At 49.5% G+C, this 57671-nt stretch carries 34 protein-coding genes (1 of these 34 running past the window's edge); 23 read left to right on the top strand and 11 right to left on the bottom strand.

The features are described from left to right. A protein-coding gene (locus tag WKT05_RS03570; RefSeq protein WP_340412938.1) for an NUDIX hydrolase crosses the window boundary here: on the top strand, positions 1-46 show its final stretch. It extends 449 nt beyond the left edge of the window; the window shows 46 of its 495 coding nt (coding positions 450-495); its start codon lies beyond the left edge, outside the window; it ends in the stop codon at positions 44-46. Between the two features lie 12 nt (positions 47-58). On the opposite strand, the gene WKT05_RS03565 is transcribed toward WKT05_RS03570, so the two are convergent. Further along, positions 59-634 carry a helix-turn-helix domain-containing protein gene (locus WKT05_RS03565; RefSeq protein ID WP_340412937.1) on the bottom strand — a complete coding sequence of 192 codons (576 nt, stop codon included), beginning with the start codon at positions 632-634 and terminating at the stop codon, positions 59-61. A 145-nt stretch (positions 635-779) separates the two neighbouring features. On the opposite strand from WKT05_RS03565, the gene guaA reads away from it, so the two are divergent. Together guaA and WKT05_RS03555 are read left to right on the top strand one after the other, a co-directional pair. After that, the gene (guaA, locus tag WKT05_RS03560) at positions 780-2312 is read left to right on the top strand and encodes a glutamine-hydrolyzing GMP synthase (RefSeq protein WP_340412936.1); all 1533 of its coding nucleotides are present in this window, start codon (positions 780-782) and stop codon (positions 2310-2312) included. Between the two features lie 519 nt (positions 2313-2831). Then, entirely contained in the window at positions 2832-3683 is an 852-nt protein-coding gene (locus WKT05_RS03555; RefSeq protein ID WP_340412935.1) for a MerR family transcriptional regulator, read from the top strand. Between the two features lie 515 nt (positions 3684-4198). Here WKT05_RS03555 and trhA read toward each other — a convergent pair. Together trhA and WKT05_RS03545 are read right to left on the bottom strand one after the other, a co-directional pair. Next, positions 4199-4849: a PAQR family membrane homeostasis protein TrhA gene (gene trhA, locus WKT05_RS03550; protein ID WP_340412934.1), complete on the bottom strand. Its 651-nt coding sequence runs from the start codon at positions 4847-4849 to the stop codon at positions 4199-4201. Between the two features lie 210 nt (positions 4850-5059). Beyond that, a complete protein-coding gene (locus tag WKT05_RS03545; protein ID WP_340412947.1) occupies positions 5060-5647 on the bottom strand; it encodes an LrgB family protein in 588 nt (195 codons plus the stop codon). Between WKT05_RS03545 and WKT05_RS03540 the strand changes: the two genes are divergently transcribed. Beyond that, positions 5628-5867: a hypothetical protein gene (locus WKT05_RS03540; RefSeq protein WP_340412933.1), complete on the top strand. Its 240-nt coding sequence runs from the start codon at positions 5628-5630 to the stop codon at positions 5865-5867. The two genes, WKT05_RS03545 and WKT05_RS03540, sit on opposite strands and share 20 nt — an antisense overlap. Before the next feature lie 367 nt (positions 5868-6234). On the opposite strand, the gene WKT05_RS03535 is transcribed toward WKT05_RS03540, so the two are convergent. Both WKT05_RS03535 and WKT05_RS03530 read right to left on the bottom strand, forming a co-directional pair. Then, positions 6235-7005, bottom strand: coding sequence for a hypothetical protein (locus WKT05_RS03535; protein WP_340412932.1), 771 nt, complete (start codon positions 7003-7005; stop codon positions 6235-6237). After that, complete coding sequence (locus WKT05_RS03530) at positions 7002-7487, bottom strand: NAD(P)H-dependent oxidoreductase (RefSeq protein ID WP_340412931.1); 486 nt, start codon at positions 7485-7487, stop codon at positions 7002-7004. Before WKT05_RS03530 ends, WKT05_RS03535 begins: the two co-directional genes overlap by 4 nt. 217 nt (positions 7488-7704) lie before the next feature. On the opposite strand from WKT05_RS03530, the gene WKT05_RS03525 reads away from it, so the two are divergent. From WKT05_RS03525 to WKT05_RS03515, 3 genes are read left to right on the top strand one after another with little or no spacing between them, the layout of a single operon-like run. Next, positions 7705-8505: a MerR family transcriptional regulator gene (locus WKT05_RS03525; RefSeq protein WP_340412930.1), complete on the top strand. Its 801-nt coding sequence runs from the start codon at positions 7705-7707 to the stop codon at positions 8503-8505. Further along, complete coding sequence (locus WKT05_RS03520) at positions 8502-9317, top strand: ABC transporter ATP-binding protein (RefSeq protein WP_340412929.1); 816 nt, start codon at positions 8502-8504, stop codon at positions 9315-9317. The genes WKT05_RS03525 and WKT05_RS03520 overlap by 4 nt, the downstream gene beginning before the upstream one ends. Then, positions 9314-10030, top strand: coding sequence for an ABC transporter permease (locus tag WKT05_RS03515; RefSeq protein WP_340412928.1), 717 nt, complete (start codon positions 9314-9316; stop codon positions 10028-10030). Before WKT05_RS03520 ends, WKT05_RS03515 begins: the two co-directional genes overlap by 4 nt. A 91-nt stretch (positions 10031-10121) precedes the next feature. On the opposite strand, the gene WKT05_RS03510 is transcribed toward WKT05_RS03515, so the two are convergent. Together WKT05_RS03510 and WKT05_RS03505 are read right to left on the bottom strand one after the other, a co-directional pair. Continuing rightward, the gene (locus WKT05_RS03510) at positions 10122-10823 is read right to left on the bottom strand and encodes an LrgB family protein (RefSeq protein ID WP_340412927.1); all 702 of its coding nucleotides are present in this window, start codon (positions 10821-10823) and stop codon (positions 10122-10124) included. Beyond that, on the bottom strand, positions 10816-11187 hold the full coding sequence (locus tag WKT05_RS03505; RefSeq protein ID WP_215506614.1) for a CidA/LrgA family protein: 372 nt from the start codon (positions 11185-11187) through the stop codon (positions 10816-10818). Before WKT05_RS03505 ends, WKT05_RS03510 begins: the two co-directional genes overlap by 8 nt. A 405-nt stretch (positions 11188-11592) precedes the next feature. On the opposite strand from WKT05_RS03505, the gene WKT05_RS03500 reads away from it, so the two are divergent. The 4 genes from WKT05_RS03500 (at position 11593) to WKT05_RS03485 (ending at position 15129) form a co-directional block, all read left to right on the top strand. Further along, positions 11593-12612: an MFS transporter gene (locus WKT05_RS03500; protein ID WP_340412926.1), complete on the top strand. Its 1020-nt coding sequence runs from the start codon at positions 11593-11595 to the stop codon at positions 12610-12612. Beyond that, entirely contained in the window at positions 12579-12866 is a 288-nt protein-coding gene (locus WKT05_RS03495; protein ID WP_340412925.1) for an MFS transporter, read from the top strand. Before WKT05_RS03500 ends, WKT05_RS03495 begins: the two co-directional genes overlap by 34 nt. An 11-nt stretch (positions 12867-12877) precedes the next feature. After that, positions 12878-14038 carry an ArgE/DapE family deacylase gene (locus tag WKT05_RS03490; protein ID WP_340412924.1) on the top strand — a complete coding sequence of 387 codons (1161 nt, stop codon included), beginning with the start codon at positions 12878-12880 and terminating at the stop codon, positions 14036-14038. Positions 14039-14181: 143 nt separating this feature from the next. After that, positions 14182-15129, top strand: a complete 948-nt coding sequence (locus WKT05_RS03485; protein ID WP_340412923.1) for a putative ABC transporter permease — start codon at positions 14182-14184, stop codon at positions 15127-15129. A 53-nt stretch (positions 15130-15182) separates the two neighbouring features. On the opposite strand, the gene WKT05_RS03480 is transcribed toward WKT05_RS03485, so the two are convergent. Beyond that, entirely contained in the window at positions 15183-15695 is a 513-nt protein-coding gene (locus WKT05_RS03480) for a macro domain-containing protein (protein ID WP_340412922.1), read from the bottom strand. 99 nt (positions 15696-15794) lie between these two features. After that, positions 15795-17642: an LTA synthase family protein gene (locus WKT05_RS03475; protein WP_340412921.1), complete on the bottom strand. Its 1848-nt coding sequence runs from the start codon at positions 17640-17642 to the stop codon at positions 15795-15797. Positions 17643-18016: 374 nt separating this feature from the next. On the opposite strand from WKT05_RS03475, the gene WKT05_RS03470 reads away from it, so the two are divergent. The 6 genes from WKT05_RS03470 (at position 18017) to WKT05_RS03445 (ending at position 35764) form a co-directional block, all read left to right on the top strand. Beyond that, complete coding sequence (locus WKT05_RS03470) at positions 18017-25183, top strand: InlB B-repeat-containing protein (protein ID WP_340412920.1); 7167 nt, start codon at positions 18017-18019, stop codon at positions 25181-25183. A gap of 12 nt (positions 25184-25195) precedes the next feature. Next, complete coding sequence (locus WKT05_RS03465) at positions 25196-30808, top strand: S-layer homology domain-containing protein (RefSeq protein WP_340412919.1); 5613 nt, start codon at positions 25196-25198, stop codon at positions 30806-30808. Between the two features lie 111 nt (positions 30809-30919). After that, the gene (locus WKT05_RS03460; protein ID WP_340412918.1) at positions 30920-31501 is read left to right on the top strand and encodes a GNAT family N-acetyltransferase; all 582 of its coding nucleotides are present in this window, start codon (positions 30920-30922) and stop codon (positions 31499-31501) included. Then, positions 31491-32477, top strand: coding sequence for a DnaD domain-containing protein (locus tag WKT05_RS03455; RefSeq protein WP_340412917.1), 987 nt, complete (start codon positions 31491-31493; stop codon positions 32475-32477). The genes WKT05_RS03460 and WKT05_RS03455 overlap by 11 nt, the downstream gene beginning before the upstream one ends. Further along, the gene (locus tag WKT05_RS03450; protein ID WP_340412916.1) at positions 32478-33455 is read left to right on the top strand and encodes an ATP-binding protein; all 978 of its coding nucleotides are present in this window, start codon (positions 32478-32480) and stop codon (positions 33453-33455) included. A 1118-nt stretch (positions 33456-34573) separates the two neighbouring features. Next, positions 34574-35764 (top strand): pyridoxal phosphate-dependent aminotransferase, encoded by a 1191-nt coding sequence (locus WKT05_RS03445; protein WP_340412915.1) that lies wholly within the window; start codon positions 34574-34576, stop codon positions 35762-35764. 680 nt (positions 35765-36444) lie between these two features. On the opposite strand, the gene WKT05_RS03440 is transcribed toward WKT05_RS03445, so the two are convergent. After that, complete coding sequence (locus WKT05_RS03440; protein ID WP_340412914.1) at positions 36445-38241, bottom strand: oleate hydratase; 1797 nt, start codon at positions 38239-38241, stop codon at positions 36445-36447. A gap of 173 nt (positions 38242-38414) precedes the next feature. Continuing rightward, positions 38415-38987, bottom strand: coding sequence for a TetR-like C-terminal domain-containing protein (locus tag WKT05_RS03435; RefSeq protein WP_340412913.1), 573 nt, complete (start codon positions 38985-38987; stop codon positions 38415-38417). A 294-nt stretch (positions 38988-39281) separates the two neighbouring features. On the opposite strand from WKT05_RS03435, the gene WKT05_RS03430 reads away from it, so the two are divergent. The 6 genes from WKT05_RS03430 (at position 39282) to WKT05_RS03405 (ending at position 57649) form a co-directional block, all read left to right on the top strand. Continuing rightward, positions 39282-51593, top strand: coding sequence for a SpaA isopeptide-forming pilin-related protein (locus WKT05_RS03430; RefSeq protein ID WP_340412912.1), 12312 nt, complete (start codon positions 39282-39284; stop codon positions 51591-51593). Positions 51594-51750: 157 nt separating this feature from the next. Next, positions 51751-53565: a SpaH/EbpB family LPXTG-anchored major pilin gene (locus WKT05_RS03425; protein ID WP_340412911.1), complete on the top strand. Its 1815-nt coding sequence runs from the start codon at positions 51751-51753 to the stop codon at positions 53563-53565. A gap of 15 nt (positions 53566-53580) precedes the next feature. Continuing rightward, positions 53581-54927 (top strand): MSCRAMM family protein, encoded by a 1347-nt coding sequence (locus WKT05_RS03420; RefSeq protein WP_340412909.1) that lies wholly within the window; start codon positions 53581-53583, stop codon positions 54925-54927. 101 nt (positions 54928-55028) lie between these two features. Further along, positions 55029-55931: a class C sortase gene (locus WKT05_RS03415; RefSeq protein WP_340412908.1), complete on the top strand. Its 903-nt coding sequence runs from the start codon at positions 55029-55031 to the stop codon at positions 55929-55931. Continuing rightward, on the top strand, positions 55915-56805 hold the full coding sequence (locus tag WKT05_RS03410) for a class C sortase (RefSeq protein ID WP_340412907.1): 891 nt from the start codon (positions 55915-55917) through the stop codon (positions 56803-56805). The genes WKT05_RS03415 and WKT05_RS03410 overlap by 17 nt, the downstream gene beginning before the upstream one ends. After that, positions 56795-57649 (top strand): class C sortase, encoded by an 855-nt coding sequence (locus WKT05_RS03405; protein ID WP_340412906.1) that lies wholly within the window; start codon positions 56795-56797, stop codon positions 57647-57649. Before WKT05_RS03410 ends, WKT05_RS03405 begins: the two co-directional genes overlap by 11 nt. The last annotated feature ends 22 nt before the right edge of the window (positions 57650-57671 follow it).

Genomic DNA, 57671 nt, shown 5'->3' with positions numbered 1-57671 from the left:
GACCAAACTGTCCTACTACCGAGAATTCTTCGAAAAATGGAAATAAAAAACAGGGATCTCAAGACCCCTGTTTTTTCAAATTCGAAGGCGGTAAAAACACCCACATAGACAGACACGGCTCCCGGTGCTCATTAAAAAGCGCATACCGGGCACTGCGGTCGAAGGCAATGCTGTCTCCCGCCTCGATGGGATAGAGCACATCGTCCACCATCACCGTGAGGCGGCCCGCCGTAATAAAGCCGAACGCCTCCCCCTCATCGTCGGTGGTAGGAAGCACATCCTTCCTGTCCGTGGTTTCAAAGCGCATCTCCACCACCTCGTAGTGGCGCCGGCCCTCAGGCGACAAAAGGCGCACCCTGCGGTCCGCGGCACCGTCCTCCAACATCATGTGGTCGCCGCTGTGAATAATCGTGGGCTTCTTCTTCGAAGGCACATCCTCGAAAAATTCCCCCATGGTCGTATGTAAAGCATCCACAATGCGCAACATGGCATTCACCGAAGGCGAAACCAAATCCCGCTCGATTTGACTGATCAGCCCCGTGGACAAATTGGCCGCCTCCGCCAAATCCTTAATACTCATGCCCAAAGCCTTGCGCATGGTTCGAATTTTTTGTCCTGAAAACTTTCCGGACATACAACACCCCCTGCATTTAATGTAAAAATATATACTGAACATAGTATACCATACATTCTTCGAAAAATTGAAAAAACAATGCGGCTGCGCGGGAAAAAGACCGGCGCCGAATATGCTATAATAAAAGCCGAAAAGGAGGTTTTCCATGGAAAGAGAAAAAATACTGGTCATCGACTTCGGTGGTCAATACAATCAACTGATTACACGGCGCGTGCGGGAAAAAAACGTCTACGCCGAAGTCGTGCCCTACAAAAAAGCCCTGGAGGCCATTAAAAAAGAAAAGCCCATCGGCCTCATCTTCACAGGCGGGCCCAACAGCGTTTACGACGACAAAAGCCCCGACATCGATCCCGAAATACTGAACATGGGCCTGCCCATCTTAGGCATCTGCTACGGTATGCAACTCATCGCCAAAAACATGGGCGGCACCGTCACCAAATCCGACAAGCGAGAATTCGGCAAGACCAAAACCATGGTCGATCCCGCCTCGAAACTCTTCGACGGCCTGGATGTGGAACAAAGCACCTGGATGAGCCATATCGACTACGTCAAAGAACTCCCCGAAGGCTTCCGCACCGTGGCAAGCACCGACAGCTGCCCCGTGGCCGCCATGGAAAACAAAGAGAAAAACATCTACGCCATTCAATTCCACGGCGAAGTCAATCACACAGAACACGGTCACGAAATCATCGACAACTTCCTGAAAAAAGTATGTCACGCCAAAGGAGACTGGAACATGGACGACTTCGCAATCGAAGCCAAGCGCGCCATCCAAGAAAAAGTCGGCGACAAAAAAGTCCTCCTCGCCCTCTCAGGCGGCGTTGATTCCTCCGTGTGCGCCAAACTCCTCGTCGATGCCATCGGCGAAAACCTCATCTGCATCTTCGTCGACCACGGCCTCATGCGCAAAAACGAAGGCGACGAAGTGGAAGAAGCCTTTAAAGACACCGGCATGCACTTCATTCGCGTCGATGCCAAAGACCGCTTCTTAAAGCGCCTAAAAGGCGTCACCGACCCCGAACAAAAACGAAAAATCATCGGCGAAGAATTCATCCGCGTCTTCGAAGACGAAGGCAGAAAAATCGGCGCCGTCGACTTCTTGGCCCAAGGCACCATCTACCCCGACATCATCGAAAGCGGGGCGGGAGACGCCGCCGTCATCAAAAGCCACCACAACGTCGGCGGTCTGCCCGCCGTCGTCGACTTCAAAGACCTTATCGAGCCCTTAAGAGACCTCTTTAAAGACGAAGTCAGAAAACTGGGCGAAGCCATCGGCCTCGACTCCAAACTCGTCTGGCGCCAACCCTTCCCCGGACCCGGCCTCGCCATCCGCGTCATGGGCGAAATCACCGAAGAAAAACTCGACATCTTACGGGATGCCGACTACATCTTCCGCGACGAAATCGCCAAAGCCGGCATGGACCACGACATCAACCAATACTTCGCCGTCCTTACCAACAACAGGAGCGTCGGCGTCATGGGCGATTTCAGAACCTACGACTACACCCTGGCCCTGCGCGCCGTCACCACCACCGACTTCATGACCGCCGATTGGGCCCGCATCCCCTACGACGTGCTGGACAAAGTCAGCGTGAGGATTGTGAACGAAGTAGAGCACATTAACCGAATTGTGTATGATATCACGTCGAAACCCCCGGCTACGATTGAATGGGAGTAAATTTTTGGTGAAAATGGCGAACTAGGCTCGTTTCGGCAAGTACCTCATTGCGGCGTACTTGTTGTACGCCTCACTCGGTACTTCCTGTACGTCGCCTATTTCATCCATTTTTCCTCAAAAATTATTGTTTTGTCGGGGAGCGGGAACAATTTCAGGTAAAACAGAAAAAACGATAAGATATAAAGAGAGTAAAAAATGGCTATTGGTACTCAAATGATACCGGAAGCCAAAAAGAATAAACTAATAATTGTTTCAAGTGGCTTGCATTTGGACAAAAATCAGACCGTAGTGAGTAGCTACGGTCTTTTTGTGTAGATACATTTTACACAATGTAGCAAACAAATAAATCATGGTCAATAACATGCCGGTTTGAATAAGACTGAAAAGAAAATAAGCACTTCGTAAAAATGGTGAGGCGCTATTTTGGTTTATAGGGAAGTATGAATTTTATATAATGCACAAGGCTTGACCTGACCGTTGGGGACGGTGTTATCCTTTAATAAAAGGAGGTAGCTAACCATGTTAAGAAGTGAAATTCAAAAAGAAACGGGATTAACAAGGAAGGCAATAGAATATTATGAGGATAAAGGACTTATCCATCCTCAGAAATCTGAGAATGGTTATAGAAACTATAGTACTAAGGATTTGGAAATTCTGAAAAAGGTATCTATATTTAGAAAATTGGGAATGAGCATCTCAGATATTAGTCAGTGCATATCGTCAGGCGGTGACACTCTGTCTTCTGTTTTAAGGAAAAAGCAACATCAATTGGACCTTGACGAAAAAAAGAAATTAATACTGGAAATGATTGTTAAAAGCGAAAACAATGAACTAATCAATGAGAAAGTTTCACTACTTGAGGTGGAAGAAACTATCTATGAAAAACTGGAAATTGCTTTTCCGGGATATTTTGGACAAATGGTATTTGCTGCCTATCAACCATTTTTGAATGAACCGTTAGAAAATGATGGTAAGGATTCCTTTTACAAATATATAGATTATCTTGATAGGCTTCCTTCGTTTGAATTAACCGAAAAAGAGAAAAAATATATTGAGAAGATTAGCTCACCCTTTGATATGAAAACATTAAAGGATGTAAATCAAGCTAAACTCGATGCTGTTGAGAATCCGGAAAAGTGGATGAAAGATAATGAGGATGTTATTTCTCAATATGAAAGCTATAAAAATAGTGAAGGGTATCAAAATAGCATGATGAAACAGATCCAGGATAAGCTTAAAAACTTTATGAAAGAAAATCAGTATTATGAAATAGCAATTCCACTTATTAGAAAATTTAGCAAGAGCTATGATGAGTACTATAAGAAGTTATTAAAGGCAAATGAAGAGTATCTAAATAATATAAATCAATAATCATAGGTAAGCACTTACTTGTAATTGGTAGGTGCTTTTTCTATGCCCAAATGGAAAAAGTTTAAGGGTAAGAGAAATAATTTAATTGTATCAAAGACGGTTGTAATCTAGACATAGATTGAGGCTTTGGGACAGGGACGGTACTAAAAATTTGAAAATGTCCTATAATTAGGTGGATTTAGAGGTATTAGAAAAAATAGAATCTTGTATTTTGAACTATTTGGCATATGTAGTAAATTTGAAAAACAAGAATGGGAGTAAGGGATAAACCAAAGGATAGGCCCGGGCCTATCCTTTTCTAATGCGTATCTGTAGTAAATCGCCCTATTTTAAACTGCGTATTTGCAATTTCAGTCCGATAGCTTTCAAAAAAAGCGACGGTGGGCAGTGTAGGACAGTCCGTTCGACGGGATGACGACAGGAATTCTGTTTAAATAGAGAAAAAGCAGATAAAAGCAAACAATCGAATTAGCACGACGCTAACTCGATTGTTTTCTTCCTTCTCTTTTCTTGCATCATCCTAAAAATTTATAATTCCCGTAAAACATGACGAAGGCTGCCACAAGGATAAAAATGTGCCAGATCGCATGGTTATAGGGAATCTTCTTGATCGAATAAAAAACAGCGCCCAAGGTATAGAACAGGCCGCCGAGAACCAAAAACAGAATGTAGCTCAGGCCGATGGCCTTATAGATCTGATAGATGAGGAGAAGGGAAATCCACCCCATGGCCATGTAGATCGCCATGGAAGCCTTGCCTATTTTGTCTTCTTTGGCTGTGGCAAAGGCGATGATGTTCATCGCGATGCCGATAAGTGCCAGAATCCAGATGAGAACGAAGATAACGATAGCAAATGTGGACCTGAGCCCGATTAGGATAATCGGCGTGTAGGAGCCGGCGATGGTCAGGTAGATGACCCCGTGATCGATGGCCCGAAAGATGGTCCGCGCCATGGGCCGGGTCATGGCGTGATAAAGGCTTGAGGATAAAAACATGACGGCGATGGCGATAAAATAAACGAGCCACGCCAAAAATCCAATCACGTCTTTGCCTCTGTACGCTTCGACGATGACCGGTAGAAAGAAAATCAGGCTTAGGAGAAAGCCGATAATGTGGGTGGCGATATTTAAAGCCTCTTCAGACTTGCTGTATTTAATGATTCTCATGGTTCACCTCCCACAATTTTTAACACGCCTTAATGGATCGATCAAAATGATGATGCCTCCATTATATCCTTCATGGCGCCGTGCGTACAACACACCGGTAAAAAACAAGCCAAAAACAAAAGGATCCCCGAAGGCGGGAGAAAAATCCGTGCTTCGGGGGTCCTTTTATGTGCGTACTCGATTCAAGATATAGGGGGCGCTTTATTCTTTTTACAGGCCCAAGAGGCGAATCAACAGGGGCATGACCATGGAGGCGATAATGGCGTGCAGGCCGATGGTTAAACCGCTCATGGCGCCTTCCACTTCGCCCAGGGTAATGGCGTAGCTGGTGCCCACGGCGTGGGCGGCGGTGCCGATGCCTAAGCCTTTGGAGACGGGGCTTTTAATGCGCGCAAGCTTGATGCAGTAGGGCGCGATGACGGCGCCGACAATGCCTGTTAGGATGACAAACATAACGGTAATGGAGACGATCCAGCCCATTTTGCCGGAAATTTCCATGGCGATGGCGGTGGTGACGGATTTCGGAATCGACGCCATGAGTACCTCTTGGGGCACGGCCAGCACATTGCCTAAAAACACCACAAAAAGCACCACAAAGACGCAGCCCGCGGTTACCGACACGAGGACGGGCACCAGGTATTTAATCAGGGTGTCTTTTTGTTTGTAAAGGCTCACGCCGATGACGATGGTTTCCACCGGCGAAATCACCATTTGAATCATGGAGCCGCCGGCCTGGTAATTTTTCAGGGGAATGTCGAAGACGGTAAGCACGAGAATAATGGCGATAATGGAAAACATCAAGGGGCTTGGCACAATTATCCTAGTTTATAATGGCGAAGGGGGAAATTCATCTTACAGCTTTAGGGCTGACGCAAATAAATTTATTTCCATTGAAGATCCCTACGATGTCTACAAACTTCTTAAAAAAGTATCTCTCGATGTTGCAACAGACCAAGCCTATCCTAACGCCTATAGACCAAAAGAAAATGAAGGCTACAACACAAAATATAAAAGATAACTTAAAAGGCAACAAAAAGGTCACTGAGAAAATTTTCATGTCAGAATTTTTATCGGTGACTTTTGATTAATGAGGGAAATTTCTGTAATATTTTATTTTAATAGAGCCTTCTTTGTGTTATTTTTTAATAAATAAGAATAAATAATAAGTTATGAGAAAGAGTTGACAGGTGATGCGTATACTATGTTACCTTCTAAATATTCTTTTACTATTTTTAGTTTGAATTATAAATTGTATTTTGACATTAAAAAACTGACCTCTTTAAGTTGGTTTTTAAGTCCAACTTTTGGGGGTCAGTGCACAGGGCCTATCCTTTTTAAATGCGTATTTGTGTTAATCGCCGATTTTAAATTTCATCGTTGCCATGTCAGTCTATCCTCCTTCTTAAAAAGGCGTCGGTGGGCTTTTTCTTTGCGAGCCAGCCGCGAAATAACCCGCCTTGAAGAAGGGAGACGATAAAGAAGAACACATCGGCGACGACGATAAAGACGAAGGCGGGCAGGAGGATGCGGGTGTATTTTTTGCCGAAATCTTCTTGCCTACGGATGTGCCGGGCCAGGGAGATGATGTAGTAGAACGTGGCGGAGGCTAGGGCGCCGTTGATTAGAAGGTTTAAAAGAAAGTTTTCCACGGGTTCTCGGATGATCCATTGTCCTTCGCCGACGTAGGTCAAAAAAATGGTCAAAAGCATCATCAGAAATTGCAGAGGCAGGAGGATGCGAATCACATTGAGCATGACGCCGCCGCCGATGCCGAGTCCGCCCATAAAGGAAAAGCTCGAGGCCGCGGAGAAGTTTTCCATGATGGTCATGAAGGGCGCGTTTTGTCGCCCTTCGATAAAGCCGTTGTTGGCGATGACATAGACGCGGGGGCGGAAGTTTTCTTCTTTTGCGAACGTCTCTAGGGCCTGCATGAAGGACAGGACGTGGCCGGGCACGGCGTCCACATACAAAGGCATGGCGAAGAGTAGATTGTCTGCGTCTTTCATTTCATCTAAAATCGGGCCGTAGCGGGAAGGGGCCGTGGGAATAGTCACAAATAGCTTTTCGCCGCCGAAAAATAGCGCCGCCGCCTTTAAAAGAAAGCCCGAGACGCTCAGCCGCTTCTTCGGGCTGCCAGAGAGTAACACCGTCTTCATTTTAGTGCCGCCTTTAGCGCGTCGAGGGAGGGAAAAAAGTCTACCCGGTGGCGAGTAAAGCCTTCGTTGATGCCGTTGTTTTCCACGAGGGCTTCCCAAGTTTGTCTTTCTCGTTCGGTGAGCGGGCCGTAGACGTAGACGAAGAAGGCATCCTTTTTTCCGTAGCGCAAGGTGTGGTGCATTTTTCCGCCCCGAAAACATGAAAGGGGCGTGGAGGTGCCGATGGCCCGGTCTAAAAGGATCTTCACTTGGGGGCTATATGAGCCGTAGCAATTTCTCGTAACGATTATCAGCGTGTCCGCCTCGCCGAGCACTCGAGCAATTTCCTCGAGGGAATCCTTATAGTCGCAGCGGGCCGGGTGCTTCGTCCAGCAGTGAAAACAGCCCTTGCACGGCGCATACTTCCCGTCGGCCGGGATCACTTTATCGGCGTCGAAGGACGTGGGGCACGGGCCGACAAAGTCGTGAATCAAAAGTTTCATGGATCATCTCCTGCCTTCATTTACGATGAATAACTTACACTTAGTATACCTGTTCCCCGAAAGAGGATTCGTAAATTTTGCGTAAAGGGCGGAGCAGTGAAGGGGCGTGAGGGTATTTCATAGAAAGGAGTACACGAAAATCACTAGTGGAAAATGTTTAAGCCATTGCTTGTGACCTTACGTCACGAGGCATAATAGAGTAGGGAGGTCGATTTATGTGGAAAAACATCGAGCCATACCGTCAGACTATATGACGGTAGGACAGGTCGCTAAGAAAATGGGCGTGACTGTCCGTACCTTACAGTACTACGACAAGGAGGGGCTGTTATCGCCATCGGCGGAAAGTGAGGGCGGACGACGTCTTTATACGGATAAGGACCTGGTTCTACTCCATCAAATCAAGGCGTTAAAATCCTTAGGTTTTTCGTTAGATGCCATCAAGCATCGTTTAATCTCCTTGGAGACACCGGCGGATGTGGCGGCGGCACTTTGTGAACAGGCAGATAGCCTTAGGGAGAAAATTGAGTTGCTAAAGGCTTCTCTGACATCAATCGAGCAGTTGCGGGAAGAAGTATTGCAAATGCAGACGGTCAATTTTAAAAAGTATGCAGACATTATTGTGAATTTGCAAATGAAAAACGACTCATACTCCCTTATCAAACGCTTCGATGATGAGACCCTCGATAAGATTCGCAATCGCTTTAACAAAGAAAGCGGATTAAAGTTTATGGATCGCTTGAATCGCTTAAGCGATGAGATCCTCGCCCTCCAAGAGGCGCAGGTGCCGCCGGAAAGCGAGCGGTGTCAAGAGGTTGTGGAAGCGTATTGGGAATTGATCATGGAATTTACGAATGGCGATATGACGATGCTCCCGAAACTCATGGAGATCGGCACCATCGACACGGCGACCAATGCCTGGGAAGAAAGGCAAAAAAAGATAAACGACTACCTGGAGCCGGCTCTGAAAATTTATTTTTCGACGCCGGGGAAAGATCCGTTGCATGGGGTGAAAGAATGAATCGTGCGATCGACGTTCGTGGATTAAAGAAAAGTTACGAAAAGAACCAAGTGCTCAACGGGTTAAGTTTTTATATCGAAGAGGGCGAAACCTTCGCCCTCCTCGGCGTAAACGGCGCGGGAAAGACCACGGCCTTGGAGTGCATCGAGGGCTTGAGAAGCTACGACGGCGGATCCATCGACGTGAAGGGCAAAATGGGCATACAATTGCAGTCTTCATCTCTGCCCTCCCATATAAAACCCATGGAGGCCGTCGGATTGTTCTCAACATGGAGCCGATCGAAACTGGATCCGGCCACCCTCGATGCGTTGGGCATACAGAATATGGAGAAAAAACAATACGGCCAATTGTCCACGGGACAAAAAAGGCGCTTGCACCTGGCTCTGGCTCTGATTGGCAATCCGGACATTCTCTTTCTCGACGAGCCTACGGCGGGGCTTGACGTGGAAGGCAGAGTAACACTGCACGAGCAAATCCGAAAGCTTCAAGCTCAGGGAAAGACCATTGTTTTGGCCAGCCACGATATGGCGGAGGTTGAAACGTTATGCGACCGTTTGGCCATATTAAATCGCGGCCGGATCGCTTTCTGCGGCACTGTATCGGAACTTACAGAAACCATTGGAAAAAAATACCTCATCCACATTAAAACCCGAGACGGCGTCAGTGCCTACGAGACGGACACCGTTGAAGATACATTGATTTCCCTACTTCAGGATTTAAAGAAAAAGGGTACCCATCTTTTGGACATAAAAGTTGATCGCGGAACATTGGAACAGCACTTCATCGAAATGGCAAGGGGGAAAGAAGAATGAGAGGTTTTTTATACGGCATCGCCTTGCAGTGGAAGTTGGATATGCGGAGCAAATCCCTTTTGGTGGCCTGCTACATTGTTCCGCTGATATTTTTCCTCCTTATGGGCGGCATCTTTACATCCGTTATGCCGGAAATGGAAAACACCCTCATTCAATCCATGATCGTCATGAGTGTTTCCATGGGGGCGTTTATCGGCATGCCGCCGTCGCTCATCGAAACCTACGGAAGCGATATTAAAAAAATGTACAAGGCAAACGGCGTGCCCGTATACTTGGGCCTTATTACCACGTTGGTTTCAGCCTTTCTTCATCTCTTGCTTACCGGGATCGCCATCGTTATGCTTGCGCCGATTTTATTTGATGCGACCTTGCCTTCAGATCTTCCGACCTTCTTTCTCGCCTTGGCCATCTATATTCTCGTGTCTTTAAGCATAGGAAGTGTTTTAGGATTAACCATAAAAAGTCAAGCGAAATTGACTATGGTCGCGCAACTGGTGTTTTTGCCGTCGATTATGCTGTCGGGCATCATGTTTCCCGCCGATCTTTTGCCGAATTTTTTGGAAAAAATTGGTCGCTTGTTTCCGGCGCCGTGGGGCTTTCGATTGATGCTGGATCGTGGCCTCTGTTTTGAAAATCTTTGGTACTTAATCGTTCTCTTTTTTGCGGCGACAATTATTTGTGCCGTGGCCTTGAAAAGAGAAGGAAAAAACTAGTCGAAAAGACACACAAAAAAATCGAGCAAGCACATGCTCACTCGATTCATCGTGTTGCGGCGCTCTTTTGGGCGCTTTTTTCTTTTATAAGCTATAAGCCCAAGAGGCGAATCAACAGGGGCATGACCATGGAGGCGATAATGGCGTGCAGGCCGATGGTTAAACCGCTCATGGCGCCTTCCACCTCGCCCAGGGTAATGGCGTAGCTGGTGCCCACGGCGTGGGCGGCGGTGCCGATGCCCAAGCCTTTGGAGACAGGGCTTTTAATGCGCGCAAGCTTGATGCAGTAGGGCGCGATGACGGCGCCGACAATGCCGGTCAAGATAACGAACATAACGGTAATGGAGACGATCCAGCCCATTTTGCCGGAAATTTCCATGGCGATGGCGGTGGTCACGGATTTCGGAATCGACGCCATCACCACTTCTTGAGGCACGGCCAGAACATTGCCTAAGAACACCACAAAAAGCACCACAAAGACACAGCCCACGGTTACCGACACGAGGACGGGCACCAGGTATTTAATCAGGGTGTCTTTTTGTTTGTAAAGGCTCACGCCGATGACGATGGTTTCCACCGGGGAAATCACCATTTGAATCATGGAGCCGCCGGCCTGGTAATTTTTCAGGGGAATGTCGAAGACGGTAAGCACGAGAATAATGGCGATAATGGAAAACAAAAGGGGATTTAAAATAGGTGCATTTAAGCGGGTGCTGAGCTTCGAAAACAAAATAAAGAACAGAATCGAAAGCACCAGCCCGAAATAGGGAGTTTGGGTGATGAGATCAAGCATCTTTTTTACCTCCTGTCACTTTTTCCTGCAGTGCGATCACCACATCGCTCACTTTGCCCGTCACCATCATGGTGGCGCCGGTGGTGATGACGATGATTACGACGATTTTAAGCCACACGTCCAGAGAAAATTCCGAGAAATACTCCATGACGGCTACGCCCACGGGGATAAAAACGATGGCTAAGTACTTGTTTGAAAGCCGGATCACGTCTTTCAGCTGATCCAATTTGACGATTTTAAATTCCAGCAAGAGAAACAAAATCAAGGCGGCGATAATGGTACTGGGGAAGGGGAAGGGCAGAAGGCCGGAGATGATTTGGCCCAAAAGCGCCGTCCCGAACATGACGAATAATTGGAATAACACGTTTTCACTCCTCACTTAGTTTATTAAATAACATAGCTCCTCTAATATATAAAACAAAAGGCTCGATTACAAGGCATAAATCAAAAGTTGCAGAGATATAACGTATTTACTGCACAATTATACAAAGTACTGAATTAAAAAGGCATTTTGCAATAAAATTGAGCGGCAAACAGCGGAAAAACGAGCAAAAAATATTTAAAATAGTGTATTCTGCAGATTATATATTTTTGCAGCAACCCCGAGTAAAAAGAAAAGAGGTGCTGTAGCGGCCTTTGAAAGGGTAGGTTCAAAAAGGAAAACCAAAACAAGGTGAAATTTCGGCAGAATCACTATAAAAAGATTTTTTCCTAAATTCCAGGGTATACATCAGAGCATAATTAAGAACATGTAACAGGAGGGGTACTCATGAAACGTGAATCCAATCGAGAAGGCGGTTTCCACTACGCCTGGGTTATTTTAATTGTGGCCATGATGGTCCTCGGGGTCTATGTGCCGGTGGTGAATTCCCTGTCCAACACCTGGCAGATTGCCGTCACCGAAGACTTGGGCTTTTCCAGAACGGCATTTTCTTTTACCGGCACCATCGCCCAGGCCGTGGGAATTTTTCTCGGGCCCGTCGTCTCCGTGTTTCTCACGAAATATAATTTCAAGCGCATATGGACGGCGGCGGCCATCGCCTTTGCCGCGGCAGTCTTCGGTTATTCCCTTGCGCAAAATCAATACCAATTTTACGCCCTGGGCCTCGTCGTCGGTGCAGCCTACATAACCACGGCGCAAATTCCCATGATGATGCTTATTAATAACTGGTTTTCGGAAAAGAAAGGCCTTGCCACCTCCATCGCCGTCTCCGGCATTTCCGCCGGCGGCGCTCTGTTGAGCCCCCTGGTCAACAGCCTCATCGCCAATGTGGGCTGGCGCATGTCCTATCGGGTCTACGCCATGATTATTCTGGCATTGGCTGTGGTCTTCGGCATCTTCTTGATCTACCTCAGGCCGGAAGACAGGGGCATGAAGCCCTACGGCTACAAAGAGTCCGACGACCTGCCTGCGGATCCCACAAAGGACACCAACAAATCCTTAAACGTCGGCCTCACCATTGCCGCATCCCTCTCCTGCAGCTTCTTTATCTTCCTGCTCTTGGGCTCGGTGATGAACGGCCTGGCCAACGGCGCGTCCCTGCAATTCCCGCCGGCCCTGCAAGAAGCGGCGGGCTTTAAAACGGCGGGCACCGTCGTATCCATTTACCTACTCCTCGGCGTCTTCGGCAAACTGCTCTTGGGTCGCATCGCCGATAAATACGGCATCTACCACGCCCTCTTCTTCGGCGCAGCCACCTTGGCATTAAGCTTCGTGGCCATGCTCTTTGTGCCCTTTGCGTGGGGCCCTGGCTCGTGGCCGTGGTCTTCGGCTTCGGCCTGGCTTTAGGATCCGTCCTTCCGCCTCTCGTTACCGCCTCCATTTACGGGCGGGATATGTACGGCGAGGCCTACGGCTTCGTGCAATCCGCCACCCAAGTGGGGGCGGCCTTCGGTCCCTTGCTCGTATCCTATATCTTCGACGCCTCAGGCAGCTACTACATGGCCTGGATCATCAACATCGGCTTCGCCCTGCTCACGGGCTTCCTGTGGCTCCTCGCCCATAAAAAGGCCGAGCCCTTCGCAGGGAAGACAGAAAAATAAAGGAGATACCCATGAAACGACACCTTCAGATTTTAAAAGAGCTGATTCAAATCGAATCGGTCAACGACGGCGAAGAAGCCGTGGCAAATTACATCGCCGATCTGTTTAAAGACTACGACGCCGTAAACACCGAGCTCATCCCTTCCTATCCCGGCAGGGCCAACATTCTCGTGAAATTAAAAGGCGCCCGCCCCGGCAAAATCTTTGCCGTCTCCGGCCACCTGGACGTGGTGGAGGCCGGCGAAGGCTGGACACATCCGCCCTTTGAAGGCGTCGTGGAAGACAACAAAATGTACGGCCGCGGCACCTGCGACATGAAAGCCGGCGTGGCGGCGGCTTTGGCCATGATGCTGGATCTGGCCGATGAAGGCGCGGATTTCGCCGGAGAAATCTGGTTTATCGGCACCGTCGGCGAAGAAGTGGGCATGCAAGGCGCCCTGGATTTGGTGGAAGGCGGTCACCTGGATAAGGTCGACGGCATCATCATCCCCGAGCCCACCAAGCGCGACGGCGAAAACCAAGCCATCTTCGCCTCAAAAGGCTCCATTATGTACACCATCTACGGCGAAGGCATAGCCGCCCACTCCTCCATGCCCGAGCTTGGGATCAACGCCATTATGACCGCGGCTGAATTTATTCAAACCACCCAAAAAGCCTTCGACGAGGTTACAAACAATCCCGACTACCACAACAAGGAGCTGGGCGTCACACTCAATGTCTTTTCCGTCATCGAAGGGGGCCGGCAATTTAACTCCGTGCCCGATCATGTGGTCATTAAAGGCAACGCCCGCACCGTGCCGGAATACGACTCCGCGCGTGCCGTCGAGCTCCTTCAACGTGCCGTAGACAAAAACAACGAAGATCCCGAGAAGGCCACCCTCACCTTGGAGTTGAACCAAGTGCTGGATGCCGCTGAGGCGAAAAAAGACACGGCCCTCATTCGTGCATTAAAAGAAGCGGGCAAAGACAAAAACATTCAGGTTCGCCCTCTTATCGGCACCTGCGAACTCTCCCGCTACATCCATTTGCCTCAGGACGTGGATCTCGTGGTCTACGGCCCGGGACTCACGAAAATGGCCCACAAAGTCGACGAATACATCGAGCTGGACGAATACGAAGACACCATCCGCCTCTTTAAAGACACGGCGAATCTATTTTTGAGCGGCGAATAAAACGGCGAATAATCAAGCGAAGGCACGGGCAGATAGCCCCTGCCTTTTTTGCTGCAAAAATATCCCGCAAAAGGCGAAAAGAATGTGGCGTTTTTTCCGCGGGGCGAGTACCATAGAAGGGAAGAAAAGAAAGGGAGGATGCTATGGAATTTGCCGAGGGATACCGCCTCTTGTGGCTGTTTTTTGTCTATTCCTTCGCCGGATGGGTGACGGAAGTCTTTTTAAAATTCTTAGAATACAAGCGCTTCATTAACCGAGGCTTTCTCATCGGGCCCTACTGCCCCATTTACGGCACCGGCGCCGTCATCATCACCTTGGGCGCAGGCCTCCTTCTGCCCGTGGATCGCTCCTGGGCCATGAGCTTTCTCATCGCCTTCGTCCTCTGCGGCCTCTTGGAATACATGACCAGCTACCTGCTTGAAAAATACTTCCACGCCCGCTGGTGGGACTACACCCGCCGGCCCATGAACCTAAACGGCCGCGTGTGGATCGGAAACCTCATCCTCTTCGGCATCGGCGGCGTGTTAATCCTAAAAGTCTTTAACCCCCGCCTCTTCGCCCTGGCCGCCCACATGGAGCCGAGGCTTTTCACCGCCCTCTTAACCGCCCTAAGCATCCTTTTCGTCGCCGACGGCATCACGAGCTACTTCATCATGAACCTCCTGAAGCAAGGCGTGGAAAAAAGCCGGGCCGACAAGAGCGAAGAAATCGCCGCCGAAGTCCGCTACCTTCTGGAAAACCGCTCCGTCTTCCACAAGCGGATCATGGACGCCTATCCCGAGCTCACCTTCCGCACAGAGAAGGTGAAGGCCCGCTTGGAGCGCATTCGAAACGAAGGCGAAGCCCTTCGCCTCCTCGCCGAAGAAAAAGTCGAGGCCATGGAAGCCTACGCCCGGGAAGCCGCCTCGAAAAACCTCACCCCCACCCGAATCCTGCAGCGTGAAATCATCGAAAAACAAGACGCCCTCATCGCCGCATTAAAAGACGGCGGCGACGAGAAAGATCTCGAGGCGCTGGAAGAAGCCATTCGTGAAAACAAAGAAACACTGGAAAACAGAGAACGCCGCTTGCGGCTCATGCGGGCGGAATAAGAAAAGGCACAGACCGTGATGTCTGCGCCTTTTTCATTGCATAGATTTTCGCCTTACTTCATCGCCTCCGCCAAAGCCCCGTCGTATATGGACTTGGTCTTTTCGTCGAAGAGCACCCACATGACATCCATGGCGTGGTCTTCCACAAATTCAAGGGCCCGCGCCACGGCAATTTTCGCCGCCTTCTCCGTGGGGTAGCCGAAGATCCCCGTGGAAATCGAGGGAAAGGCAATGCGCTTCAGCCCGTGCTTTTCGGCGAGGGCCAGGGATTTGTCGTAGCAAGAGGCGAGAAGGGCCGCCTCATTTCCCTCGCCGCCGTGCCACACCGGCCCCACCGTGTGAATAATATAATCCGCGGGAAGGTCAAAGCCCGGCGTGATCACCGCATCCCCGGTGGCGCAATAGCCGATTTCGCCGCAGGCCTCATCCAGCCCGTTTCCCGCCGCGCGGAATATGGCGCCGCAGACGCCGCCGCCCCGAAGCAGGTGCTCGTTCGCCGCATTGACGATCACATCGGCCTTCGCCTTCGTGAGATCCCCTAAAACCATGGTAATCGTACCTAACATATAAAACCCCTTTTCTTATCATCATCGAATCCATTCTTCCCATAGCCTATCGAAGCAGCGCGAAAAATGCAAGAAGGCAAAAAGGCCGCAGAAGCGACCTTATTTCTTCACCTTTTCATTGGCGCGGTAATACTCCATCGAGCGATACTGCCGCACCGTCTCCAAGAGCGATTCGTTCCCTTCCAACACCTGATACTCCCCGTCTTTTCGAATATAGGGCGGATGAAGCACCGTGGTATGGGGCAGGTACTCGTCCTGCACCGCCATCATCCCGTCGTGGGGCCAGCCCATGGTGTCAAAGAGATAGCGCATCAAGAGGAAGGGGCTTAGATCCGGCCCTTCGCCGACGAAATCCTTGCCCAACTTCGCCTTGGCCGCATCGTTGGCCCAAATCACATAGGGCGTGGTGTAATAATTCAACAGCCCATCCAAAGTAGACAGGTCGATATTAATCCCCATGCTCTTGTAGCCGCTGTCCCCTTCGCCGAGGGCGGGCTTGTGGTCGCCGAAAAAGATCAGCACCACCGGCGCGGGATTTTTTCTGAGGCTTTCCACCAAATCCCCCAGGGCGTCGTCTGTGGCGGCGATGTTGGAGAGGTAATTGTTAAACATGGCCCAGTCCTTTACGTCCTGGCCTTCCATTCGGTCCACGTAATGCCTGTCCGCCATATTGTAATCGGCATAAGGCCCGTGGCCCTGATAAGTGAGGGCGTAGGAAAAATAATACTGCCCCTTGGCCGCCGCATCATTCATCCGCTTTTCCACTTCAGGGAAAAAGTGATTGTCCCGCGTGTAGAGCCAATCCGTGTCCCCTACCCGCTCTTCCACCTCTTTGAAGTAATTGTCGTAAGAGAGAAACGCGTCGAAGCCCAAGCGGGGATTGACATTCCTCCGATTATAAAACCAGCCGTAAATCGGGTGGAGCGCCTCGGTGACGTAGCCATTTTGCTTCAGATACCGCACATGGGAATAGGTGTCCGTCATCATGGCGGCGGAATTGGCGTAGCTCGTGCCGGAAAAGCCCGTTAAAAAGCCCCGCTCCGTGTTCACCGTGCCGCCGCCGAAAATATCGGCGATCATGCGGCCGTGTACGCCTTCTTCTTGAATGGCGTGGAAGGAATTATACACGTCTCGGTGAATGGGAATGTTGTCGAAAACCGAAAAATCCGAGAAAGACTCCAGCATCACCGAAATCACGTGCACCTTCTTCTCCTCGGGCACCTTCGGCTCCTTTACCTTCTCCCACAACATGGCCGAAAGCTTCTTGTCGTAATTTTCCGGCGGCGCCCCCTTGAGCGTTCGCCCGCTCATAATAAAAGGATACACCAGCCCCCGGGCCATGTACGTTTCCGTGGCGCTTAAAACATTAATCGGCGCATCCGACCCCGCCCGGGCATAAACCTTCGGCGAAAAATACGGGCCGCTCACCCCTTGAAAAATAAAAAGAGTAGCCAGGGCCGAGCCCATTAAAAGCCGCCGCCGCGCCTTGCCCGCCCAAGGATTCCGCTGATACAGAAAGAGAAACACCGAAATGGCGATCATGGCAAGGAGGCCGATCAAAGTCATGGGATCGGAGGCAAAAATCGACAGATGGTAGTGCCCCTTCATGAGCATGGACTCGCGAAAAAGCATAATCTCCGGCATGACAAAGGGCTCGTCCCGATACATGAGCTTAAATTGCTGCACCACGGAAAGCACAAAAAACAAAGCCGACGTCACGGAAAAGCCCAGCCACATCCTGCCGCTTAAAGCATAGAGAAAGACCAAAGTGCAAAAGACCGGGAGAAAATTCATAAACAAAAGCAGCGGGCTATGTAAATAAGCGGCAAACAGCGCCTCGTGGGTCGGGCCGGTGCCACAGGCGTAATGCAAAGTAAATAACGTAATCAAGCCACTTGCAACGACCATAAAAAGAAAAGGCCGCCACCAAAAAGTTTCACGCTTCATGCAGACATCCTTTCAAAAAACTTTACACACAGTTTACCACAAATAGGCGCCGCCCTTACAAAAATAGGTGGAAAAGAAAAATGCAGGCAACAAAAACTTCCTTTATAATAACAAAAAAACAGAGGCCCTTTTTGGCAAAGAGCCGTAGAAAAATAGAGAGAAGAAACCGGGCCCCGACAGCAGAATCGGCACAGGCGGCGCAATATTTTTCGGAGAAAAAGGAATCCACGCTAAAAGTGAGAAAACCCTTGAAAAGACTTGTCTTACAAAGAGAACAAGGATAATATAGTAATGATTAGGAATTTTTTGATGCCGCATTTATGGCGGCGAACAAACATAGAACGACGTCGCTTAAAAAACGGTAAGGAGGGCTTATGAAACGCCTTATGAAACAACTCTGCCTCTGGACATTGATCCTCACCATGGTACTGTCCGGACCCACAGGCGCCTTTGCGCAGGTGAATTATGAAAATCTCACCGACGACAAGGCCAAGATTGTCAACAATGAGGTGCCGGTGAAGCCGGCCAAGTTGGGGGCGAATGAAACGGCTGCTGATTTAATTAAAAATCCCGAGCAGCCGGCGATCTACACCCTGCGCACCGATTTTAAGGTGCAAAGAGGCGAAAAGTATTATGTTGACTACCAACCCTATGTGGCCAGTGTCGGGGCAGCAGCAACGCAAGCAGAAAAAGATAAGGTCAAGAAGACTATCGACCTACCGGACCTTGCTGGTTATGACGAGCCGCAAGATAATTTTACAATCGACTACGACACGGTAAAAGACGCTGCAGATGGCAAAGGTCAGACAGGCGATAAGACTAACGGAATCAGATACCAAGCAAATGAAGATTTCCGTTACAAGGCCAAGTCCAACAAAATAAAAATCAAACACGTCTTCCAAGGCCTAGAAGACTTTACCAAGTACACCAATCCGGATGGAAGCCTTGGAGATGAAAATGCACTTTTCACAACTCAACAAGGGAATACTGGGTCTACCATGGAAGTCAGTCCCTTGAATGAAAATGATCCAAACCGAAAAGGCTTTGTTCCGGAAGCTGACTCTATCATAATGCAAGTTCCGGAAAACGCTACGAACTTTATCTTGGAATACCGTTACAACCGTGCCCACTACGATGTAGTTTTTGACACACAAGGTGGCACAGCCCTTCCGGCTCGTACCCTTTACTTTGGACAAGTGATGCCTAAAATTGCCGATGCAGATGTTCCGACAAAAGTAGGCGGCGACTTTTTGGGTTGGAAGCCATCCGTTGAATTAAAAACAAAGGATGGAAAAACATTTAAGGCAAATGAAATAATTAAAGTTGGAACCGGCAGTGCTATCAAAAATCTTGATGCCAATTTAATCATGCCGGCAAGCAAGCTTACTTTCACCGCCGTGTGGAAAGACAAGGAAAAGGCAGATTATGCCGTCCAATTCTGGGCAGAAAAGGCAGACCACGCCGACGGCGCCTCTCTGGAAGAAAAGTACGACTATATCGGTACTCGTGTCTATAAAGACAAAGACACAGGCATGAGACCGAACTTGGACAATGAACCGGTAAAAGACATCGTCTTTCCGGACCTGGACCAAGCTCGTCTAGCCAAGATATGGAAAGGCGATAAATTTAATCGTGGGAAAGATCTTTATCTAAACAAGTTCTATGTCTACAACCAAGCCTTAACGCATGAGCAAAATGCGGACCCTGAAAATGTAAACCTAGTTAAGTCTGTAGATTCAACTGGTAAGACTGTCTACAATATTTACTACGACAGACAAGAATACGACCTCTACTTCACCAAGTCGAATGTCCTACCTGCTGAAAACACTTTCTACCCTGAAATTTGGGGATATGATGAAGCTCAAGGCGAGGTAGTGAAGAAGGGCGGCTCCGGCAATCCTTACCATTACAAGGCAAGATTTAACCAGCTCATGCTTGGCTGGCCAAACGACGCCATGCAAACAAAGGGCTTTAGCGAAGGCATGCAATCCTTTGGCTGGGGACCAAACTATACTAAAGCAAATTGGCCAGGTTACTTAGATACACCTCCTTATCGATTAAATGCCGATGAATTCTTAGATATGAAAAACTACGATACTTGGGGCGGCTATGCGAAACCGATAGATAAGGGTAATGGAAAAACCATACCCGTAGATAAATTCGATTTTACAACTCTTTCCTTTGGTATAAATCAGGCCGAAGGCTCTATGCCTCACCACATGGACTTTTGGATGGACGGCTTTAAGCCGGGTGAAACAATTATCCGCTACGACCTATACAGGTTTAAGGCAGATACCAATTCTGAATCTTATAGGCCTAAATACCCCAAGGTTCAAGGCTTTACCGGTAAGAGAACTAATGAACCGGCGGAATTTCTTGATGAAGATGGCATAGATGCTAAAAACGAAGAGCGTGGAGAAGTAACTCCATTTCCTGCTAAGACCTATACAGTGCTTGGAGATGCGCTCCCTCTAGGCAAGATGAAATTTATTTCCGTCTTTTTTAGCAATGCCGATGACTGGGGCGATCCTATAAATAGAGATTATACCTTCGACAAAAACGGCTACCTTAAGTTTGAATACACTCGTAATAAGTACCCACTAAGATTTAACTACGACCCGTCAAAGATAAAGGGCGATAATGAGTTTAACTCAACAAACTCATTAAATACTTTCTACGAATTTCCACTAAAGGCTTTAAGCCCTGATGCGGATACGGAAGAAAGCTACAATACAGAAAATCCGAAAAATATATTGGATAATCCGGAAAAGTTAAAAGAATTGGGCCTTACAGACCTTGTATTTAACGATTCAAATGACGGAAACAAGTTAAAAGTTAAAAGACCTGACAATCTTTCAGACCAAATGGTCTTCAAGGGCTGGGCATTAGACCCCGCCGGCACGAAGCTTATCTGGGAAAACCCGGGCGAAATCATGCCTAACCACGCCGTTAACCTATATGCGAAGTGGGGAGAACCGGACTACAAGTGGAAGGTCACCTTTGATCCGAACGGCGGAACTTTAAGATCAATTAAGGAAGAAAATTTAACTACAAGTCGCAAGAAAATCCAAGAAGGCGACATCGGCCAAGAAGAAATAAACACCTATGCGAAAAAAGAAGCCAATGACGGCGATAAGCAAGTCTTTACCGTTATTCAAAGACAAAAGCTTGTAGAACCTAAGAAGCCCACGAGGAAGGGCTACGACTTTATGGGTTGGGAAGTCATTCGCTATAAGAAGGATGCCACAACAGGCGACTATACGAACGAAATCGACAACTCTTATAGAGACACTTACAAGGTTCCGGAACTTTATTCCTTCGGCAACGACGTCGTAGCACCGGTTTATCTCAAGGCCATTTGGGTACCGAACGACAGAGTGGATGTCGATGTAATCCATCACATTCTAAGTGTGGATTTAAGTACAGAAACAAAAACCATACCTGAGACCTTGCATAGCAAGCGTGCGGGCTATCTGGTTGCCACAACTGGAGACAAACAAAGTGACGAATTGGCACTTGCTACCCATGAAGAGCTTAGTGAAAAATTAACCGGCGACTTAAAGAAGCTGTACGAAGACTATAATAAAAGAGTAAATAATCTAAATAACTCCTACTTCCAAACTTTCCGCGTGGAACCGGAAAAAATTGATGATGGCAATGGAAATTTAATTGACAATCCTAAATTAAAAGACAATGTCTTCCACTTCTTCTACAGACCATTTAGGACTCGTGACTACAAGGTCAACTATATAGATGAAAGATTTAAGGGAAAGACAAATGAAGCAGAAGGTGCAATCATTGGACAAGAAAAAGTTTCCAATGGGAACCGTCACTACGATGCGAGAAACTTCCGCCCCATTCCGGGTTGGAAACTGGTAAGCGCCCCGCAACAACAACTCTTCTTCGATGTCAATGAAAAAACAAATGAATTCTTAGGCATCAACGGAACAGGTAAAGACGAAATTACCTTCTATTATAAGGACGTCCGCGTCATCGAAGTGCCGAAAGACGGCAAGACACCGGAAGGCTATGTAAGAGTGACCTTTAAGGCAGAAAAAGGCGGCTCCTTTATAGATAAGGATGGAAAATCTGTAACGGAACTGAATTACGATGTCATCAAGGGACTAAAATCCGACCTGCTTCCCGTTCCAAAAGAATTAGCAGAAGGCGAAGAAAAAGTTGCTGATAAGTACTATATCACCCCGGAAACCGGAAAGAAATTCGTCAAGTGGGATGAAAAGCCCCTCTTGAACAAAAACACATTGGTCGAAAACGATACAAAAGACTTCTATGTATTTACAGCGAAGTTTGAATGGTCGGGCTTAAGTGCATCCGGCCTGGTAAGAACAGAAGCCTTTAAAGATGCGAACGGCAAGTGGACCAATGACTTTGCTCCGAAGATTGAAGATCTGAAAAAACAACTCGTTTGGAAAGAAAAGGACGTAGAAAAGCCCCTTCCTGCTGGAGCCACCATTAAGCTCTACGACGAAGCCGGTAAAGAAATAACCGAAGACGATCAAGTCTATGCTTTAGTCAACGAAAAGAAAGCCGCCGATAAGGACGAGCTCGTCCGCACCGTAAACATCAAGGCGAAGGTTACTTTCACAGACGGAAAAGAACCCCAAGAGCTTGATATTCCGATCACAGTTTACAAAAACGTCTACGAAGCCCTTAACAAGGCTGGCGACAAACCCCTCTTCTTAAAAGAAGCTGAAGGCAAAGATGCTAAAGACGGCGGATTGAAAGATGTAACCGGCAACTACGTCAAGGTGATCGTACAACCTACTGAAAAGAATGCAAATAAAGACGCCAAGGTTTACTATGTCAATCCGAAAGCTTGGGTCACTATTCCTGAAGTCGCATGGTCGCAAGACGATAAGGACAAGACTGACTTCTTAAATTGGACAGCTGACAAGGATGCCCAAAATGAAAATGGAATCTTCGACTTCACCAAGCGCCATAAGTTCACTGATGAAGAAACACTTATCAAACCATTCTTCACTAAAGATGTAGTGGAACAAAAACAAGGCGAAGACAAACCGAAAGTTCCGGATAACTTTGTCAAAGTCATCGTCAAGACCACGGACAAAGCGACCGACGAAACAGCTTTCGAAAAAACCTTCTGGGTCAACCCGACGAAGGAAGTAACCATTCCGGCTACAGATCCTGTTGGTAAAGAAAATCAAAAGTTTACTTTCGACGGCCTTGGAGAAAAAACTGTTAACTATATCTTTAAAGAATGGCAAAAAGTACAAACCGGCGAAGCTGATGACAGCTTAACGAAAGTAGATCCGGCTGTTAAAATCGATTTGTCGAAAAACAAATACACCGACAAAGTCACCGTCATCGAAGCGGCTTACAAAAAGTCCATTCAAGCAGAACCTATAGTTAAGCCATTAAAGACTAAAAAACTTGATACGCCTCAAGGCAAAGAAATCACAGACGAAATACTAAAAGGATTGATAACACCTCAAGAAGGTAAAGAAATTGAATCGATAGAAGTCATTTCTAAACCCGACGGAAACACCGTGGGCAATGAACCGGCCAAGGTCATCGTCAAATACAAAGACGGAACAACCCAAGGCACCAACGACAGCCCCGTCGTCATTCCCGTGGAAGTTCACAAAAACATCATTCCCGAGGCACCGGGCGGACAACGGCCGAAAGATGCCCTCGACAACTACGTCAAAGTCATCTTTACGGCAGGCGAAGGCGGAAAGCTGGACAAAACCCTCACCGGCAACTTCACCTACTATGTAAGCCCCGAAGTTGAAGTGGACATGAATGCAACGGCAAATGCTATCGGCAAGACACCGGATACCGGCTACATTGCCAATGGCGGCAAGTGGGTAAACGCAGATAAGAAAGAATTAAAAGGCACATTTAAGGATCAAAAAACGGTATTTAAATACGACTTCTTTAAGTCAGAAGATATCGTAGAGAAAACCGACCAAAATCCAAACAAGCCCAAAGGTTATGTCACCGTTAAATTCATCGCCGGAAAAAACGGCGAAGTTGTCGGCGGAAACAAAACCTACTACGTCAACCCCGATGCAAATATCAAGCTGGTTGACAAGGATAAGGCAACAGCAGGCGCTACGAACGAATTGGTCGTTCCTGAAGCGAAGGCTAGTGACAATTACGGATTTACCGGCTGGGTTGAAAAAATCGACTACACCAATCCCATTAAGGGCGATCGTGAACACGTAGCCAAATTCACCAAGAACAACGTCACCCTGACCTACGATGCCGGCGGAGGAAAAGGCACTGTACCTGAAAAACAAACCGCAGCCTTTGGCGAAACGGTTCAATTAGCAGGACAAGGCACTTTGACGAAAGAACATTCCAACTTTATCGGCTGGAAACTCGACGGCGAAGACAAGATCTATCAACCCGGCGATTCCGTAAAACTTGAAAAAGCAAGAACCGCCACCGCTCAATGGGCACCTGTAAAACACACCGTTATGTTCGATCTGGCACAAGGCAAAATCAATGGCGAGACGAGTAAAAAGCCTGTTACAGTTGATTACGGCAAGACCGTTGAATCTGTCGCAGATCCCGAGCGCGAAGGCTATGTCTTTACTGGTTGGAAAGCAGGCAACGATCCCTTCGATCCGGCATCCACACCGGTGACGAGCGATGTGAATCTCGTCGCACAATGGGAAAAAGCCGTTGAAAAGATTGACGAAAATACCACCGTCGATAAAAACCACTTCATCAAAGTCACCTTTAAACAAGGGAAACATGGACAATTAGCCGGCGGCGAAGTGACTTATAAAGTTGCTAAGGGATATAACCTGGATCAAGCCAAGGCAAATGGCCTGGCCATTCCCGGAATCGAGCCCAACAAATACTACAAGGCCCTCGATACAAATAGCGGCTGGGATAATGAACTGAAGCTTCAAGGACAAGATGTGACCTTTACTGCGCAATATGCGCCAGAGTCAGATCTTATTCCCATCGATCCCAAGCAAACGGATCCGGACATCATCAAAAACGAAAAACCGGAAGGCATGGTTCTCGTTCAATTTGTCGTCGACGATACAAAAGCCTTTATGCTGGCACCCAGTAAATTCTATGTGGCACCGAATAAAGAAGTTACCATTACCCCGCCGACGGTCTACAACCGCCCCGGCGCAAAAGTCTTTGAAGGCTGGCAAAAGATAAATCTCGATAGTAAGGGACTTTTGAAAGCAAGTTTTGTTGAAGACACATCGATTCCTGCCAAAGGCTTAGGACTGACGGAAATGGAAATAGTGGTTCCGAAGGCAGGCTTTGATTTTGTCGAAGTCAAGAGAGAAAGCCTGGAAAGCGGTGCAACGGGTCATCTTGAAATTATTCGCGGCGATCAAAAATTTGTCGCTGAACCTGCTCAGGAATACACTACCCAAAGAAGAATCGGTAGACGGATCAAAAAGGATGTTAAGTTCGGATTTAAAATCCCCGCGGAAGCAGGTAAGCTACAATCCGGAGACTTAATTCGTCACTGGGCAGAAAATGACACAATGAAATCAAACATCAAAGAGATCACCATTAAGTAAGGAGAGGATACTTTGAAAATAAGATACACAGCATTTATGCTGGCTCTGCTCGTGCTGGTGCAAGTGTTTGCGCCGGAAGTGGCACGGGCGAAATCGAGTGAACCGTCAAAGAAAACGGCGGTTCAACTCGTGAAAATGGGTGCTTTAGATCCCAAAACGTATCCTAAACTGGATAATAAGGCGATCTTGGCAATTCAAAAGCAAGCAAGAAACAACCAGAACAGATTTAGAACGGGGAGGAGCGGCTTCTTTTCAGCAGGAAGCCCCTATCTGCCCGGACAAACCCCGCCAGACAATGAAAAAGCGGCAGCTTACGGTAATTTACACGTAGACTTTGTGGCCGAAGGCTTGAAAGACAATGGAGTGACAAAGCCCTTCCAATGGAGTGAGATATTCGGCACAGATTCCAACGGCAATCCGGGAACAGCCAATATCTACTTCGTTCAAAAAGACGCAAAGACCAACAAAAAAATTGCCACTTTTAAATTAACCGTCGACAAGGCAGGGGAATATAGTTTAAATGACTTCAATGGAAAACCTGCCAAGTTGCCCTTGTATTCCAAGGCCCTAGAGCCCTATAAATACGATGTGGAACTGGAGACAGGCGTATCGGAAAAAGTAACCTTACTGACCGTGGATTTGTCAGAAACAGGTGACAAAAAACCTTCGTTTAAAAAAGATGGAGACGGCAATATCGTTGCCGACATTCCCCTCTATTTAAAGATTGGCCAAACTGCTTCGACGAAATTTATTTCCGAGTGGCACACAGGCGTGGCAAAAGATGCAAGACCGCCGGTGAATGGCGAATTCAATAATAAAATCGACGAGTACCCAGGTTATTTTCCTTTCTCAAAAGATGATGGGGGATCCATCATTATTCGAAATGATTTCGTGAATAACTCGGATTATCAAGATCCCGGCTATACGGAATATCCTCCTTCGTCTTTATTAAGTGTTCCTGAGGTAAAAGTTACTGAAGGAATAGAATTTGCAGATGAAAACGACACAGCAGGAAAACCGACTTATAATTTTGACGAAGCCAACAAAATCATTACGACCTTAGACGGAAAGCATAAGTTCAAATACGACTTCACCTACGACGTGGTGAAGGGCGGGAAGCTGATCATGACGGAAATCTTGCCCGTGACTTTCGACGCCAATGGCGGGAAGTTTGCTAACTTCACTGCTCCCGATACGGAGACAAAGATCGTCAAGGAAGTTGAATACGACGGCACGGTGGTCGACAAGGCGGAAAATCCCACGAAGGATCGTGAAACCTTTAAGGGCTGGTCATTAACAAAGGGTGGAGCTATCGCCACTGATGCTGATTTTGCAAACATCAAAGAAGCCAAGACTCTCTACGCCATTTGGGACAACAACAAAATCACGGCGGAAGAACTGACGGTTCATGAGTCTTTTAAAGCTGATGGGGCTACAGAATATACTAATAACTTTATTCCGACGCTTGACCAATTAAAAGGACAAGTCAAGATTAAAGGCGCGAATGGCACGCCCCAAGCACTAGCAGATGATGACACTTTTGAAATATTAGATGATAGTGGCGCTGCCATTACCGGCGATGCATTAAAAGATTATCTATATGAAAAATTAAAAGAAAAAGATAATTCTAATGATGAACCTACAAGGGTAGAAACGGTCAAGGCGAAAGTCTCCCACGCAAACGGCACGATCCAAACCGTGGACATTCCCATTAAGGTCATCAAAAACATTTACGAAGCCAAGACCGAAGAGGGTAAGCCGAATTACGTCCCGGAAGGCTATGTAAAAGTCACGGTCGATCCGACGACAAAGGCAGAGAAACCGCAACAATACTTTTACTATGTGAATCCGGCTGCGAAAGTGGTGATCCCCGGGAAAGATCCTGTGGGCACCGGCGACAACAAGTTTGTGAAATGGACGTACAGGGACAACGGAACTGAAACAGAATACAAGCTTGCTGACCACCCGAGGCATAAATTTGGTGCGGAAACCACCATCGAGGCCCAATACGTTTCCGACGTGATTCCGCAAGACGGCGACACAAAGCCAGAAGGCGTACCGGATAATTTCGTTAAGGTCACCTTTGTTCCCACGGACAACGGGACGATGGAAGGCAACAAAATCTTCTGGGTCAACCCGGAAAAGAAAGTCACCATTCCCGTGAAGGATCCTGTAGGGAAAACCTACTACACCTTTAAGAAATGGAAGATCGGCGTAAATGCTGACGGAGCAGTTTACAATCCAAGTACTCCAACGAAATTTACCGATGTAAATGGAACCATCATCACCGCCACCTACGATGAATCGAAGAAAATCATTCCCTATGATCCGAGCGCAGCAGATCCTATGGTTCGCCCGGACGGTTATGTTCGAGTCACCTTTGCGGCGGATCCGGGCTTAAAGCTTACGGAACAAAAAGCCTACTACGTCAAGAAGAACGCAGGGATCACCCTCGGAAATGCTGAACTTGTAAAACCGAAGTATTCCGAGGATACCGGCTACAAGTTCGACAAGTGGGACAAGGAAGACTCCCTTGTCATCGAAGCATCGGACATTGTCGTTACGGCCGAGGCGACGAAGCTGGATAAGGTGATTCCGGAAAAAGACGACAAGGGAAATCCGAACAAAAAGCCCAAAGGTTATGTGGAAGTAGAGTTTAGGGTAGGGCAATCCTTTGGGAAGATTTCCGATGGTGAAATCACGAAATATTACGTCAAGCCAAACACAGAGGTAACGCTACCCCTGCCGAAGACAGAGCCCTACACCGGTTATGTATTTGATGAATGGAAACTAAACGATGAAGAATTTACTTCAAAGCCGACCAAATTCGCTGCTAACACAGCTGTGTGGGGCTGGTTTAAACCGCTAGAATCAATCATACCGAAGGTCAATGATGACGGAACAGAAAACAATAAGCCCAAGGGCTATGTTACCGTCACCTTCGACAAGGGCAGGGACGGAGAAAAAATCACCGGCCAAACAGTCTACTACGTCGATCCGAATAAAGGTGTCTTGATTAAAGCGCTGACTAAACCGGAGGTAACACCGAAGGTGGGTTATCGTTTCAAGGAGTGGTTGTATGCAGACAGCACGGAAATTAAAGACGATTTGAAGGTCGTTGCCGATTACACCCCGCTTGATGGCGTCATTCCAAAGATAAAAGAAGACGGAACGGAAAACGAAAAGCCCGACGGCTACGTTACCGTGAAGTTGATTCCCACGGACAAGGCCACGGATGAAACAAAAGCTGACACGACCTACTACGTCAATCCGACAAAAGAAGTAACCATCCCGAGCAAGGACCCTGTAGGTAAAAAAGTGACCGACAAAAACGGAAACACCTACACCTATCTATTCAAAAACTGGACAGTAAGCAAAGGAACCATCCTTCCTCCTTGGGATAAACCCGAAACAGGCAACACAGAGATTAAAGGAACCTTCACCAAAGAGACGGAAATCACGGCGAAGTACAATATAAAAGCTGAAAAACTGGTGAACGGGCCGAAGGTAAAAGAGAATCCCATAACGGTAATAGACAAATTGCCCGAAGCCAAAGACCTTATCAAGAACCATTACGATCCGGCCGATCCAAACAATAAGGATAACCTACCGGACGGAACGACCTTCACCTACACCCCCGACGGAACGCCGGACGTATCGAAATCGGGCAAACCGACCGCTAAAGTTGAAGTGAAGTATCCGAACGGCAAGACCATGGTCGTGGAAGTTCCCATTACCGTTGTCGACAACGTGGTTCCGCAAAAGGGCAACGAAAAGCCGAACGTGCCTGACAACTATGTCAAGGTCACCTTTGAAATCGAAGGCGAAGGCGGAAAGATTGCAGACGATGCAACCGAAGTTTACTACGTCAATCCTGCAAAAGAAGTGACCGTTCCTCAACCGAAGACGAAGGCCGACACAGGTTACAAATTTGACAAATGGGATCAAGACACAGCGACGGCGAAAAAGTACACCGACGACACGACGGTAAAGGGTAGCTTCACAAAAGGAACGGACATTATTCCTTCGACCAATGATCAAGGTCAACCCAATACCAAGCCCGACGGCTACGTCACCGTCACCTTCGACAAGGGTGCAAACGGAAAAGCCATTTCAGGCCAAACAGCCTACTACGTCAATCCGAATGCAGGTAAAAAGCTTTCCGACATTACGCCCAAGCCGACTGTAACGCCTGATACAGGTTTCACGGCAAACGGATGGGACAAAGAGGACATGACGGAAATTAAGAGCGACATCACCGTAACGGCTCAATATCTACCAAAGGACGATGTCATTCCCAAGACCAAAGAGGATGGATCTGATAACGACAAACCCGAAGGTTATGTCACCGTCACCTTTGTAAAAGGCGAGCACGGAAAAGAATTGACGGGTCAATCCGTTTACTACGTCAATCCCAACAAGCCAGTCGTTCTTAAGGATAAAGCACCTACGGCCGTTCCTAACACCGGCTATAAATTTGCAAGATGGGACACTTCCATCGACAAACCCACCCTATACAAAGAAGGCGATACCATCACCGCTCTCTACAATAACCCGGACGTCATCTCCACAAAGGAAATCGCCGGTTATGTAAAAGTGGAATTCAAGCCGGGAAGCCACGGCAACTTATCCGGGCCGACAGATTATTGGGTTAAGCCCGATGTAGATGTTTACCTTCCCTCTCCGTGGGTCAATGCCAATGATGGCTACCAATTCGACGGGTGGGATAAATTGCTAAGTGTTAAGTTTGGCGCAGGTGCGCCGACTTACGTCATAACGGCGAAATACACTGAGAAGCAGTACCCCACACCGCAGCCGGATCCCATTCCGCAGCCCTACCCCACGCCGCAGCCCAATTTCGTGCCTTATCCCGTCCCCGGTGAAACGAAGACGGTCTATAAGGATCGCACGGTGCTTCGCCGCGAAGTGCGCTACATGCAAGGTTTCGAAGGCAAGTTCCGTCCCGACGACGGCTTGACCCGTGCCGAAGCGGCGCAAATTTTGGCCAATGCACTGAAGGAAGACGGCTACCCCTTCGATCTCCGCTACAAGCTTCCTTATAAGGATACGACGAAGGAAATGTGGTACAACGATGCGGTAAGGATCACCACCCAAGCCGATGTCTTTATCGGTTACGACGACGGCGAATTTAAGCCGCAACGAAAGATCACCCGCGCCGAGTGGATCGCCACCTTGCGCCGGTTCCAATACGTGGATAAAGTGGGCGGCAATTCCCTCCACATGCGCAAAAACCACTGGGCCATTCCCGAAGTGGAAGCGGCCTACCGGAGCGGATGGCTTTCCATCTACACGGAAAAGAAAGCTCCCTTTAATTACGATGAACCCATTTCTCGGAAGGAAGTGGCCGCCGTATCCAACCGCGCATTCCGCCGGGTACGGGACATGGCTTACATCCGTAGAAATGACAAGTTCATGATTAATTACACGGACATTAACAGAGATATGTGGGCTTACGACGACATTCTCTGTGCAAGCAACACGTTCCTTCACCAACGTCAAGGTGCCTACATCGCCTACAAGCGCGGCGACAAGGCCTACACCATCGACGTGAAGGATGCGATTATCGAGCAGGATCTCTTCCAACGGATCCCGAGGCATCGCTAGTGTAAAGAGAAAAGACAGCATCGCCTGTCTTTTTTCTTTTGCCCGAGAAGGAAAAAGTAAAAAAACCCCCTCGCCCCTTATGGTACAATCATAGAAGGAGGAGGGGGTTTTTTGCGCGACAAACATGGCATTGACGTGGCGCCTTTAGAGGAAACCCACGTCCGCGATTTTTTGACCTGGACGGATTACGAGGACCCGCTCTTTAGTGTGTATAATTTTATGGAAGACGAGGACACGGTGGGGGATTGGTACCGCTGGAAGACGAAGGGCCACCGGGATCAGTACTTCGCCATTCTGGAAGCGGGCCGCGCCGTGGGCTACATGGGCCTGAAGCATATTTCCCTCATTACCCGCACCGCCGAGGTGGGCATTATTCTGGACCGGGCGGTCATCGATCGGGGCGTTGGCCGGGCGGCCATGCATTGGCTCTTGAATTACGGTTTTTACACCTTGGGGCTTGAGCGGATTCTTCTGGAGGTGCTTCCTTGGAACGGGCGGGCCATTCATTTGTACGCGTCTTTGGGATTTGAACGAATGGGCAGGGCTTTTCGCCGGGTGGATTTGCCCCAAGGGGCGTTGTATGAAGCGGCCTTCGCTCCCTATCGAAAGCAGATGCGCACCATGGGGCAGTTTTGTGTCGTGTCGGTGCATCAAATGGAACTCACGAAAGGCAGGTGGCGGCGTGGAATTTAAATTGGATCCGCCGAAATTGGATTTAGGGGATACGCCCATTGAAAATATTTTTTTAAACGATTACATGCCCCAGGCCGATGGGGATTTCGTGAAGGTCTATTTGGCCGGGTTGCAGCTGGCTTCAAACGGCGGCGAGGGAGACCACAAGGCTTTGGCCGATCGCCTGAATCTTTTGGAAACGGACGTGAAGCGGGCCTGGGATTATTGGGAATCGGAAGGCATTGTGGAGAAGATCTACGAAGGGGAAAGCTACGGCATTCGCTTTTTGCGTCTGAAGGAGCTTTACACGAAAGAGGTCTACAGCCCCGAGGACAAGAAGAGCGATTTCGTGCGTCGGCTGGAGGATGCGGAAATCGCCAATCTCTTTTCCAAGGTGGAATATTACATGCGCAAGCAGGTGCCCTACCAGCAAAAGCTGGACATCGCCGCCTGGCGCGAGGTGTACAACATGACGCCGGAGATGATTTTGGAGGCTTTTCGCTACGGCACCGAAGAGAAAAACAAGCGCTCCGTCCCCTACATCGAGGGGATTGTGCGGAATTGGGCCGACGGTAATGTGCGCACCCCCGAGGCTTTGGCGGAAAATTTCCGCACCCACGATGCGGCCTACTACCGCTACCGCCACCTGCTTCAATTGATGGGCTTATCCGACAAGCCCTACATTCGCGGTGAGTCCGACGCCGTCACGTCCTACGCCGAGGAAATGGACTTCGCCCTTTTGGAAGAGGCGGCGAAACGCACCGGGGGCATCGGAAAGCCCAACTGGCGGTATTTTGAAAGCATCCTCGCCGCGTGGAAGGCGAAGGGCATTAAAAAGCCCGAGGATCTTTCCAAGGATCAAAAGCCCAAGGTGCTTCGCGGCCATCGAACCCAGCCCATGGCGGGCTCGGCCACGGCCAAATACAGCGCCGATGCCTTGGAAAAAATGGCCCAGCGTAAGCGCCGGCAATTTATAGAGGGGAAAGGACAGAAATAGATGACATCCATCTTCGATAAAATTCGGGCGGATTACGACGCCCTCAGGCGAGCAAATGAACAGACCCTTCGCGAGCGCCGGGAGGAAGCCTACGCCATGGCGCCGGGGCTTGAGGCGGTGGAAGAAAACATCCGCGCCCTGGGCTTTGAAGCGGCCAAGGCCACCCTCGTGAGCGGCGACGCCTCTGTGGCCGATGCGGCCGTGAAGGAGCTCAAAACCTACGAAGCCATGGCACGGGCCATGCTTGTGGAGGCGGGGCTTCCGGCGAATTACCTGGATCCCGTCTACCGCTGCAGCCAATGCAAGGACACGGGCTATTTGGAAAACGGCGCGCGCTGCAGCTGCATGAAGCAGCGGATCACCGCTTATCTGCACCGCTCCAGCCACATCGAGCGGCAGATCGAAAAAAACAACTTCGGCAACTTCCGCCTGGACATCTACTCCGACCTGCCCTTTGCCGACGAGGGCATTTCCCCGCGGCAAAACATGGAAGAGATTCTCGCCGTGGCGGAAAACTTCATCGCCACCTTCGACGAGGCCAACGACATGAATTTGCTCCTCTACGGCCCCACGGGCCTGGGCAAGACCTTCCTTTCCCACGCTGTCGCCGCCGAGCTTATGGCGGCGGGAAAATCCGTGGTCTACGAAACCGCCTTCGGTATGGTAAGGATCTTCGAAGAAAAAACCTTTAATCGCGACGCGACAGACGAAGTGAAAATGGCCTACGACAGCTTATTTTCCGCGGATCTTTTGATCATCGACGATTTGGGCACCGAGCTCACCAATTCCTTCACCAACTCCCAACTCTTTAACATCGTCAACAGCCGCATGATCGACGGCAAAAAAATGATCATCAGCACCAATCTGAGCCCGCGCGAACTTTCCGCCGTCTACGGCGACCGAATCTTCAGCCGCATCTTCCATAAATTTGTGCCCATGGCGTTTTTTGGGAAAGATTTACGTTGGGAAGCTGAATAAAGCCCAAGGGATTGGGCTTTATTCAGCGAGCGGCGCAGGTCGCTTTGTCCCTACTTTTTCTTTTTCCTTCGCACAAATTTTGTTCTTAATTCCCCAGTACACAATTTTTGTGATTCGCTTTCCCTCTTTTCTTAACTCAACATTCCATTCTTAAATGGCTTTTAAACCCGGGGGCAGGGAAAAGAGCTCAGAGCGGAAGGCCGCATTTTCCCCGCCCCCGGGGCCCCCACCCCTTTTTTGGCCGCGTTTAAACTGTAAGAAAATGCCTGCGGCATTTTCTGCTATTTGGGCTGCGTCGCGAAAAGAAGAATGTGAGTTGGGCGACGTTTCTTATTAGGAAAAAGAAACTTTGCCCAACTCACTTACTTTCGTTGGCGACACATCCCAACAGGAATCGAAGCCCGCAGGGCTTCGCACATTAGAAAAGCGTTAGGGTGGAGTGGGATGGGGTCCAGGGGAAGGGCCAGAGGGCGTACAACTATACATCCGTTTCGTGTAGGCTTCGCCTCCCCGAAACGGTGTAAGACTGCATCTGACCTTCCAACGACTCGCTTTGCTCGTCGGGATAGGTCATGAAATCGCAACGCCCTAGGCCCTTCCCCTGGTCTCAAAGCCATGTAGAATTCAAATTTTAAGCGAAAAAAGTAACTTGAATCCATTACGTCAGCTAAGCAATTTCACAGTATGCAACCTAATTTGTGGGGCAGAGGGCGTACAACTATACATCCGTTTCGTGAAGGCTTCGCCTCCCCGAAACGGTGTAAGACTGCATCTGACCTTCCAACGACTCGCGACCCTCGTCGGGATAGGTCATGAAATCGCAACGCCCTAGCCCCTTCCCCGGGTTTCAAAACCTTGCGGGAATGGTATTTTAAGCGAAAGAAATAACTTGATTTTATTACGTTCACTGCGCATTTAAAAAAGCTGCCCCTTGAACTGACGTCCCTTTCCCCTCTTCGGAAAGCAAAAAAAGTGAGCAAAGAAAAAAGTGAGCAAAGAAAAAACAGCCGCAAAAAAAGAAAAGCCCCCCGGGGGGATTGGGGGAGACTTCCTCCCTTGAGAAATCGTTTTATATCCACTATAATGAAGGTAGTCATAGAGAAAGAGAGGAGACAATTATGAAATTATCCAATCGTATCGAGTCCATGCCCTATAGTGCCATTCGTAAACTGACCCCCTACGCCAACAAGGCGAAAGAAGCGGGCAAAAAAGTTTATCACCTGAACATCGGCGCACCGGACGTTGAAACCCCGCAAGAATTCTTCGATGCCATTAAAAACATCGACATGAAAGTATTAAGCTATGCACCCTCTCCGGGGCTTCCCGAACTTCGTGAAGGCATGGCAAAATACTACCAACGCAGAGACACCCCCATGACCGCCGATGACATCGTCGTCACCGCAGGCGGCTCCGAAGCCCTTCTTTTCACCCTGCTCGCCATTACCGACGTAGGCGATGAAATCCTTACCTGCGAACCCTACTACACCAACTACCTTTCTTACTTCATCGAAACCTCCACCACGGTAACCACCTTCCCCACCGTCGTAGAAGACGACTTCCACCTCCCCTCGAGAGAAGTCATCGAATCGAAGATTACCGACAAAACCAAAGCCATCCTCTTGGCCAACCCCGGCAACCCCACCGGTGCCGTCTACACCCAAGAAGAAATCGAAATGATCGCCGACATCGCCATCGATCACAACCTTTGGATCATCGCTGAAGAACTTTACCGCGAATTCATCTTCGACGGCAAAAAATTCCACAGCTTCGGTACCATCGAACGCATCCAAGATCGCCTGATCCTTCAAGACTCCATCTCCAAACGCTTCAGCGGTTGCGGCGCACGTATCGGTAACCTGGCCTGCATGAACAAAGATTTCATCGCCGCCGCCAACAAGCTGGCCACTGCACGTCTGGCTTGCCCCACCGTGGACATGATCGGTGCCGCAGCCCTCTATGAAATCGACGATTCCTACCTGGATCAAATCTCCGAAATCTATCAAGAACGCCGCGACGTCATCGTCGAAGAATTAAACAAAATCGACGGCGTGAAATGCAACATGGCCGGCGGCGCCTTCTACACCGTAGCCGACCTGCCCGTTGACGATGCCGAAGACTTCTGCCGCTGGTTGCTTGAAGAATTCGACGTCGACGGCGAAACCTTAATGATGGCTCCCGCCGCAGGTTTCTACGAACACAGCGAAGACTACATGAGCCAAGTACGTTTGGCTTACGTATTAAACGTCGATGCTTTGAGAAAAGCCATGCACATCCTCGACGAAGGATTGAAAGCTTACAAAGCAAGATAAGAGAAAAACAAAAAACCATGGGTAAATGGCCCATGGTTTTTTAATGTCCGCGATTTATTTTTCGCGCCTTGTCTTCATTAATCACGCCTGAGGAAGGACAAAGACACGGAGCAATTCCTGTTGGGCGTTGTCGCCGATGAAAGAAAGTGAATTGGGCAAAGAATTCTTATTGGCGAAAAAGTATCTTCGCCCAAATAAAAATCACTCAAAAGCGAAGAAGCCCAATACAAATCAAATGCCGTCAGGCATTTGCACTGCTAAAAGGCGTTGGGGGTCGAAGGGGTTGGGGCCCCGGGGAAGGGGCAGAGGGCGAATCGCAACGCCCTGGCCCCTTCCCCGGGTTTCGGAGCCGTAAAAGAAAGGTGTTTTTAGCAATAGAAGTAACTTGATTTAATTACGTTCGCTCCGCATTTTGAAGATCAGCACCCCGCCTTGAGGATCAGAGGGCGTACAACTATACATCCGTTTCGTGAAGGCTTCGCCTCCCCGAAACGGTGTAAGACTGCATCTGACCTTCCAACGACTCGCGACCCTCGTCGGGATAGGTCATGAAATCGCAACGCCCTTTTTCCCTCCCCCGGAAAGGAAGGGTTGAAAGAAGGTACACGAAAAAAACAAGAAAATCCTCCTTCCCCATAAAAAGAAAGAGCCGATTTCCCGTCGGCTCTTTCTTTTCTTTCCTATATTAAATTATATTCCTTCAGCATATTTTCCACCTCGGTCCCGCCGATTCTCTCAGCAATCTTCAGCATAATCTCCATGGGCAGATTGAGCTTGGGTTTTTCCCCGTCGTTCAGGGCGCTGATGCCGGCGAGGAGGTAGCGCATATCGTAGCGGGAGGCGAACACTTCGGGCACGCATTTTTCAACCCCCGTGAGCACATACACGGCTTCCATGGCGCAGCGGGCGGAATATTCCGTGGTAAACACCGTGTCGCGGCCGGGATCGTCCAGGGTTTCGACAAATTGCCCCAAGAAGGCAAAGTTCACGGCGTGCTTCGGCACCACATAGGGTCGATCGCCGAAGCTTCGCGGCATAAACTGCGCCGTAATGTAGGGCATAAACACGGGAATGGTGGAAGTGTCCTTCGCCAGCCCGTCGATTTCATCTTCCGGCACGCCGATGTGGTAGAGCCATTCCTTGGCGATCTCTTCCCCGGTGCAGGCCTTCATGGGCTTCTTCACATAATCGCCTTCCTTGTCCGTAAACAGACCGTAGACCCACACGGCGATTTCATCTTCCGGTTGGCCGATGTATTGGCCCTGGCGGTTAATCGTCCAGCTCATGAGCCAGGACGAATCCCGCGCCGTCACAATCCCCCCGGTTACAACCTTGCCCGTGTAGGGGCTGCGCTTGGTAATGGCTTCGATGTACTTGGCGATGGCCTTGCTCTTTACCGTCACCGTGGCCGATTCCCAATTGGACTTGGCGATGTCCGATGCAAACACCTCGGGCCGTCCGAATTCAGGCGACTTCTTCGCGATGGCCTTCCACAGACGGAAGCTCTTTTCCTCGTCGATGGCAAGATCCGGCGCCGTGTCGTTGGATCCGTAGGCGGAGGATTCCACCAAAGATCCGGTGGTGATAAAGAGCAAATCATTTTCCGTGAGGGCAATGGATTTGTCCGCGCCGCTCACCGCATCCACGGCCACGATCTTCGTCGCCGTCTTTTTGTTTTCCGCCAGATCAAATTCCACATCCAGCACGTCGCAATTGTATTCCGTGCACACGCCCTTGGCCTTGAGCCAATCCATCATGGGCACCACAATGGATTCATATTGGTCGTAGCGGGTAAATTGCAGGGCCGATAAATCCGGCAGACCGGCCACGTGGTGAATAAAGCGATTGATGTAAAGCTTCAATTCCAAAACCGAATGCCAATTTTCAAAGGCAAACATGGTGCGGTAGAACGTCCAGAAATCACTTTCCAAAAACTCGTCGCTGAACACCTCTTCCACGGACACACCTTCCAGCTTTTCATCCGGCGTCATGACCAAGTGGAGAATCTCCTTAATCACGTCATTGGAAAGATTAAACTTCCCGTTGTCATCGCGCTCCCCACGATTCTTCGTGACGCGGCAGTGGCTGAAATTCGGATCGTCCAAATTCGTGTAATACAAATCGTCGAGAATGGACATGTTCGGATCTTCACGCGAAGGAATCACGCTCAACAGATCCCAAAGCACCTCGAAATGATGCCCCGTTTCCCGGCCGCCCCGAGCCACATAGCCCAGATCCGAGAGAAGCTTCCCGTCCAGGGCGCCGCCGGCAATGGAATCTTTTTCCAAAAACACAATCTTCGACGGATCCATCTTCGCGTCCTTAATCAAAAAGCCCGCCGCAGACAGCCCCGCGATTCCCGTGCCCACGATGTAGGCCTTTTTGTCGTCGATCCCCGCGGGCTTTCTGGAATTCACCAGGCGGTCGTAATCCCCGTTGCCCAGCTTCAACCGTTCGTCAAACGTTTTAATCTTCATAAATCATTCCTCCCTTGTTTCATTGATTTCATGATACAAAGAGAAAAAGAAGGTGACAACGGTTAAAACAGCCCCTTTGTCCGAAACTTGGACATGAAGAGAAAATTGCAACAGATTAGGACAAAACAAAAAAAGTGTACAAAACCTTCCCGAAGAAAGCCCTGTACACCACATTACTCACTTAAGGATTCACTGATCTTCAGCGAGCGCTCAATATTGCCGTCGAACAAGCGTCCGATGCGAAAAATCACCGCACTCGGAGAAGCCTGCATCCCCTCCTGCACCCACTTATCCAAAAGGCCCACAAGCGCCGCCCGGTAAAAATCCGTCACCAGCCGCTTGTCCTCGGCCTTCGCCCGAATCCCCTTCGCCTCGCACACAGAATCCACATAGCGCGTCATCACCGAGTCGCACAATTCGAAAAGATACGCGTCCCTGTCCTTCTTGTCGATGGACTGAAACAGATTCTGCGCCGCCCGCTTGTTTTCCAAAAGAAAAGACACCGCGTGCAAAAGCCCCTCCTCCCAAGAGAGCGTGGCGTTGAATTCCGCATCCACCTTCACCAACTCGTCGGCCCAAATCTCCTTCACCAAAGAGTAAATATCGTCGTAATGGTAGTAAAACGTGTTTCGGCTGATCTCGCATCGAGCCGCCAATTGGGCGATGGTAATCGAATGAAAATTTTTTTCCTCCAGAAGAGTCAAAAACTCCCCCTTAATCAATTCCTTCGTGTACTGCCTTGCCACACAATCGCCCCCTTTCCTTCCATTATATATATTTACCCGCCGCGTAACATAATTGTACCACAGAGAAAAAAAGTCTGAAAAGGTGCGTTAGAATTAAAAAACAAGAGAAAAATTTAATTTTCCGCCTCTCAAAAAATTTTTTTTGGAAAAAAATCATAAAGAGTATGTAGTTGGTGGACTATTCCATTGTTTTTTTGATTTTTATGGTTTATTATAGTAATTATAAATAATAGGAAGAAAATGATTTCAGATCATTTGTACATAAACGAGCACAAGAAACGGGGAGGAACACATATGAAAACTGCACTGAAACGCGTCGCGAGCCTTTTAATGGCCCTTATTATGATCCTGGAAGTGGTGGCACCCGGCGTCGTCGAAGCGCGATCCGGAAACAATAATCGCGCCACCGTAAGCGACGAGGCATACATCCCACCCGACGGAAATAGGATCGATCCCGATCAAAACCACGACAACCGACTGCCGGAATTTATCGATCCCGACGACGACGGCTACTACTACACGCCGAGAAAAAGCCCTGCGCGCCCCGCGCAAAATGCCCCGGCCCAAGCTGCGCCGAAACAAGGCGTTGAAGGTAATGCCGCCGATGTGGAGGTGTCGGAAGAAAAGGCACCGAAGCCTTTGATCGAAGACGAGGCCAAGAGCAAAGAAATGGCTCTGGAATTTTCGGAAGAAAAAGAAAGAGTCCGCGTGGCATCGCCTATGAATCCCGGTGGACTCGAAGACAAAAAATTCACCATCCTTACCCGCTTCGACGTTTTCACCAAAAACGGAGAAGAGCCGGTGAGAAAGGGCCAAACATTCACCCTGCACTTAGACGACAAGCTCATGGTAAAAGACCCCTCCACCTTAAAGCGACTTAGCCATAACGGAAAAGTCATTACGGATCCCCCGGTCTACAACAAAACCGCCAACACCATTACTTACACCGTAAAAGACGATATTACCGAAGACATCCAAGTGCCCATGGCCGTGGATGTGGACTACAATACGGCAAACATCGATCCCAATGCCAAGAAATTTACCATTATAAATAAAGTAACGGGCATCGGCGTCAACAAACCCCCCAAAGACCTGCTTCCCGTGGTCGTGGATTCCAACGGCAATATGCTCTCCAGCATTATCGAGCCGGGCCGGGACGATGTAGTCGAAGTCATCGAAGAAGGCGACAATTACAAAGTCAATGTGGACGCCTACGGCGAACCCGTCGTCAACAACCGGGAAATGGCCGGCATCCGCTGGACCGTAAGAATTACTTCCGATAGGTACTTAGTAAAAGACCTGGGCCTTAAAACCAACTTTACCACGGTAAAAGGTTCCGGCCTCGGCGAGATCCAAAACATTTCCGTCACCAATACGACGGTGCCCGATACGGAATTTTCCAACAACCCGGCAGAAGGCAATTTGGGCATTGTAAGTTCCAAGCACCATAATCTAAACACAGATACAAAAGAGCTTTACTACACCTTCTACACCCCGAGGACCACGAAACAAGGGTCCTATATGTTGGATCTTTCCACCGTACTAACCAAAAAAAACATTAAGGGAACGACGAAACCCGTGATCGGTGCCGTGCGCCTCATCCTTCCCGAAGGCTACAACAGCGATCAAATTCGCGAAGCCACTCCCACCCGCGTGGGCATGAACAACCGCACCACGGTCATGGGCGAATTCACATCGAACAGCACCGCCACCTGGACCGTCACCGACGCCGTGTCCTCGAAAGACCCGGGAAAAATCAATACAAAATTGCCTCTTGAAAACAGAACGCTTGAAGGCAAACAAACCGTTCAAAGGGCACAAATGGCCGTCTACGGCATCGACGCTCAAGGCCAAATGATTCCGGAAAGCAGCGAAAACATCAGCGACTTCCCGCAACAGGGAAATAATCCCGGCGCGAAGTCCGTGGGTACCATTGCCGTTTATGAAGTGAATACGAATTTGACCAACCCGGATAAAGCGGAAGACTACGCCGTCTCCGGCGTGGCCATTTCCAAATACCAAGACCTCTACGTGAAACAAGTGTGGGGCGACATGCCGAACAACATCCGCATGCCCGCTCAAGACTTTATCGCCAAAGGCACAAATGGCGATGTGCTCGGCAAATGGACGGTTGAGGCAGACACGACGGGCAAGACCAGCCGAAACATTACCCTGCCGGGAGCCAAGTATTGGGCCATTACAAATGACAGCGAAGGCACCGTCACCGCCACGCGCATCGAACACAAAATCGAGCAAGATTTCGGCCCCCTCCCCAAAAAAATTAACGGAAAGAACTACACCTACTACGAAAACCTGAACTACTACACCAGCGACGAGAAGACGGACCAAAAATACCACTACATGCAAAATAGGGCCACGGAAACCACCACGGACGAACCGGGCACCTTTGATCTTGTGAAAGTGGACGGCGAGCATCCGACGATAAAATTGGAAGGCGCCCGCTTCAAACTCAACGGCGCCAATGTGGAAGCCACCACCGGGCCCGACGGGAAGGCCACCTTCTCCAACATCGCCCCGGGCACCTACACCTTAATCGAAACCAAAGCCCCGGACGGCTACAAACTGGATCAAAAGGCGAAGAACGTAACCATTACCACCAATGGCGAAGTCAACATTACCGGGCCCAACGCCTCCTTCTCCGGCGGCGACAACAAAACGGAAATGGTCGACCACGACCGCTACCCCGCTTGGCCCGACTACATGAACGCCATGCGCTACGGCAAGCTCAAAAACGGACAACTGAACTTCTATCTCTACTTGAAGCCGAGGGCAGCGACAGAAAATGGTTCGACTGATAGAGACACCCGCCTGGCCATTTCCATCCCCGGCGTGAACGTCACCGACGTCACCGCCTACGACGTGTCCTCCGACGAAAGAGCGGACATTCGCACTGCCATGGAAAATCAAACCGTGGAAGACAAAATTGGAAGCCTCGACAAAGTCGTCTTCGGTGCCTCAAATAAAAATGGGAAGATCATAGGCACCTCGGACGTCACGGACCCCTACACCGGGCGCAAAGGTTACCAAATCTTTTTCCCGAAAGGACGCTTCGAAAAGGACTGGGGTTTCTTGGTCAAGGTGACCGCCGATGTAGCCGCGGACAAAGCATCAGTGCCCCTGTACTACGATTGGCTTACCAACGAAGACACGGACAATCAAACCAAATTGCAACAACTCGTCACCGTCAACAGCGAAAACAATGGCGACAACACCCCTACCGTCACCATTACCAACGAGGAATTCAAAAAGCAATCCGTCTCCATCACCAAGGTGGATAAAGATAAAAAGACCCTCACCGGCGCCACCTTTGTCCTCAAGGACAAAAACAACCGGCCCATCAACGATGTGGACACCGACGAGTACGGCGTGGCCGACTTCGGCAAACTTCCTGCAGGCAAGTACACCATTGAAGAAATCAAGGCACCGAATGAATACCTTGCCTCCTCCGTCGTCTTTGACGTTACCGTCGCCGACGACGGTCAGGTCACCTACACCCCCCGCTATAAAAACAGCGCCGGGGATCCCGTTCAAGGGACGGATTACTATATTGATAGCGAAGAAAGCACCCAAAAACCCGGTGAAGTCAAATACACGGTGAAAAAGAACGTAATGGAAATTCAAGAAAACGAACCCGGGGACATCGGTCAGCGGCCCGGCGTATGGGAAGCCTATCGCTACGAATCTTTAAAGTACTCGGCGACCATCGACTTAACGAGTTCCGAACCGAGATCGCGGTTTTCCATTCAATTCGACCCGAACTTGGACTTTAAACAATATGTCAGCGACTTACCGAAGATCATAGTCGGCGGTGTCGCCGTCGCCGATCCCTACTTCGACTACACCACCAACCGCCTCACCTACGTCTTTAACGAGAATTCAAAACGTGGATTCACCACGGCGAATATTAACATTCGCGGGATCACCCCGAGTAAGTTCTATGCACAAAACAGCGGGGATTACAATTTTAAGACCACGGTCCTTCCGGACGTGGCTCCCGGCGACATCAGCTACGCTGAGAAAGCAACGCAGACCATCGACTTCCACGTGACAGCGGACTACGAACGCTACGACACCAGCCGTTCGTCGCCGGCCCAATCCTATTACCACAGGGATATCTACACCGGCGCCGACGGAAATGAATATTTCACCGTCTTGGCCTACTACAATCCCTTGGCCGACAATAATCGCTCGCCTCGCACCCTGAGCTTCAACTGGTTGTCCACCGGCTTCGGGGGCAACAACACGCAAATCGTGCGCTGGCCCGCCAACGGCAACAAACCCGCCTTCGATTTGCAAAACGTGAAGATCTACCGTACGTCGCCGGACATCGCTAAAGACATGAACGGCGTGCGCTATAACAAGAACATGCCCCTGTCTTTCGGTGTGCGTCCGGAACAAGACCCGAACACCTACACCAAGGTCTACGAAAAAGCCATTAATGACCCGAGGCAACACGTAGGCGACTCGGAAAACGGCTTTACGCTGAACTACGATCCGGATAAAATCCAATCCTGGGGGACCTTGGATCAAAACAAACCCTTGAGAATCAGCATGCCGGGTATTACCCGCAGCAATGAAGGCTATATTATCGAACAAACCTTTAAGGTCAACGACAAAGACAAGTGGTACAACCTCTTTAGAGCCTTCTATATGTACAACGGGGTCATGGAATCCGCCTTTGCCAGTAAGGTCAACAGAAATACGGGGACAGCCGATCAAACGGCCCAAGAAATCCCGAAATTCTATAAGCAAACGATCAAACTGGTCAACCGGAAGTACACCCCGGGCAAGTTCTCCATCGAAAAATTCAGCAGCACAGACGAAAATCAAAAGCTGCGAGATGCTACCTTTGCCTTGACCAACGAAAAAGGCCAAACCATTTATCGGACCACGGGCGCCGATGGGAAACTGAACTTCACCAATCTCGAGCCCGGCAACTACGCCCTCGTGGAAACCAAGGCGCCGAAAAATTTCGCCAAATCCGACCAAAACTGGCAAGTCGCCGTAAGCAACACCGGCAAGGTCACCATTACGGAAATGAGCTTGAGCGGCGATATTGTCGTCGGAGAGGATATCACCTTAAAGGTACCCAACAAGCCCACCGGGCAGAAATTCAGGGTCTACAAAAAAGATGCAAGCGGCAACCCCCTTCCGGGCGCGGAATTTAAAATCACGAAAAAAGGCGAGACCACGCCTCTTGAGACCGCAGTGTCCACTCAAAACGGCTTCGTGCAATTCAATAACCTGACTCAGGGCACCTATATATTGGAAGAAACCAAGGCTCCGGCAGGCTACAACAAGCTGAATAAAAAGTGGGTCGTCGTCGTAGATCAGGACAACAAAGCCAAAGTCTACAACTACGTGGAAAACACCACCACAAGACCCGGCATTGTAGCGAATTCCCTTTTCGGAGGCCAGGACACCCATTGGGTCGACGTGGCCCACCGCCCCCTGACCGGCTGGAATCTCTACGATAACCGGTGGGGCAGCTACGTTGACAACCACCACGACCCGTACATCATGGGGACGCGGATACTCGGCATCAACAAAACCGAGAAATACGTCATTCAGCGCTACGTCCTGAATCCCGAGGGAAACACCATTGCCGATGCCAAGGTGGAAATCCACAGAGAAAAGCCCAATGACCAGAACATGGATTGGCACGACAACAGCCTCACGAGCAAAGAAGACTTCAGGGTTTACAAATTAAACAAGCGCGTCACCGGTCCTGTGGAAGACGTTCGTTTGGCTGAATACAAAGCGACACCGATGACGCAAAAGACGGACTTTACCACCGGCGCAACGACTAAGACCGGCGAACCGTTGCGGAAGAAATTTGAATTTAAAAATATCAACACCCCCATCATCATCGACGTGAAGGTACCCTATAAGGAAGAAAGCGGCGGCGTCGGTACCGGGATGGACCTTTGGATCGACAATAAAGTCTATTGGAAGACCGACTTTTACGAGCGCGTATCCGACATCGTGGTGGGAGACAGCGTCACCACAGACGACGATTCCGCCATTATCGGCTCCTATATCTCCGAAGGCTCCCTGGACGTCACCAACGAACAGAAAAAATACAGCTTTAAGCTGAAAAAAGTGAAAGACACCGACGATACCGCCACCATTCAAGGCGCCACCTTCAGCCTGAAAGGACCGGGCGAAAACGGCGAAGAGCGAAGCCTCGTCACAGACGAGAACGGCATCATTCAGTTTAACAATTTGGTGGAAGGCACCTACAAACTGAAAGAAACCTCCCCGGCCTCCGGCTACGACAAGGTGAACACCACGTGGACCGTAACCATTACCAAAGAGGGCAAAGTCTTTATGAAAGACGACGGCTCCGCAGGCGCATCGGCCATTTGGGGCGTGGCGACCGACACCGGCACCCCTGCCCATCAAATGAGCCGAAGCATGATGCTGAACAACTTCCTCGCCCCATTCGGTGAAGAAGCTGCGCCTGTAAACGCTCAAGCACCCATGGCGGAAGAAGCTGTCGATGGGAAAGAAAGGGCGGAAGCGGAAGCGGCGAGCGCAACGTCTGAAGATGCGAAAGATGCGGCGAATGTTTCTAATGCAGCGGAAAAGAAAGAGACTGCAGCGGAAGCATCCGAACCGATAAGCGAAAAAATCAGCACCACCAAACAGCTAAACAACTTCCTCACCACCTTCGGAGCCAATAGCGGGCTTGAACTGGGCGAAGAAATCGTCCCGAGCCCCGTGGGCGCCGAGAGCGATTGGGAAAAGGTCGATCCGGCTCGATCGGAAGGGATAAATCACAGGCATACGTCGAAAACCGAAGCGCCCATGGACACAAAGATCCTCGAGATCAACAAAGTAGACAATCGCTTCAGACAAGCCTTCATTTATGGCGAACCCACCGGCGGTACGAAACCGCGCGAAATACAAATCCATTTCTGGGAAAATTCCTATGATGTCACCACAAATCGACCGAACTGGACGAAGGTTAAGGTCTATCAAGTGGATAAGGGATCCATCGATAATCCCGGCACAAAGAAAGAGATTACCAGCGTCAAGTGGACTCCGATAAGTAATAACGAGACAGGCAATAAATTCCGCCTAAAATCCAATATCATTCCAAAAACCGTCAAGGGATGGATTTTGGTGGAAGTCGAGACACCGTATATGGAAGGTTTGCGCATCGGCCTCGGCTCGGATTACAGATCCAACACCGAAGCAAGTACATGGGATAGTACGTATAAAGCTTGGATCGACGAGTCCTACGGCAGTGAATCCGACATTAACTGCAAGCACTTGATTAAAGTTATCCAAGGGCAAAACGGCACGGTCGCGGCGAATCCGGCCAGTGCAAAGGCAAACACCACCGTCACCTTAACGGCGACACCGAGTGAAGGCTACGTACTGGACTACTACACCGTCACTAATACGGCGACGCAAGAGACAAAAACCTTTACCGGCAACACCTTCACCATGCCCGACAGCGACGTTACCGTTACGGCCACCTTCAAGAAGAAGGCGCCACCGAAATACAAAGTAACTGTCAATGGCATGCAAAACGGCACGGTAACGGCATCTCCCACTGAAGCGGAAGCGGGAAAGACGGTGCAATTAACCGTCACGCCGGCAGAGAACTATCAAATTCAAAGCATTACCGTCACGGACGGACAGGGAAAGATTATTCCCGTCGACATGAGAAATTACACCTTTGAAATGCCGCCGTCCAATGTCTCCGTTTCGGCGACCTTTGTTGAAAAGCCGCCGGAAATCTATACCGTAAGACTCGTATCCTCGTCGCCGGATGGTGGTACGGGTGGCACGGTGGGCGCAAGTCCCACTTCGGGAAAAGCAGGCACAGAGGTCACCGTATCGGCGACGGCCAATGAGGGCTACACCCTCGCCGGTATTTCCGTCGCTGCCGCAAATGGCGCCACGGTTACCCTAACGAACAACAAATTCAAAATGCCCGCCTCCAATGTCACGGTCACGGCCACATTTACCAAAAATCCCGATCCCCAAGATCCGGGCACTGAGATTCCCAATGGCAAACTGGCCGTTGTGAAAAACAAGCAAACGGGCTTGGACATGAAGATCTTTAAAAGGAACTTCCTGGGCACGGGCTTGAGAGATGCCATCTTCTACCTGACGGAAACGGAATCGGATTACGTGACGGAAAAACAGGGCGGCAAAAAACTCAAGGCGAAGTCCGACGATAAGGGCCGACTGATCTTTATCGACGAGCAGGGCAATCCTTTGAATTCTCAGCTGTTACCTGAAGGCTACTACGTGCTGAAAGAAGACAAGGCGCCCCTGGGTTATAAAAAGATCACGGCGCCGTGGAACATTCACGTAAAAGAAGAAAACGGCCAATTAATCGCCGAATACATCGGGCCGGAAGAAACGGCCTCCACGTACCTGAATCTGATTCGGAAGGAAAACGGTAAGTTGGTGGACAAGGCCATGGTCAAAGAATTGACCACGACGCCAAGCGGAATTAAGTACGCCTCCCGCGTCGTGAGCATCGATCCGGAAACCAAGACCTTTAGGCAACGGCTCTATTTGGATACCAGGAAATTTAATGGCGGTCCGAATAATCCGGAAAATATTGCCAACGTGCAAATCAAGCCCGTCAAGAAACGGGAAGAAATCGACACCGCGGGTCAACCGCCCACGACCACAAGCCCGGGCGTCAAGACGGCTTACCGCACCACCTACAAGGTGGCGAATCCGGGACCTAACCCGGAAGTGGATTCGATCTTAAAATCCTACGACCTGTCCAATAAAAATGTGTCTATGGTGAACACCGCCCGTTGGCGTCCCTTCGATTGGGGCTTCGACGAAGACCAATTGAACTTAAAGCCGGGCGTCTACTTTATCGACGTGGAAGGCTACTACGACGACAACATCGTAAAGGACGGGAAGATCGACATTAAATTCGACTTCTTCAGTGAGCGTCATTTCTGGCAAGTTGAGTCTTATGATAAAGTCAACCGGAAGGCAAAATGGAAAAAAGACGGATCCTATCAAGCAGGGAACGCAGCCATGGGTATCGTAAAAGACACGCCGATTGGCGATTTTTCAGAAGGCCAAAAATACCCCAACTGGTTAAGCAAAGTTGTCCGCTGGAACGGCCAAGAGTATCGATACGGTAAGGTTTATCCCGCCATCGAAGAGGGGGGCGAAGCATATGAGGGACCGCTGGATGGGTTCGAAACCAGCATCAATATCAATCCCTTGTATACGTCGTCGAAAGCGAAAGCCATTTCCGAATCGGGCATGATTATTACCAACGAAGAAGAAACCTACAACATTACCTTCTCCAAGCACGGGAAAGACGGCGACGATGCAAGCTGGAATAATACCGGGGCGAAGGTAGCGGAAAATCGTTTGGAAGGCGCCGTCTTCAAATTGCAACAATGGGCGCCTCTCTCCAACAGGTTTGAAGATGTGAAAGGATCCTATGTGGCATCGGCCTTCAACGGCTACTTCGGCTTCCGCGGCTTAAAGCCCGGGCGCTACCGCCTCATGGAAGTTAAGGCGCCGGAAGGCTACAAGCCCATTGAGGGCGCGATCCTCGAGATGACCATCGCTTATAAAGACGGGGAGCCTGATAAAGATACAGGAAACATTACCCCGGGCAAAGGTCAAATTACGCTGGAATATAAAGACGCCAACGGCATCATTCAATACGTGGATGCTAAAAACAATGAGCTGAACTCCAAATTGGTCGACTTCGTCACCTCCGGTACGGCAAAGAACATGGGTAAAATCGTGAACACCAAGCCGGGCAAAGGGGAAGTCACCGTCACCAAGGTCGATGAAAACGGCGTTAAACTGCCGAACGGCGCCAAGTTCCGCTTGACCCGACTGGCAGCCGGAGACAAAGCGACGGCGGACGATATTCGAACCCTTACCGTCGGCGACGACGGCACGGTGAAATTTGACGGCCTCGGCATCGGCAACTACCGACTGGAAGAACGGTCGCCCCACCCGGGCCACATGAATACCGGCATGGTTTGGAACTTTACCGTCGGTGGGAAGACCTTGGACCCCTATGCGGAAGATGCCAACCAGCCCACCCGAGATATTACAAAGAACATCGACCTGAAAACATCCGACGTCAAGGTACAAAAGTACATGGAGGATGACAACACCCCGACAGACGACAACATTTATCCCCACAAGGCTCAAAGTGTCAGCATACTCAGCGACTTTAAACTCAAGGATTCGGCACCGGCCATTCAGCCGGGAGATTACTTCACCGTGAAGATCTCAAAATCCATCGACCTGCAGGGGATTTACAAGAATCGATCCATTTCCAACTTGGACATCTTTGCCGACGGCGTCGGTACCGTTGCCAAGGCGAAGTACAACAAGGAAGAAGGCACCATCACCTACACCTTTACGGACTACGCCAAGAACTACAACTTGGAAGACTTCAAGACCCAACTCGTCGCGTGGATCAATTTGGAAGAGATCAAAGAGGATACACCCGATGTTCGAGTCGGGATCGGCTTAGGCGGAAAAGATCTGCAGGACAGTGAACTTAAGACCAAGCCTCTGAATGTCCACTACGACATCGACAAGGAAACTTCCAGTATTCCCGATTACAATGTCTACGACTACAACTATAATATTTCCGGTAAGATCTATGAATTGGATCCCAACACCGGAGAATTCGTTCAGTACTACTATATTAATAGGCAAAAAACTGCCGGCGGCGTTATGCCCAGGTTCAAATTCTATGCCAATCACACGGTGAACGACGTCAGCATCTCCATCGACAAGCTGAAAGACAACAACGACGACATGATCAAAAAATGGATGCCGGAATCCTTTGCCGTGCCGGCCTTCGATAACAGTGAATTGTGGCCGACGGCACGCTTCGACAGAAGACAGATCACCGAGTACACCTACGATTTCAGCGACTACTATTACGAAGGCATGGGCGAGGACGATTCCTACATCGTCACCGTGCGCGGCAAGGTGGATCCCACCAAAGCCAAAGACCTGCACACCTATGGGCAACTTTTGCTGTGGAACAGGTATGGCTATCCCTACGTTCAAGTCGCGCGGGAAGACTGGGCCTACTTCGATGAAAACAAAACCGAAGCCAAGGCGGCCCTCGCCATTCGCGCCGTGAACCCGGCGAACAAAGTGGTCTTTGAAAAGGTCGATATCGATGGGAAACCCCTGGCCGGCGCAACCTTTACCCTGTTTAAGAAAGATTCGACCACAGGCGAATTCGGGGGAACCGGACAAAGTCCCACATCAGGTGATGACGGCCTTATTACCTTCGAAAAAATAGAGCCTGGCGAGTATCAAATCAGAGAAACCAAAGAGCCCAACGGCTACGCGATAAACGAAGACATCCTTCTGGAATTTACGGTGGATGCCTCAGGCAAGATCATTAAAAAGGTCAAAGGTGCCGCAGGCAATCCCGTCGGTCAAGGAGAAGAAGAAGACGGCAGCGTTCCCATTCGTGTAACGAACCACAGGCTCATTCAGCTTGAAAAGAAAGATGCCAACGACAAGACATTCCTTGCCGGCGCCGAATTCGACGTCTACTACAAGGAAAAAGAAGACGGTCAATACGAAAAGTATAAAGTAAAAGATAATTCAGGAAAGATGATTCCTTACCACGTCGCGGTCGGCCAAGACGGCAAAGTCAGCTTGAAGCTTTACAAAGCAGGCTACTACGCTTTGGAAGAAACCAAGGCGCCGAAAGACTATATTAAGCCCCCGGTCAAGTACGTGAAGGAATTCAGACTGGAAGACGATCGCTTCTCTATTAAGGAAAAAGGATTTGATGGAAACATCAAGAAACAAGCTTACGGCACCGATGTGGACACGTCCTTTGTCTTAGGTGAACAGAACGGCGGCATAACGGGAGCATTCAACGCCTATGTGGTCATTAACCCGGGCCACGAAGAGCGCAGCTACAAGCCCGGTGCCAATGTCCTCTTTAACTACAAAGACTTGGGCTACTACACCATGAAGGGCTATCGCATCGACGAAGACGGCAAGCGCACCGAGTTTAAACCCGATGTCACTTGGCAAAATGGTCACGATCCCAAGGCCGACCTGTATAAGGCCGCCGGCGGGACAACCGAAGCGGAATTTAAGACCACGGACACCATCGTCCTGAAACTTGTGGCCACGCCGGATAAGGCGGAAAATCCCGTGACGATTACCACGGCCATCACCGATGCAAACGGCAGCAAAAAAGCGGAATACAAGTTTAAGTATGGCGATTTGCCGGCCTCCATCGGCGACGAGACCTATCCCAAACATCCCGAAGCGCCCGAAAAACCGGCGAACTACGACAGAGACGACAAGGCCAAAGCCGACTACGACAAGGCCTATGCCGATTACAAAAAAACCTTGGCAGATGTCATCGATCACTACCGCAACAAGGATCTCATGATACAATATAAAGAGACCAAACCTGTAGAAGTGTTGAACTACAAAGGCGTGTATCCCTTCACCGGTGGTTTCGGTCCTAACAGATGGATTGTAATCATCGGGGCGGTGATTGCGGCTGTGGCGGCGGAAGAATACATTCGTCGCAAGCGGTCGTCCGCGCCGAAGGGGGGTGCGTAATGGGTATGCGGTCCCTTCGGTACAAGCATTGTATGTATGTGAAGATGGAATGAAGCAGAATGGGGCGTGAAGCCCACTCTCACAAAGTTTTAAGCGCCCGGGCTTTCCCGGCCCGGGGGTTTAAATGTATTTATTGTTTAAAAAAAGGAGGAATGTAATGAAACGTAAGAATACCCTATGGTCACTGGTCTTAGCACTGGTGATGGTACTTGGCGTGTTTGCGCCGCTGAGTGCTTTGGCAAACACTGCTGTTAAGGAAACAATTGGAACAATTGACTCAAATGATATTAGCAAAACAAAACCGACTAAGACCAAGTTAACTATCCACAAATTGCAAGCAGATAGCTATGATTCGAACAAAGTTCCCGCTAAACATAATGGTGGTGTAATTGATTACAAGGATTTAGGGACGAATGTTAAACCGTTAAAAGATGTAACATTTACCTATTTCCCGGTTACGGAAGCTCAATTAGCGGAATTAGAGAAGGCAAGTGATAAGAATAAAACTGTAGAAGATGTAGAAAAAAACTACCCTGCTCTAAAGGGAAAAGGTGTAGCTCTTTCTCCCACGATAGCCGATGGGACTGCTACTGTTGATCTTGATGAAGGTTACTATTGGTTTGTTGAATCCAAAAAACCGGACAATGTATCTTCTGCCATTGCCGTTCCCTTTGGTATTTCCATTCCTGTAACCAACCCTACGGAAATCAAGGACAATGAAAATAAGACCCATGACGCAGGCACGGTCTATCTGAAAAACGTACACGTTTATCCCAAGAACGTCACCGGCGACTTGCCGAAAGTTGACAAGGATGTCAATGAATTAAAGCAAAAGAAAGCAACGTACAATGTTGGCGAGCCTGTTACTTGGTTCATTACCGGAGATATTCCTGCCAACCTGAAAGAATACAAAACCTATTACTTGACCGATGATCTCGATAAACAATTATCGTACATCGGAAACGCCAAGGTTCTTTACGGTACGTATGCTGATAAAGCTGCGTTAAAAGCTGAAACGAAAACCATTGACGGCACCACGAATAAAACGGGTATCCTTCCGAAAAGTTACTACACGCTGACTGAGCCTACGGCAAACTCGAAAGGCGGAACTCTTAAACTGGAATTAACAGAAGCCGGTCGTAAGGCCCTTTATTTTGAAAGTGATCCCAAACACAAACTCTATCTCTACTTCGAAACGAAGATCAATGAAGATGCCATCATGGGCAAAGAAATTGAAAATAATGTTACTTTGAAGTTTATCAACACTCCTGACGGCGACAAAGAAAAAGAAGAAAATCCGCCTGAAAAACCGAAAGTTATTACCGGCGGTAAGCTGTTCAAAAAGGTTGAAGCCGATACCGATACAGGCCTCGCAGATGCTGTTTTTACGATTAAACATCAAAAAGACGGTACCAAGCCTGCAAATGACGAAGCTTGGAAAAATATCGCCGATTTGAAGTGGACGGAAGATTTATTCAAAGCAAACAAAACTGCAATTGAAGACGGAAAATTTGCTATTAAAACAAAGGACAAAGAAATCTATACAGCAACAACTAGCAGTACGACTTGGGAACAATTAAAGGATTCTGTTATCTATCTGCGTTCCAACGACCAAGGAGCCTTTGAAATTAAAGGTTTAGAATTATCTGAGTATAACCAAAAAACTTGGAACGGATCAAAACTGGTAAACGGAACCGTTGTTAACAACTACTATGCTCTGAAGGAAGTGAAGGCGCCCGCCGATTATGGTTTAATCGATGGATTCACGGAATTTAAGATCACTGAAACTTCTTACTATACGGATCCAACGGCAACTAACTTAACACCTGCTGATCCCCAAAAAATCGACAATAAGAAGTTAACTATTCCCCAAACCGGTGGTATGGGTACGATGATCTTTATGGTCGCAGGTCTCGCATTAATGGGCGGTGCTTTTATCGCCATGAGAAAACGCAGCGCTGAACAAGCCTAAGAAAGAAGGTGAACCATGCTAAATCTACAAAGTAAGCTTTGTAAGCTTGTATTTGCGGCACTCGTGTTTAGCATGGTTGCTTTTGGCGTATTTGCTCCCGCCATGGCTATGGCGAAGGATGCGAAGGCCGAAGGTAGTACGGTAGGCGCACCTGCGGAAAAGAATGCCGACAAGGCGGTGGTGTCCACGGGCACGAAGAGCCTGACCATCGACTTTTCCCGCACAGGTAAAAAGGCCGAGGTGGCCGGGCGCAGCGTGACGATCTGGAAGCTATCCGACGGCACGCGCCCGGAGGACAGCGGCCTGAAGGATGCGAAAACCGTTCAGGATGTGGCGCGCCTCTTGGAGGGGAAGACGGAAAAGGAGCTGAACAGCACCTACGCCACCCACAAGTCGTATAACACGGACGCCGAGGGCAAGCTGAGCTTGTCTTTGGATCGGGGCCTCTATTATCTCCGCGTGGCGGAGAAGAAGGGGGCGACGACGATTTTCCCCTTCGCCTTCGTGGCGAATCCCGCCGATTCCAACGGCGTGATTTACCCGAAGGGGGCGGAGCCCACATCCGGCGGCGTGGAGCTTTTAAAGATTTCCACGGACCGCGTGCCTCTTCCCGGGGCGGTGTTTCAGTTGTTTTTCCTGGACAAGAATAATCGCATTCCGGTGAAGAATCCTTCCGGCGGCGCGGATTTCATTACCGACGCCGTGGGAAAGATTGTGATCAAAGATTTGGCGCCGGGCAAGTATGTCTTTGTAGAAACGAAGGCGCCTGCGGGCTACCACATCAAGCATCCGGAAGTGCCTTTTGAAATCACGGACAAGAAGGTAAAGAAGCTGACCGTGGAAAACTACAAGGGTGGCGAAGGGGGCAAGACCTTTAAGAAGGTGTCCTCTGTGGACAACAAGCCACTTTCCGGCGCGCAGTTTTTGGTCACGAAGAAGACTGAAAAGGGCTACATGCGCATGAAGAAGAATGGCAAGGACATGGTCCTTACCTCCGCATCCGACGGCACTTTTGTGGCCGACGGCCTTCCCAACGGGGATTATTACCTCTGGGAAACGAAGCCGCCTGCGGGCTATGCGCCTTTAAGCGGCAGTGTGAAGTTTACCGTAAGCGCAGATTCATTGAAGAAAGAATTGATCATTAAGAACACGCCTCAGGAAAAGCCGCCGGGGAAAACCCCGCCGGGCAAAACGCCTCCGGGCAAAACCCCGCCGGGCAAGACGCCTCCGGGGAAGACCACGCCTTATGACGACAAGCACGTGAATATCCCGAAGACCGGGGACGTGCAGCTCCTCATGATGAGCGTAAGCGGGCTTTTAAGCGGCCTGCTCGGGGTGAAGATCTTAAAAGACAATGAATAGCAAATACAAGTGGAAGGATGTTCCTTTCAAGAGATCCTCTATCTTCTTTCTGATAGGGGATTTCTTTACATAGTGGTTTTTAAAGAAAGGACATTGGGTCCATGGCAAAGAAGAAGCAGAGTAATTGGTTTTTTAAGTTGATTTTTGTGTTGGGTTTTTTGATTTTAATGTATCCCCAGGTGTCGCGCCTGTATTACCGGGTGCAGTCCACCCAAGAGGTGTCGGCTTTCGAAGAGGGGAAGGCGGCGTTAAGCGACGAGGAAATCAAAAAGCGCATGGCTTTGGCGCGGGATTTTAATGATTCTCTGGTGAATCAAAACATGGAGGATCCTTATTCCAAGGCGCGACACGAGCGGGGCCGGGCGGCCTATGCCCGGATGCTTGAGATTCACGAGCAGATCGGCCACATTCAGATCCCCACCATCGATTTGGACATTCCCATTCGTGCGGGCACGTCGGAGGAGGTGCTCCAAACGTCGGCGGGCCATTTGGAGGGGACGAGCCTTCCCATCGGGGGCAATTCCAGCCACACGGTGATCACGGCCCACTCGGGGCTGCCCACGGCGAAGTTGTTTACGGACATTCGCGAGCTAAAGAAGGGGGATCGCTTTTACATCCACAACATTGCCGAGACGCTGGCTTATGAGGTGGATCAGATTAAGGTGGTGGAGCCCTCGAATTTCGAGGATTTGTTGATTGAGCCGGGCCACGATTACGCCACGCTTCTGACCTGCACGCCCATCGGCATTAACACCCACCGGCTTTTGGTGCGTGGGCATCGGGTGCCTTACGACAAGGCGGTGGACGATCAGTTTGTATTGGACAACAAGAAGGATTTGTTGTATAAGTATGCCTTTATCGCCGTGGTGCTCTTGATTCTGCTCTTGGCCTATGGTTCTTGGCGTTATCAGAAGCGATTGAAGCAATTGGAGGCGGACATTCGCGCCTTTGAGAAGGTGATGGGCAAGGACGATGAGGGGGCCGGGGATGGCAAAGAGGAATAAGAAGAAGACTTGGCCTTTTGCGGTGATTTTCGTTCTGGGTTTTCTCTTGATGATTTATCCCATGATCTCGAATTATTATTACCGCATCGATGCGAATCGGGAGATTGAGGAGTTTCAAGAGGGGGCCAAGAAGCTGGACGATGTTGAAATCCTGCGGCGGATTGAGCTTGCCCGTGCCTACAACCAAACCCTGGACCCTTCGAAGCTCGGCGACCCTTACACGGAAAAGGAGAAGGAAGGAATCGCCGAGTATGCCCGCATGCTGGAGGTGGCGGAGAAGATCGGTTTTGTGGAGATTCCGAAGATCGATGTGAACCTGCCGATTTACGCCGGCACGAGCATGGAGGTTTTGGACAAGGGCTGCGGCCACTTGGAGGGCACGAGTTTGCCTGTGGGCGGCCCGTCCACCCACGCGGTGCTCACAGCCCACCGGGGGCTTCCCAAGGCGAAGATGTTTCGGGAGCTGGACAAGTTGAAGGAAGGGGACGTGTTTTACGTCCACAACATTCAAACGGTGTTGGCTTATCAGGTGGACCGGATTATGACGGTGGATCCGTCGAATTTCGATCCGATTTTGGTGGAAGAGGGGAAGGATTACGCCACTCTCCTCACCTGCACGCCCTACATGATTAATTCCCACAGGCTTTTGGTGCGGGGGCACCGAATTCCCTACACGCCGCCGGTGGATGAGTCGAATCGAGGCCTGCCTTTTGTCGACATGAGTTTCAAGGATGCGCTGATGTTTGCTCTGCCGCTTTTGGGTGTGCTTCTTGCGATTTATATGTATCAATGGAAGCAGTATCGCAACAAGCGGGCGCGGGTCAATGCCCTTTATGGTTTGAAGAAGAAGAAGGATAAAGACGATGAACAGTAAAAAGACCATGCGGATCATGGGCCATGTGCTCATTTTATTGGGGATTTTGCTGCCCCTTTACGGTTTCGGCAGTTTGTCAAAGGGGATTTTGCTTGAAAAGGCAAAGTACAAGGCGTTTATGACGTCGGATGGGCCCTCTTACGAGCATGTGGCGCCGGTAATCGAGAAGTACAATGCCGATCGCGGCGGCGAGGTGGCGGCGGTGGATCCTTTCGCCACCGACGATTACGTGGCGGCGGAGTCTTTTATCGACGATCCCGACGGGGTGTTTGCGTTTCTGCGCATCCCGAAGCTGGATTTGTATCAGCCCATTTATATGGATGCGTCGAAGGAAAATTTGGCCCGAGGCGTGGCCCACATTATGGGCACGGACCTGCCCGGTCAGTCGCCGGGGCTTCGGCCCGTCATCGCCGGGCACCGGGGCTATTACCAGTCTACGTTTTTCATCTATTTGGATGAGCTCGCCGAGGGGGACTCGGTGTTTGTGGAGTGGAAGGACAAGGTGCTGGAGTACAAGGTGGCGGGGCAGGAGATTATCCAGCCCTGGGAAGTGGAAAAGCTCGCCCCCATCGAAGGGCGAAAACTTCTGACCCTCCTTACCTGCAACCCGAAGCGCCCCCCGCGCCGCCAACGGCTACTGGTGAATTGCGAACTGGTGGAAAAAGAGGAAGGCGGTGCCGCCAACGCCCCCGGGGACAAAAAAGTTGCCGTGTCGAAGAAAGTAAAGCAGATGAATGCAGGGGTGTTGGCGATAACCGCCGGGCTGATTCTTTTGCTTCTTTGGCGAGGGAAAAAATTCTTTGAAGAATTAAGAAAGAAAGAAGAAGAGCAAGAGCAAGAATAAAAAAGGACCTAAACGGTCCTTT

The organism is Peptoniphilus sp. HCN-40583, from assembly GCF_037892835.1.
GTDB classification, from domain to species: Bacteria; Bacillota; Clostridia; order Tissierellales; family Peptoniphilaceae; genus Aedoeadaptatus; species Aedoeadaptatus rachelemmaiella.
This window is presented reverse-complemented; position numbering and strand designations above follow the sequence as displayed.

Excerpts from the sequence above, each read along its gene's own strand:
- WKT05_RS03565 (WP_340412937.1), bottom strand. The coding sequence starts at position 634 with ATGTCCGGAAAGTTTTCAGGACAAAAAATTCGAACCATGCGCAAGGCT.
- guaA (WP_340412936.1), top strand. The coding sequence starts at position 780 with ATGGAAAGAGAAAAAATACTGGTCATCGACTTCGGTGGTCAATACAAT.
- WKT05_RS03555 (WP_340412935.1), top strand. The coding sequence starts at position 2,832 with ATGTTAAGAAGTGAAATTCAAAAAGAAACGGGATTAACAAGGAAGGCA.
- trhA (WP_340412934.1), bottom strand. The coding sequence starts at position 4,849 with ATGAGAATCATTAAATACAGCAAGTCTGAAGAGGCTTTAAATATCGCC.
- WKT05_RS03540 (WP_340412933.1), top strand. The coding sequence starts at position 5,628 with ATGGCGATAATGGAAAACATCAAGGGGCTTGGCACAATTATCCTAGTT.
- WKT05_RS03545 (WP_340412947.1), bottom strand. The coding sequence starts at position 5,647 with ATGTTTTCCATTATCGCCATTATTCTCGTGCTTACCGTCTTCGACATT.
- WKT05_RS03535 (WP_340412932.1), bottom strand. The coding sequence starts at position 7,005 with ATGAAGACGGTGTTACTCTCTGGCAGCCCGAAGAAGCGGCTGAGCGTC.
- WKT05_RS03530 (WP_340412931.1), bottom strand. The coding sequence starts at position 7,487 with ATGAAACTTTTGATTCACGACTTTGTCGGCCCGTGCCCCACGTCCTTC.
- WKT05_RS03520 (WP_340412929.1), top strand. The coding sequence starts at position 8,502 with ATGAATCGTGCGATCGACGTTCGTGGATTAAAGAAAAGTTACGAAAAG.
- WKT05_RS03515 (WP_340412928.1), top strand. The coding sequence starts at position 9,314 with ATGAGAGGTTTTTTATACGGCATCGCCTTGCAGTGGAAGTTGGATATG.
- WKT05_RS03510 (WP_340412927.1), bottom strand. The coding sequence starts at position 10,823 with ATGCTTGATCTCATCACCCAAACTCCCTATTTCGGGCTGGTGCTTTCG.
- WKT05_RS03500 (WP_340412926.1), top strand. The coding sequence starts at position 11,593 with ATGAAACGTGAATCCAATCGAGAAGGCGGTTTCCACTACGCCTGGGTT.
- WKT05_RS03490 (WP_340412924.1), top strand. The coding sequence starts at position 12,878 with ATGAAACGACACCTTCAGATTTTAAAAGAGCTGATTCAAATCGAATCG.
- WKT05_RS03485 (WP_340412923.1), top strand. The coding sequence starts at position 14,182 with ATGGAATTTGCCGAGGGATACCGCCTCTTGTGGCTGTTTTTTGTCTAT.
- WKT05_RS03480 (WP_340412922.1), bottom strand. The coding sequence starts at position 15,695 with ATGTTAGGTACGATTACCATGGTTTTAGGGGATCTCACGAAGGCGAAG.
- WKT05_RS03475 (WP_340412921.1), bottom strand. The coding sequence starts at position 17,642 with ATGAAGCGTGAAACTTTTTGGTGGCGGCCTTTTCTTTTTATGGTCGTT.
- WKT05_RS03470 (WP_340412920.1), top strand. The coding sequence starts at position 18,017 with ATGAAACGCCTTATGAAACAACTCTGCCTCTGGACATTGATCCTCACC.
- WKT05_RS03450 (WP_340412916.1), top strand. The coding sequence starts at position 32,478 with ATGACATCCATCTTCGATAAAATTCGGGCGGATTACGACGCCCTCAGG.
- WKT05_RS03445 (WP_340412915.1), top strand. The coding sequence starts at position 34,574 with ATGAAATTATCCAATCGTATCGAGTCCATGCCCTATAGTGCCATTCGT.
- WKT05_RS03440 (WP_340412914.1), bottom strand. The coding sequence starts at position 38,241 with ATGAAGATTAAAACGTTTGACGAACGGTTGAAGCTGGGCAACGGGGAT.
- WKT05_RS03430 (WP_340412912.1), top strand. The coding sequence starts at position 39,282 with ATGAAAACTGCACTGAAACGCGTCGCGAGCCTTTTAATGGCCCTTATT.
- WKT05_RS03425 (WP_340412911.1), top strand. The coding sequence starts at position 51,751 with ATGAAACGTAAGAATACCCTATGGTCACTGGTCTTAGCACTGGTGATG.
- WKT05_RS03420 (WP_340412909.1), top strand. The coding sequence starts at position 53,581 with ATGCTAAATCTACAAAGTAAGCTTTGTAAGCTTGTATTTGCGGCACTC.
- WKT05_RS03415 (WP_340412908.1), top strand. The coding sequence starts at position 55,029 with ATGGCAAAGAAGAAGCAGAGTAATTGGTTTTTTAAGTTGATTTTTGTG.
- WKT05_RS03410 (WP_340412907.1), top strand. The coding sequence starts at position 55,915 with ATGGCAAAGAGGAATAAGAAGAAGACTTGGCCTTTTGCGGTGATTTTC.
- WKT05_RS03405 (WP_340412906.1), top strand. The coding sequence starts at position 56,795 with ATGAACAGTAAAAAGACCATGCGGATCATGGGCCATGTGCTCATTTTA.